A 55,905-nucleotide genomic window follows, 5' to 3' on the forward strand; every position below is an offset into this window, starting at 1 on the left:
CCGGGCACCAGCGCGGTGGTGACGACCACGTCGAATCCCTTGATGGCGTTCTCGAGGGCCTGCTGCTGCGCAGCCTTCTCCTCGTCGGTCAGCTCACGGGCGTAACCGCCCTCACCGGCGGCGTCGATGCCCAGGTCCAGCCACTGCGCGCCGACCGAGCGCACCTGGTCGGCGACCTCGGGACGGACGTCGTAACCGGTGGTCCGACCGCCGAGACGCTTAGCAGTGGCCAAAGCCTGCAGACCGGCGACACCCACACCGAGCACCAGCACGGTGGCCGGCTTCACGGTGCCCGCCGCGGTGGTCAACATCGGGAAGAAACGGGTGGACTCCGACGCGGCGAGCAGCACGGCCTTGTAGCCGGCGACATTGGCCTGCGACGAGAGCGCATCCATCACCTGGGCGCGGGAGATACGCGGAATCGCTTCCACCGCAAAGGCTTGCACGCCCACGCTCTTCAACGCATCGATCTTGTTGTCGGCGTTGCGAGGTGCGAGGAACCCGATCAACGTCTGCCCCGACGACAGCTTGGCGATCTCGGCATCGTTCGGCGCGGCGACCTTCACGACCACATCGGCGCTGTACGGATCACCCAGCGTCGCACCAGCTTCGATATACGCCTCATCGGGAATCAACGCGCCCAGACCGGCACCGGCCTCGACGATCACCTCGACACCCTGCTTCAACAGGGCCGGGATGATCTTCGGCACCAATGCGACGCGTCGTTCGTCCGGGTTCGTCTCACGAACCACTCCGACGCGCGCACCGTCCGGCACACCGCCCTGACCGCTCGGCATTGTCGCTTCCACAGTGCGCGAACTCCTTTCGTGGTCCCTCGACCCGAGATGATGTCCGCTCAGACTTGCCATCTGCAACCGCATTGACAACAGAATCGCCATATTGCTTGACAAATGGACTCCAGGAGTGCAAACCTCCGTCAATTAGTCTTCCAGCACCCTGGAACAGTGACAGGGAGTAATCAGATGACCACCAACGAAGCGGCCCGCACGGGCATCGATGAGATCGACCGGCGCATCATCCGGGAGTTGTCCCGCGACGCGCGACTGTCGATGCGCGAATTGGCCGAGCGAACCCATATCTCCCGAGCCCACGCCTATGTCCGGCTCGATCACCTCCGGAAATCCGGTGTCATAGAAGGCTTCTCGGCGCGTATCGGGTACGAAAAGACCGGACTGCGCGCATCGGCCTTGGTGGCCATGTCGATTCGGCAGGAGTACTGGCATGCTATTGCGGACTCGCTCAGCACCCTTCCGTTCGTCGACCATTACTTCCTGCTGGGCGGCGATTTGGACGTGATCGTCCTGGTGCGCGCCAAAGACAATCAGGCACTGCGCGCCATTGTGTTGGAAAAGCTGCAGGGTCTGACGGGCGTGCGGTCAACAAGAACCTGGCTGATCTTCGAGGAAGCCGTAGGACCGGGGCCCGAGTGGGTCTGATCGACTGCACCGCAGGAGAGTTCTGGCCGGCACCGGATACCGAGCAGGTTCGCCCCCCGAATCCGGCCTAGACCCCGGAGAAGCCGCGCACCAGCGTCTGCGCAACCTCATTGAGGTGCTCGATGGTCAGCTCACGAGCCCGCTCCGGATCACGGTCCCGCAACGCCGTCAAGATCAGATCGTGCGCGCGCAGCTCCTCCTCCGAGGTGATGTGCCCTTCGATCTGCGGCAGTAGATAGTGCAATCGGCGCACCTCATCGGTGAGGTCCTGCAGGATGGCCCGAACTCTCGGATTGCCGCCAATATCGGCCAGCGCCAAGTGAAACGCGCCCGCCGCGCCCAGAGCGGCGTCCGTGCCCGAGGCACTGTGTTGTTCCCCGAGCATGCCCGCGAGCAGCCCCAGATCATCCGCCGTCGCGCGGGCCGCCGCCGCCGCGGCCACTTCCGGCTCGATCATGCGCCGAACCGCGAAGATATCGCGAATATCCCGCAACTCGACCGGCCGGACCAGGTAGCCCTTTCGTGGCAGCACCACGACCCACCCGGTCTGCGACAGCAGCCGCAACGCCTCCCGCACCGGCGTCTTGGACACCCCGTACTCGGTGGCCAGCTCCGCCTCGTAGATGGCGGTGCCGGGTGCGCGCTGTACCCGCAGAATCTGATCCTTGATCCGTTCGTACACCTCGTCGGTGAGCGACATCGCCCCTCTTTCACCAGCTGAAAACCTGAGGACATAAGTGTAGCCCACTGGGATCCCAGTGATATATCTACAAAGTTCTTCCAAAATCTCTGACGCATATGTCATTGTGGTAGCCATCACTCGGCTTCATGCCGAGATCCCAGCGGCCACGCGGCTCGACCGTCGAACTCGCAGCGCCATTCAACAGAACCCTGATTGCAGCAAAGCTGCCGCAATCGCGGCAGGGTGAGGAAGAGATGTCTCAGGAGAGCACCCACCGAATCGGTGGGGAGCTGATGTCCGAGGAAGGCCCGGACGGCTTGATCACCCGAGCCTTCCTGCGCGGAACCGGGTTGTCGGCCGTGACGGTTCGCCAGCGGCCGGTCATCGGCATCGCCAATACGTGGAGTGAGCTCAACCCCTGCAACGCAGGCCTGCGGGAGCTCGCTCAGCATGTGAAACGCGGGATCACCGCGGCGGGCGGGCTGGCACTCGAGTTCCCGACCATCTCCCTGGCCGAGGCGTTCACACGTCCGTCGAGCATGTATCTGCGGAACCTGCTGGCGATGGACACCGAGGAAATGATCACCACGAGCCCGATCGACGGGGTCGTCCTGCTGGGCGGCTGTGACAAGACCCTGCCCGCCCAGCTGATGGGTGCGGCCAGCGCGGGCAAACCCGCGCTGACACTCGCGGCCGGCCCGCGGCCGCTATCAACCTGGGAGGGTCGGCCGATGGCGGTCGAAAACCTCTGGCCGCTCATCGATCAACGCCGGACCGGCAACCTGTCCGACAGCGACTGGTCGCGTCTGGAAGGCTGCCTCAGCCGCGGAGTCGGCACCTGCAATGTGATGGGAACCGCCGTCACCATGGCCGTTGTCGCGGAGGTGCTCGGGATGGCGCTGCCCGGCACTGCGCTCTTGCCGGCGAGTTCGGCGCAGCGAGCGGCGGCCGCCGAGCACACGGGACGGGCCATCGTCGCGCGTACCGCAGCCCGCATCACCCCGGACGCGGTCATGACACCGGGCGCTTTCGACAACGCCTTCCGCGCAGTGTGCGCGGTGGGCGGTTCGACCAATGCGGTGATCCACCTCCAGGCCCTCGCGGGTCGGCTCGGATTGCGTTTGGACCTGGAGCATCTGCAGAAGCTCAGCGACACCACCCCCATGCTCGCCGATGTGAAACCGTCCGGGCGGCGTTTCCTGCACGACTTCGAGGCCGATGGTGGGGTGCCCGCGCTCATGGGCCGGCTGCGCGACATCGCCGACATGACTGCAATGTCCGGCGACGACCGCAGCTGGGACGAGACCGCGACGGACCCGGCCTCGATCGCGGGCTGCCTGTCGACTCTGACTCATCCCGTCGGCGAGGCGAGGTCGCTGGTCATGCTGCGCGGCAGCCTCGCCCCCGACGGCGCGCTCCTCAAGCAGTCCGCCGCCGATCCAGGACTGTGCAGACATGTTGGCAGAGCAGTGGTTTTCGACGGTGTCGACGACCTGCGGGCGCGGATTGATCACCCCGATCTGGAGGTCGATGCGACATCGGTACTCGTGCTGCGCGGCACCGGCCCGCTCGGTGGACCGGGCATGCCAGAGGTCGGCCACCTACCCATTCCGCGAAAACTGCTGGAGCAGGGCGTCACCGACATGGTGCGCATCTCCGATGCCCGGATGAGCGGCACTGCGACCGGAACCGTCGTGTTGCACGTGGCCCCCGAGGCGGCGGCGGGCGGACCGCTCGCGTTCGTCCGCGACGGTGACCTCATCGAGCTCGATACCGCCGGCAACACCCTCGATCTGCTGGTGGACGCCACCGAGTTGGAGCGACGCCGCCTGGAGGGAGGCCCGCGTCATCAAGGGCCGCAGCGGAAGGACGACACCGAACGCTCGGCGGTCCCCCCGGCGCGCGGGTATGCGCGATTGTTCGCCGAGCACGTGACGCAGGCCGATCGGGGCTGCGACTTCGATTTCCTGCAGGCGGTGCGGTGAGCATGTTCGATGTCGGCCTGATCGGAACAGGGGCGATGGGGACACAGATCGCTACCCGGGTCATTGCCGCGGGCCATCGGCTCGCCGTGCACAATCGAACCCGCGCCAATGCGCTCGCCGTGGAGGATGCCGGCGGGCAGTGGTACGGCAGCGCCGGGGAGCTCGCCGCAGTCAGCCGAGTCGTAATCTCCTGCCTGCGAAACACATTCGCGGTCAAGGCGATCTACGGTGGCAGCGACGGCCTGCTCGCCGGAGCCCGGCCCGGCCAGATCTTTGTGGAGCACGGCACTTTTGCACCGGCCGCCGCCCGCGACCTCGCCGCCCTCGCCCATGAGCGGGGTGCGACTTTCCTCGACGCGCCCGTCACCGGCGGGCCGGCGGGGGCCGCGCAGGGCACACTCACGATCATGGTTGGCGGTGACGCCGACGCCATCGGCCAGGTGACTGCGCTGTTGGAATCCTTCGGATCTCGCATCGTTCGCGTCGGCGGCTCCGGCGCGGGCGTCGAACTCAAACTCGTGAACCAGCTGCTGGTCGGCGCGCACATGACCGCCGCCGCCGAGGCGATCCGGGTGCTCGACCGGGTGGGCATCGATCTCGGCCTCGCCGCAGAGGTCCTACTGAGTGGATGGGCGGAGAGCACCATGCTCCGGCGCGCCTTCACCCAGCTCGAGCTCCACGCGATAGAACGCACCGGCGCCACGATCTCCGGCATGAATGAGGTCTTGGACCTGGTGAATCGCCTACGTGATGATGCCCGACTCAGCGGACCGGTGCTCGACGCCACCACCGCGTCGTTCCGGGCAGCCGTGGCGTGCGGCGCGGGCGAGCTCGATCCGGCTGCTCTCGCCCGGCTCGATCACAGAAGTACGGCGGCGCAGGCGGGTCCACGATGAGATGGGCAGCCAATCTGTCGATGCTGTACTCCCGGCTGCCGGTCGAGCAGCGGGCCGCCGCGGCTGCCCGCGACGGCTACTCCTATGTCGAAACCTGGTGGCCCTTCGCACAATCGGCGCCGGCAACGGAGGAGATCGATCACTTCTGCTCGACGCTGCGGCATGCGGGAGTCCGGCTGGCGGCCCTCAATCTCGACGCGGGCGATCCCAGTTCCGGGGAGCGCGGACTGCTGACCGATCCCAACCACGAGATACGCGTGCGGACCAATCTGGAATCGGCCGTCGAGATTCTCGCGGATACGAAGTGCTCAATCCTCAATGCCCTCTACGGGAATCGGATCGATGGTCAGGATCCGGGATACCAGGACCGGCTCGCCTTGCGCAGACTGGTCGGAATCGCCGACCGAGTCGCGGAGCTGGGGGTGACGGTTGTCGTCGAGACACTCAACGCCATCGACAGTCCACGGTTTCCCTTGACGGACATCGGCGATACCGCGGCGCTGGTCACCGAGGCGATCGCACAGAGCGGCCACGGCAATATCGGATTGCTACTCGACACCTACCACCTGCAAACGATGGGTGTCGATCCGGTCATCGCCATCGGCGAATACGGCCCGCTGATCCGCCATGTGCAGTTCGCGGACTCACCCGGGCGCGGGCGGCCCGGTACCGGCCACATCGATTTCTATTGTGTCACACAGGCTTTGGAAGCCATCGGCTATTCGGGATTCATCGGGCTCGAGTACGACCCTTCCCCACAAGGTTAGGAATCAAGGATGAAAATAGTCAGCTATGGACCTGAGCGGGCCGAACGTCCGGGAATCTTCGTCCCGAAACGAGGCATCGCGCCGCTGGATCCGCTCTTGCGATCGCTCGGTTTGACCGCGGTCGACTCCAACACCTTGGTAGCCATGCTCGACTGGCTGCAGCCCGAGATCGAGAAGGTGATCGCGACTGACACCTCCGTGCAGTCGATCTCGTGGCTCGACCCCGGTACCACCCGCCTCGGATCACCGATTCCCTTCCCCGAGAAGGTGCTGGTGGCCGGTGGCAACTATCAGTCGCATGTCGACGAGGCCGCCGGGATGAAGAACGCTCCCTCCCCCTCGGAACCGATCATCATCCTCAAGCCGTCGAACACCGTAATCGGCGCGCGCGACGCACTCATTCGCCCGGCGCAGACCGAACAACTCGACTACGAAACCGAAATCGCCGTCGTCATCGGTCGTGGCGGGCGGCACATCGCCGCGAAGAATGCCTACGACCACGTCGCCGGATATTGCATCGCCAACGATGTCACCGCTCGGGATCTGGCATTCAAGGACGTCCACATCAGCCCGCTCTTCTCGCAGATGACGCGGGCCAAGGGGATCCCGACCGGTGCACCGCTGGGGCCGTGGCTGGTCACCAAGGACGAAATCCCCGATCCCCATCAGCTCCAGTTGCGTTGCTGGGTCAATGGTGAATTGCGCCAGGACGGTAACAGTTCCGAGATGATCGTCGACATCCCGCACCTGATCGAGGATTTCAGCAAAGTCGTCGAGCTGTCCCCCGGCGACGTCATCATGACCGGCACGACCACCGGCTGCGGCGCATTCCAGAATCCCCCGAAGTTCCTGCGCAGCGGCGACATCGTGCGGATGGAGATCACCGGGCTCGGCGTCATGGAGACGCCGATCGAAGACGAGAAGTAATGGCGTTCAGGGCGATTCCCGAACGATCACCGAATCCCTATTCAGGAGAATCACAGTGGACATCGAGGTCCGAACTCCCGAGAACACCTGCATTGTTCTCATCGATTACGTCAGCGGTTTCGCCCCGCTGATCGCGTCGCAGACCGTGGCCGAAAACGTCTCCGGCGGGCGCGCTCTCGCCCAGACCGCGCTCGCCTACGGTATCCCGCTGATCGTGTCCGTCGGCCCCGAGCACGACCCTCGGGGCGTGCTGTATCCGGAGATCGCGGAGGTGCTCGCAGACCATCGGGTACAGCATCGCGGCCTGTCCTTCGACGCTTTCGAGGACCAGGAGTTCGCCGCGGCCGTCGCGGCGACCGGACGTCGGCACTTGGTCATCGCCGGCCTGATGTCCGACGGCTGTGTCATGCACACGACCATGAGCGCCCTGCGCCGCGACTACGGGGTTTCGATCGTCGCCGACGCGACCGCCAGCACGAGTGTCACCGCGCATCACACCGCGATGGCCCGCTTCACCCAGCTGGGTGTCGTGCCGCGCACGTGGATGTCGCTCGCGTCCGAATTCCAGAAGTCGTACGCGAATACCGAGACCCTCACCGAATACCGCGCCGTCCAGGCCAATATGCCCGGCTACGCGATGTTGAACGCCACTCTCGGCAACCTTCGAAATCTGGCCGCCAACAAGCCGGTCGAAAACCAGTAGGAGCACTACCCATGTCTAGAACCCGAACCGATCACGAGGTCGTCATCATCGGTGGCGGACCGGTCGGACTGATGATGGCGATCGAACTCGGCCGCCGCGGCGTGGATGTCGCGGTGATCGAGCGCCGGACCACGCGGCTGCGCCATCCGCGGGCAATCGGGCTGCACGCGCGAACCATGGAGATCATGCGCCAACTCGGCTGGGCCGAGGACGTCCGCAGGGTCGGCAACCTGCCGCTGGAACGCTGGTCCAGCTTCGGCTACATGACCCGGCTGAATGCGCCGGACATCGGATCCATCGATCTCATGGCCGATCCCGCCCGCGTCGAGCGCGCCTACTCGGAATCCCCGGAGATGATTGCCTGGTGTGCGCAGGACGTCTTCGAGCCGTTCCTGGTCGAGAAGGTCGGCGAGTTCCCGTCGGTCCGTGTAACCACGGGTCTGCGCGTGACCCACCTCGAACAGCATGAGGACCATGTCGCGCTTACCGTCGAGGACGAAGCGGGATCGGTCCAGCAGATCTCGGCCGAATACGTGGTCGGAGCCGACGGCGCGCACAGCACCGTGCGCGGGCTGCTGAATATCGACGCCCCGCTCTCACCGACCAAGGGCCACCAGCTCAACGCGTGTTTCGTCGGCGACCTGCGCCCCTACCTGGGCGATCGGAACCACATTCTCTGGTGGGTCATCAACCAGGACACCACGGGCGCGTTCCTCACCTACGACGGGGATCGCCGCTGGGTGTACAGCTGGGGATACGATCCCAACCGCGAATCGGTCGCAGACTATCCGCCGGAACGCTGCGCCGAGGTGATCCGATCCGCCATCGGCGACGCGGATGCGGACGTGGAGTTCGAACGCGTCTTCCCCTGGACGATCGACGCCGCCATCGCCGACCGGTTCCAGTCGGGCCGCACCTTCCTGATCGGCGATGCGGCACACCGGCTTCCGCCCAGTGGCGGATTCGGTATGAACAGCGGCATCCAGGATGCGCAGAACCTCGCCTGGAAACTCGCACTGGTGCTGCGCGGCCACGCCGAAGAGTGCGTGCTCGACACCTATGACGAGGAGCGGCGCGCCGTCGCGTGGTTCAACTCCGAGCAGATTCACCGCAATGTCGAGGCGTCGGCGAAGGTCGGCTGGGTCATGACCGATCCCGACATGCTTGCCCGCATCGAAGGACCCGACGCCGGCCCGGTGCTTCAGCAGATCGCCGACGCGATTCCCTTGCAGGAGGACCAATATTGGTCCTACGGCCAGCAATTCGGATTCGTCTACGAGTCCGCGGCCGTCATCGGCGATGGCACTGCGGCGCCGGTCTCGGTGGTCAGCGATTACCTTCCGTCCGCGGCGCCTGGCGCGCACGCGCCGCACCTCTGGCTGCGGGACCCGGCGGGCGAGCGCCTGTCCACCGTCGACCTGTTGCACACCGACTTCGTTCTCCTGACCACCCCGCAGGGTATGGAATGGCATGCGGCGCTGGCGGATTTGTCGGCCGACCGCGGACTGCCCATGGTCGCCTACACGATCGGTGCCAGCGGCGACTACGTGACCGAGGACGGCCAGGATTGGCCGGCTCGGTACGGAATCGAGGAGTCCGGCGCGGTACTCGTCCGCCCCGACGGGCATGTCTGCCTGCGTGCGGTCGACGCGGGCACGCCTCCTCGCGAGGTCCTCGAGGAGGCGATCGCTCGACTGCTGCCGAGCCCGGCCGTGAACGCGGGCGTCAGCCGGGGGTAGCCGCGGTCGCGGGGAGCACACCCATGACGTCGAAACCGCCCAGCTGCCGGCCGGTCAACGGCCGATAGCTGGTCGGTAGTCCCTCGTCCGCGGTGACCTGCCGTAGATAGTCGACCACCTGCGTGCCCTCCGGGCTGTCGAGCCGCCGCGGCATGACCCGGCCGTCTGGAGTCATCGTGCAGGGCACGAAACCGACGTCGGTCAGGCGGTCGCCGTCGAATCGGAGATAGGCGAGCATGGTCAGGCGGGCGTCGGGGTGCATGGGCAGCATCGGCCAGCCTTCACGCGGCCACATTCCGTACTCCCCGTACTTCTTCCGCCATGCCTCGATCATGCCCGGGGTCGCCCGGTCCAGCAGGCCGTGCAGGTCGAAGGCGAACAAGCCCAGGCCATGGAAGATCGGCTTGTCCCGATAGAACTCGACACCGCGGATCTCGTGATGGTGGTGCCCGAGCACAACATCCATGCCCGCGTCGATCGCCGCGCGGGCAATCGCGTGCTCGTACTCCAGCAGGACCGCTGGGCGATTCGCCTCGCCCCAATGGAATTGGCCGATCACCACATCCGCCTCCGCGCGCGCCGCGGCGATGTCCGCGCGCAGGGCGGCCAGATCCTCTTCGTAGGGAACAGTGGTGATGTCCGGCGGCCAGCCAGGCGCGTGAAAGTCGTTGTCCACGTGGTAGATCGTGTGCGCGCGGATCGGTACGAGACCCGGCACGGTTGCGCGAGCCTGGTAGCCGATGGGGAAGACCGACGAGTAGCCGAGGAACGCAAAGCGAATTCCGTTGCGCTCCAGGATCGCTGGCTTGCGCGCCTCGTCCAGGGTGCGCCCGAAGCCACAGGTGGCGATGGACAGGCGGTGCAGTTCGTCGAGCGTATCGAGCATGCCCTCGTGGCCGCCGTCCAGGATGTGGTTGTTCGCGCCGGTCACCAGATCGAACATTCCGGGTAGCGCGCTCAGGTTGCGCAAGGCGGGTGTCACCTTGCCGTGGGTGCTGACCGCCTGGGTGGTCCGGTCGGTGAAGCACCCTTCGAGGTTTCCCACTCGCAGGTCCGCGGCGCGCAACAGGTCGTCGACATGCGTCCAGATGCCGGGCGGATCGTCGCGATCGACCATCACGTCGCCGACGGCGCACAGCACGGTCTCCATGTTCTCACCGACAGTCATCATCATTCCTCACGATTGTCATCACGTGATGACAATAGCTATAGTCATCACGTGATGACAACCCTTCAATGCGCAGCAGAGGAGTTCGAATGTGGGTCACTTCCGCCGACGGCACACGCCTGTCCGTGACCGAAATCGGCCGGGGCCCCGCGGTATTGATCGTCCACGGGAGCCGGGCGTCGAGCATCGACTGGCAGCCCGTCGCCGATCGGCTGAGCTCGCGATATCGGGTTCTGCTGCTCGATCGGCGCAACCATGGCCGCAGTGAACCCGGCCGGTCGCCACACAGCCTCGATCGGGAGGTGGACGACATCCACGCGGTCCTCACCGAAATCGGCACGCCCGCAGCCGTATTCGGGCACAGCTTCGGCGCGGTGCTTGCACTCGAACTGGCGCGCCGGCGGACCACGCCGATCGCCGCGCTCGCCGTGTACGAACCGCCGACACCGATCGGCGTCTACCTCGCTCTGCCCGCGGCGCTGCTCGACTATGTCACCGCGGTCGAGCAGCGGCGGCTACCCGATGCAGTCCGAACGCTGCTGGCCGTCTTCAATCCCGACCTGCCGCGACGCGCCGTCGATCTGCTCGCGGCGGACCCGGAGATGCAGGCGCTCACCGGGTCCTGGCTGCCCGAGATCGAAGCGATGCGCGATGTCGACGGCGATCCCGAGGCATACGCGGGCATCACCGCCCGCACACTCATCGTCAGCGGCGGTCAGGACGGCCGCCACCTGGGCGAATCGGTTCAGGACATGGGGCGATCGCTGAGCCGCACGCTGCCCGCCGCGCACCTGATCGAATTGCCCGGACACGGCCACTTCGCCCATGTCTCCTCCCCGGCCGCGCTCGCCGAGGCGCTCGGCGATTTCCTGGACCGCGGCGTCGACCTGCCCGCCACACGTTAGTATGACATCAACCGATGACAATAATTCACGGACACACGCCCTGCCGACCGCCGAGGAGCCCGAGGTGACGATCGACGCACAGGAGTTCCTCCGGGCGGCGCGAGAACGCCCGCAGCCCATTGGTGATGTCGCGAAATTCCGTGCCGCACTGGCGAATTACCTCCGGTTCGCGGGTGACCGGCGCGAGGATGTGGTCGTCGACGAACTCCATCCCGCGGGCGTCCCGCGGATGCGGGTGTACCGCCCCGCCGCGCTGCCCCCGCGACTGGCCGCACCGGGACTGGTTTATCTGCACGGCGGCGCATGGGTGCGCGGGACGCTGGACGCGGCCGAGGTGGTCTGCCGCGAATTGGCCGCGCGCACACCGGCGGTGGTGTTCTCCGTCGACTACCGCCTCTCCCCCGAACATCCGTATCCGGCCGCACTGGACGACGCCCGCGCCGCGCTCGACTGGGTTATCGCCCAGGCCGCAGCACACGGTGTCGATCCGGCCCGCCTCGCGGTGGGCGGCGACAGCGCCGGAGCCAATCTCGCCACCGTGGTGGCCCGCCAGCATCCCGACACGATAGGCCTACAGGTGCTGCTGTCGGGCCTCTACGACCTGACCGAGAAACTCCCCGTCGCGGGCGCGGCGGCGCGGGTCGTCGACATCGCCGCCGAACAACGCAGGCTGGACTGGATCGTCGGCTGCTACGCACCCGCACCTGAGGATGTCGCGGATCCCCACCTCAGTCCACTCCGCAACACCGATTTCGCGGCCCTGCCCCCGACGGTGCTGATCAGCAGCGGCTGGGACCCATTCGTCGAGCAGAACCGGCGCTACGCCCGGCTGCTGACCGAGGCGGGCGTCGACGTGCGCTACCACGAATACGCCCGAGCGCCACACGCATTCACCAATCTCGGGGCCGTCTTCCCCGAGGCGTACGAAGTGTACGACGCGGTGGCTCATGCCCTTCGGACGTTCCGCCCGCCGCAACCCGGCGTCTCGGCGGCCGACGCACCGGCGGGCCGGTCGCGACGGCCCTACGACTCCGAGGCTCGCAAACAGGCATTGCTCTCCGCGGGCCGGGAGCTGTTCGGCGAACGCGGCTACGCCAAGACCACCATCCGCGCGATCGGCGAGCGCGCGGGCGTGGACCCGGCGCTCATCTCGCGGTACTTCGGCAACAAGGACGGGCTCTACCTCGCCGCCATTGCGTCCGACGACACCATCCGCCAGCCCGACGTCGAGGATCTGTCGGATGTGGAGACCATCGCGGAGACGTTGTTGCATCGGGTCGTGACGCGACAGGGCGTGGGACCGGTCGCGCTCGCGCTACTCGACCCGATGGCCAGCGCCGACGCCCGCGATCGGGCCCGCGAGGTGGTGGACAAACTGACCGCGCCGCTCGTCGAACGGCTGACCGACGCCGGAACCGACGACGCCGCAGTGCGTTCGGCGCTGGCGGTCGCCTGTATGGCAGGCATCAGCGCCGTGTACGCGAACGGATCGCTGCCGGCGCTGACCGGCACCGACGTCCCAGCGATCCTCGAATTGCTCGGCCCCGCGCTGCGCGCGCTGACCGACACCGATCCGGGGCCCGGCTCGGCTGACCGCACCGCGGACTGACCTGTCACCCGGGCCCGCCGGGCGGGCCATTCATCCAGCCGCAGGGGCCGATTCGGCCCGCGTGACGATCAATTGTCGTCGAAAGGCACATTCGAAAACAGATCGTCTACAGAATCCCTTTCTTCATTGATCAATAGCATCGATCCGTGAACTCTGAGTAGACGATCTGCACACATGGATTCCCGTATTCGACCATGTATCAACATATTCGGAGACAGATATGACCCTCGTTGAACCGCCGTCCGCGCGGCAATTCGAGCAATTCCTGCCCGCCGCGAGCGCCGTGCAGTATCTCGACGCCGACGGCAACCCCGCCCCCAGCGACGCCCGCTACCCCCGCCCCGCCGATGACCGCCTGGTCGAGGTGTATCGGCAGATGGTGCGCGGCAGACGATTCGACCAACAGGCCACGGCACTGACCAAGCAGGGCAGGCTAGCGGTGTATCCGTCCGCGCGCGGGCAGGAAGCCTGCCAGGTCAGCGCGGCGATGTGCCTGCGCCCCACCGACTGGCTTTTCCCCACCTATCGGGACTCGATGGCCATGACCGTGCGAGGCATCCCCGCCGCCGAGATCCTCAGCATGCTCGCCGGCGACTGGCACTGCGGGTACGACCCGGCCGTGCACCGCACCGCGCCACAGTGCACGCCGCTGGCAACCCAGCTGCTACACGCCACGGGGCTGGCGCACGCCGAGCAGCGCCGCGGGCGGGACACGGTCGTGCTGGCGCTGTGCGGTGACGGCGCGACCAGCGAGGGCGACTTCCACGAGGCGCTCAACTTCGCAGCGGTGTTCCACGCGCCGGTCGTATTCCTGGTCCAGAACAATGGTTTCGCGATCAGCGTGCCACTGGCACGGCAGAGCGTCGCGCCCTCGCTGGCCCACAAGGGCGTCGGCTACGGCATCGGCTCCGAGCAGGTCGACGGCAATGATCCGGTCGCCATGATGGGCGTCATGGACGAGGCCGTGCGATTCGCCCGCAAGGGCAATGGTCCAGTCATCGTCGAGGCCCACACCTATCGGCTCGACGCGCACACCAATGCCGACGACGCCACCCGCTATCGCGAATCCGCCGAAGTCGAGCAGTGGCTCACCCGCGACCCGATCAGCCGCCTGCGCACCTACCTGGGCGCCCAGGGAGCGGTCGACGATGCCTTCGACGAGCAGCTGACCACCGAGGTCGAGGCGGAGGCCGCCGCACTGCGGGCCGCTATGAACGCCGACCGACCCGCCGACCCGGCGGAGCTGTTCCGGCACGTGTTCGCCGAACCCACTCCGCAATTGCGCGAGCAACTGGCCCAGGTCGAAACCGAACTCGCTGCCGAAGCCGAAGAGGACTGATCATGCCGAAACTCACGATGGCGCAGGCACTGAACCTGGCCCTGCGCGACGCGATGACCGCGGATGAGAACGTCCTCGTCTTCGGCGAGGATGTCGGCGCTTTGGGCGGCGTCTTCCGGGTCACTGACGGCTTGACCAAGGACTTCGGCGAAACCCGGTGCTTCGATACGCCTTTGGCCGAGTCCGGCATCATCGGCTTCGCGGTCGGCATGGCGATGTCGGGCTTCCGGCCGGTGGTGGAGATGCAGTTCGACGCCTTCGCCTACCCGGCCTTCGAGCAGATCACCTCGCACGTGGCCAAGATCCGCAACCGAACCCGCGGGAAGCTGTCGGTGCCGATGGTCATCCGCATCCCCTTCGCGGGCGGTATCGGCGGCGTGGAACATCACTGCGATTCCAGTGAGGCGTACTACGCCCACACCCCGGGCTTGAAGGTGGTGACGCCCGCGACCGTGGCCGACTCCTACTCCCTGTTGCGCGCGGCCATCGACGACCCGGACCCCGTCATTTTCCTGGAACCCAAGCGGCTCTACTACTCTCGTGCCGAGGTGGAGCCCCGCGCTGACGACCGGCTGGGACGGGCGCTGGTGCGCAGGCCCGGTCGCGATGCGACCCTGGTGGCCTACGGTCCCTCAGTCGAAGTGGCGCTGGAGGCGGCCGAAGCCGCAGCCTCGGACGGTCACGACCTCGAAGTGGTGGATCTGCGCTCGATCGTCCCCTTCGATGACGACACCGTCACGGCGTCGGTGCGAAAGACCGGTCGCTGCCTGGTGATTCACGAGGCACAGGGCTTCGCCGGCGTCGGCGCCGAAATTGCCGCCCGCGTGCAGGAACGGTGCTTCCACCATCTGCAGGCGCCCGTACTGCGGGTGAGCGGATTCGACATTCCCTATCCCGCACCGAAACTCGAGCGGATCCACCGGCCGAGCGTGGATCGCGTCCTCGACGCTGTGGACCGCCTGCAGTGGAACGACATTCCCGATACCCGATGGGCGGTGAGCGCATGAACGACCAGGTCTTCCTCTTGCCCGACCTCGGTGAGGGCCTGACCGAGGCCGACATTCTCGAATGGCGGGTCGCGGTCGGCGACACCGTCCGCATCGACCAGATCATTGCCGAGGTGGAGACGGCCAAGGCCGCGGTCGAGGTGCCGGTTCCGTTCGAGGGCACCGTGATCGAACTGCACGGGGCCGCGGGCGACACACTGCGGGTCGGCACCCCGCTGGTCACCATCCGCGGCGTGGACGCCGACACAGCCGGACCGTCCTCGGGCGCGCCGCGCGAACCGGCGGGTCACGAGCAGTATCGGGAGGAGGAGCGCGCCGGATCGGGCAATGTGCTCATCGGCTACGGCACCGGTTTCGATGCCCCGCGCCGGCGGCGACGGGTTCCCATCACCCACCGATCACCCGCCACCCCCGAAGTGAGCGAACAACCGGAAGCGGTGAAATCGACCAGCATCCCGGTTCCGCCGTCCGCGCCTCGAGTCATCTCGCCGCTGGTACGAAACCTCGCCCTGCGCGAGGGAATCGACCTCTCCACGCTGACCGGAACAGGGCCCGGCGGCATCATCGTCCGCGCCGATGTCGAAATACGCGCCGATGTCGAGAGCCCACCTGCGCCCGTACCCGCGGCTCCCGCGCCCGGCCCCGGCCGCTTCCACCTCGAGCGTATTCCGCTGAAGGGCCTGCGCAAGACGGTCGCCGACAAGCTGTCCACCAGTCGCCGCGAGATCCCCGACGCGACCACCTGGGTCGACGTCGATGCCACCGAGCTACTGCGGGCCCGCACGGCCATCAATCACGGTCTGCCGCCCGAGGACCAGGTGAGTCTGCTGGCGCTGCTGGCACGCCTGACCATCGCGGCATTGTCCCGGTATCCAGAGCTCAACGCGTCGGTCGACACTGCCCGCGGCGAGATCATCCGCCACGGGCAGGTGAATCTCGGCGTAGCCGCGCAGACCCCGCGCGGTCTGGTTGTCCCGGTCATCGACCACGCCGACACCATGACCACCGTGGAACTGGCCCGTGCGCTGCGCGATACCGTCGAGACCGCACGCGAGGGAAAGCTGCCGCCCGCCCGGCTGACCGGCGGCACCTTCACCCTCAACAACTACGGCGTCTTCGGTGTCGACGGCTCGACCCCGATCATCAATCACCCAGAAGCCGCGATCCTGGGAATCGGCCGCATCCTCGACCGGCCATGGGTCACCGACGGTACAGTCACCGTCCGCAAGCTCACCCAGGTCTCACTCAGCTTCGACCACCGCGTGTGCGACGGCGGAGCGGCGGGCGGATTCCTGCGACTGTTCGCCGACTACCTCGAAAACCCCGTCGCCGCGCTGGGGAGGCTGTGATGACCGAAACCCACAGTGATGTCCTGATTCTGGGCGGCGGCTCGGGCGGCTACGCCTGCGCCCTGCGCGCCGCCCAGCTGGGCCTGACCGTCACCCTCGTCGAGGCCGACAAGGTCGGCGGCACCTGCCTGCACCGCGGCTGCATCCCGACCAAAGCGCTACTGCGCGCCGCCGAAGTCGCCGAAACAGCCAGCACCGCAGCCTCTTTCGGTGTCCTGACCGAGGTCCACGGCATCGACGTCAACGAGCTCCACGCGTACAAGAACGGCATCGTGCAACGGCTGTACAAAGGACTGCGCGGGCTGCTCACCAACGACAAGATCAGGATTGTGGAGGGGGCCGGGGTGTACTCGCCCGACCGCTCGATCACCGTCGACGGCGTGTGCTACACCGGCGATTCGGTTGTCCTGGCGACCGGATCACAACCGCGCCTGCTCGACGGTATCGAGGCCGGTGCCCGCATCCTCACCAGTGATCAAGCTCTGCAGCTGGATTTCATCCCACGCTCAGCGATCGTGCTCGGCGGCGGCGTCATCGGCGTCGAATTCGCCAGTCTCTGGCATTCTTTCGGCGCGGAGGTGACGATCGTCGAAGCTCTCCCCCACCTGCTCATGGCCGAAGACCCCTGGAGCTCGACGCAATTGACGCGGGCACTTCGTAGACGCGGAATTACATTGCGCACGAAAACCCGTGTGGCAGCGGCGAAGGAGGACGACAACGGGGTATCGGTGGAACTGGCCGGGGGCGAAACGCTGGCGGCCGACGTCCTCCTCGTCGCCGTCGGCCGCATCCCGCGCAGCGCCGACCTCGCGGCGGCCGGTATCGCTGTCGACAATGGCTGCGTGGTCACCGATGACCGGCTGTGCACGAATGTTTCCGGAGTGTACGCCGTCGGTGACCTAGTCGCCGGGCCCCAACTGGCACACCGCGGATTCCAGCACGGCATGTTCGTCGCCGAAGAGATCGCCGGTCTCTCGCCCGTCCCGGTCGTCGACCACCTCATCCCGCGCGTCGTGTACTCCCACCCCGAGGTGGCGTCCGTCGGCCTCACCGAGAGCGCCGCTCGCGAGCAATACGGTGCCTGCGCGACAACGGTTTACGACCTCGCCGGCAACGGCAAGAGCCAGATCCTCCGAACCGCCGGGGGCGTGAAGATCGTGCGCGCGGGCGAAGCTGGGCCGGTCGTCGGCATCCACATGGTGGGCGACCGCATCGGCGAATCCATCGGCGAAGCGCAGCTGGCGGTGGCATGGGAGGCGCTGCCCGCCGAGATCGCCGCCTTTGTTCACGCCCACCCCACACAGAACGAAGCGCTCGGCGAGGCCATGCTCGCGCTCGCGGGCCGCCCACTGCACAGTCACGCGTGAGGGTTCGGCCGGGGATCTGCCTGCGGCGTGGCGGACGACCACGAATTCCTCGCCGCACGAGGCGGCGTCGAGATCCGTCCCTAGGAAGTCAGTTCTCGTGCAGCAGCAGGTGCACCGCCGCCTTGGTGATCGTCTTGATCGCTGAGGCGGCGGTCTCATGTCCGCCGACCAACAGCGTGTAGACGTTCACACCGGTCCGCACCCACTCGAGTGCGGGCCTTGGGAATACCGTCGGCCCGCCCCGATTGTCGTGGGGCGGGCCGAACGTTGAAGAAGGGATCGGGTCAGGCGCCATAGATCTGGCGGATCTCGCTGGCGCCGTTCCAGCCGGGCCAGTGTTGCTTGTGCAGTTCGAGGAACTCGGTGGCGCGGCCGATCGCGTCCTCGGTGGTCGTGACCTCGATGATGGCGTAGGCGGTGACATTCTCCCCGGCGGGAATCGGGCCGGTGTTGATGGTGTCGTCGGTCAGGTCGATTCGGGTGCCGGTGGCGGCGGGGGCCAGGCCGGCGGTGTCGCGCAGGACGCCGGCGGCGGTCCATTCGGCGGCGGCCTTGCCGATGGCCTCGAACAGTTCCTGCGGCGGGGCGCCCGGGGTAGTGGTTTCGTCGCTGCGCAGCATCAGCAGGTAGCGGGACATGACGGACTCTCTTTCGGGTTGTGTCGTTGAGTGGAATGGCTTGGCGGTCAGGCGATTCGGTGGCTGGCGTACCGATTGACGGTGGCGGCCAGGTAGGCCCAGGCCACAATCGCGCCGGCGAACAGTCCCAGCGGGCCGCCGTTGGCGCCGCTGTTGCACCAGACCAGGCCGGCGAGAAAGATCGCGCCGCTGGTGTGCCCGGCGATCGCCCAGCGGCGCAGCCCGTCGAACGAGCAGCGGCGGGCTAGCACGAAGCAGGCGGCGATCATGGCAACGAACGCTGGGCTGGCGGCGGCCATGTGCAGCATGTCGTGGGTGCTCATGGCGGTCGGGCGGCCCAGGGGGGTGCCGGCAGGGAACCCATCGGAGGGATCCAGGGAGAACATGCTCGCGGCCACGAAGCCGATTCCCTGGATTCCCAACAGGATCGGCACCCACGTCCGGCCGCGTGCGCCGGCCAGCGCGCGGCGGGCGCCGACCGCGCAGACCAGCATCAGCGCGCCCGAAACGGCGAAGTTCAACTGCTGAATCCAGCCCAGCGCGCCGGCCGACAGCAGGCTGACCGGGTGGCGCATGATGTCGAACCCGGGCCGGGATGCGGCCTGGGCTAGCGCGACGGCCGCGAATACGGTGACGGCAGCAATGCCGCAGCGGGCCATCCAGGCATGCGTGGCGGCGGCATGTGCGGTGATGGGGTGGTCGGCAGTGGGGGTGGCGGCGATGGCGGTCATGAGTGTTGCCCCTTTCGCAAGTACTGGACCGTTCCGTACTATGGAACTAGACAGTACAGTACTACGACAGAACTGAGCCGTCTAGTACTATTCAAGTGATCCTGAGGAGGAGCGATGGAAACCGAGACCCTGGGCCGGTCGGCACGCAAGCAACAGGCGATCCTGACTGCCGCCGGCGCAGTGTTCCTGGACAAGGGGTACGACGGCGCCAGCATGGACGAGGTGGCCACGCGGGCGGCGGTATCCAAACAGACTGTCTACAAGCACTTCACCGACAAGGACCGGTTGTTCCGCGAGACGGTGCTGGCCACCACCGACCGCATCGACGCCATGATCGACCTGGTCGCCGGGTCGCTCACCGATACCGAGGACGTCGAGCGGGATCTGAGCGAGCTGGCGCGGCGGTTCCTGGCCGCGCTCATGGCTCCGGATGTGCTGGCCACCCGCCGTATGGTCATCGCCAGTGCCAATCGCTTCCCGGACCTGGGCCGGGACTGGTACGACCGTGGCTTCGGGCGGGTGCTGGAAACCCTGACCGCATCCTTTGCCCGACTCGCTGCGCGAGGGCACCTGCGAGCGGACGATCCGGCCGCCGCCGCGGAGCACTTCGTCGGCCTGTTGCTGTGGATCCCGGTGAACAAGGCCATGTTCACCGGGACACACGCGCCGTTCACCGACACCGAACTCGACCGCCGCGCCACCGAGGCGACCCACGCGTTCCTACACGGCTACGGCACACCGGACCAGTAGCGCCGAAACACCGATCACGCCCATGTCGAGGCTCTTGCCGGTGCCGCCGGAACGTATTTTGCGGTACGACAAGGGAGGAAGCGCGGCAGCGCAGCTGCAGTGGCTGCGTTGGTGGGACATGAGGGTCGAGGGATTCTCCGGCGATCCGATAGCGCTGTGCGGCACGCCGACACCGGCAGTGCGCCAGGGTCGGCATCGATGTCGTCGACACCAGCTGGTGGCCCACCGACTTCCAACCGACGCACCGGGCGCCTGGTCACTCCGGTACCACGCGCCCGTCCGCCGCCGCGATTCACTCGCCAGGATCGACCAGGCACAGAATCGTCGGGTCGGGTTTCGGGTAGACGACCGCGTTGTGGGCGTCGGTCGCGTCGCCGCACGCGGTCGGGTCGGTGGAACCCTTGATGATTCGGCCGATCTTGAAATAGGTCAGTTGCGCCTGGTGCCCACTCTGCGCCGCGGCAGTACCGCAGTCGACCGGCTGCGCCGAGTTGTCGAGGCTGTTCTGGGCCACGCATTCACCCTCGCGCACTTGCAATTCCAGGCACAGGGTGGTGTTGCGCATGCCGCCGATGGAGCGCACGGTGTCGTAATCGGTGCCCGGACACGAGCCGCCACCAGGATCCTTCAGCACCACGCCGACGCGGTATATCGTCGTCGGGTCGTCACAGGACACCGTCGTCACGTCGACCATGGCGGGCCCGCCGCTGACCTTCACACAGTCACCGGCGGACACCTTCCGCAGCGGATCACGGCCACCGTCTCGAACATGGCCATGATCAGTGACGTGCTGCCAGCCATACACGACGGTGATCGACAGCGCCAGGCCGACCACACCGCCGACCCCGCCCAGCCACCTCCGGGGTCGCCTCGGTGGCTGCGGCGGCCACGGGGGCGGATAGCCGGTGACGGGCTGCTGCGTCGCAGGCCCATAGCCCTGCGGCGCGCGATGATCGGACGAACTGGTCATGAAAAGCCTTCTTGCTCACTGATTGTGGGTTCGGATGAGCGCGAGCGGAATCCGTCGCGAAACCCCCGCGCTCGCTCCATGAGTTTTACTTACCACTAGGTAAAATTCAAGGCCCTTCGGGGCCGGCGAACCATATGCGGGAGCTGCCTGAGCACTTGCTCGACGGTGCCGGCCTCGAAGCCGCTCCCCCGGGCCGCGAGGTACCCGTCCGGTCGAACGAGTATCCAGTCGCCCGGCCCGGCTGCGAGCGTTCGACCGACCTGTCGGTCGGGATCGTGGATGGCGGCCGGATCGGCCTGCCGGTCCGGCATGATCGCGTGCACGCGCATCCAGCCAGGAGCGGCGTCGGGTGCGGCAGGGCCGAAAACGAGCAGATGCCAGGCCGGATCACGCAGTGCCGCACGCAGTCTCGTCCAGCCGGGGCTGTCGGCCTGCGCCGCGTCGATCTGTGTCAGCCGCTGTCCGGGCCGTGGACTCGCCGTGCCGGGATTCGGCAGGGTGAGCGGGCTGTCGCGGTATTCCAGGGCGAGACCGGACATGCCGCGCACCAGCCCGCGCAGGAAGTCGAAGTCGGAATCGCGAGAATCCTCGGCGGTTTCGGGGAACATCGCGATCTCCATGACCTCACCGGTCGATGCGAGCAGGGCCTGCCCGACCGGAACCCGTTCGATGTCATAGGTTTCCAGCAGCTCCGCAGCCGCGTCACCGTTCAGCACCATGGCCAGCTTCCAGGCGAGGTTGACCGCGTCCTGCATGCTGATGTTCATGCCCTGGCCGGAGGCGGGCGAATGGACATGGGCCGCATCTCCGGAGACGAAGACCCGGCCGACGTGCATGGCGGGCACGGCCCGCTGCTGAATGGTGAACGCCGACGCCCATGTCGGTGTGTGCACGGCCGTGGCGCGGCCGGTGGCCGCGGTGATCCTTTCCGCGAACCGGGCCCCGATCCCCGCCAGATCGCGCGGATCACCCTCCCCTGTGGTGTCGAGGAGCCGCCATTTGTGCGGATCGGGGAAGGGGAACAGCATCACCAGCCCGCCGGGCGGGAACATCCAGTGCAGGGCGTCGCGCGCGAGCGGGGTGTCCACGATGGCGTCCGCGATCAGCCAGGTGTAGGCGGATTCGCCCTGCAGTGGCAACCCGATCGTCTTGCGCACCAGGGAATGACCGCCGTCGCAGCCCCAGAGATACCGCGCCCGAACCGATTCGGCCCGTCCGTCGGCGTGCTCGAGGACCGCGTCGACACCTGCGCCGTCCTGGGTGAACGAGCGCAGCCCGGTATTCCACTCCACCCGTGCCCCGGCCACGGCCGCGTGCGCACGCAGCACCCGCTCGGTGATGACCTGGTCGACCATGAACATGTACGGGAATCGCGTTGCCAGGCCGTCGTATTCGTACTCGAGGCGCACCGGGCCGTGCTCGAGGTGCCGGACGAAGGCGTTGACGCGTGTCCCGAACGGCGCGATATCGCCGAGAATCCCCAGCTGGTCGTACATCTCCAGCGTGCGCGAATGGGTGTTCAACGCCCGGCTCGTGGTCGCCGGACCGGCCGCGATATCCACGATCCGCACCGTGATCCCCCACCGCGCCAGCTGTAGCGCCGCTGTCAGGCCGACCGGCCCGGCGCCGGAAATCAGGACGTCCACATCGTGCTCGGGCATTACCGCTCCTTCAGTGTCAGCTAGGCTGACACTGAGTCTTTCCCAGGCGGTCGCCTACAGTCAAGCAATGGCTCGAACCGATTCCTCCGCTGCGGAACTCTCGCTGCTGGCCCTGCTGCAACGGGCCGTCCGGTGGTTTCAGGACGGACTGATCGAGGGCATGACCAACGCGGGCGTGGAACCGATAACGCCCGCCCACATGCTGGTGCTCGGCCACCTGCGCGGTCGGGATCCGATCAGCATCGCGGAATTGGCGCGGCTGGCCGGAGTGACCCGCCAGACCATGCACCGGGCGGTTGGCCAACTCGACCGCGAGGGGCTGGTCACCGTCGACCAGGCCGCGGGATACCCGCGCACGGCACAGGTCCGCATCACCGCGGCCGGCGCGGACCGCCGCACCTGCGCCACGCGCATCCTCGCGACTCTCGAGGCCGAACTCGGCAGCGCTCTCGGCGGCGAGGCAACCCGGCAGCTGCGAGCCACGCTGGCCAGCCCCTGGCCGGACAGCCGACAATGATGATCCCGTCAGGCCCGGAGGGAGATTCGGTTACCGAGCGTCGGATTCCATACGCGCGTCGATGGATTCGATGCTCTCGCCCCGGCCGCGCGGGCGAAAGGTCACACCCACGAGGCCGGACATCGCGGTGACGACGACCATCATGCCCACCAGGACAGCGAAGCCGCGGTGCAGCAGTGTCGGCACGAAGACCAGCATCATGGCGGAGGCGATGCGGGCGAGACCGAAGCTGAGGCCGATCGCCGTGCTGCGCAGTCGCGTCGGGAAACTCTCCTGGCACCACAGCTTGTAGTGCGCCTCACCGGCCAGGGTATTGCCGATGCCGTAGGCGATGAAGGCGGCGACGAGCGTGGGCGCGCCGGTGTCCACCACGAGCAGCGCAGCCCACGACAAGGTCTGCGTGACCGCGCCCGCGACGAAAACCGGTGTCCGGGCCCGGGTGTCCATCAGCGGCATCATCGCCAGCACCGTGACCACGATGAGCGGGACCACCAGCAGCGAGGCCGTCAGCGCTCGGGACGAGTCGAGATGGCCCACGGTCTCGAGCGCGTAGAGGCCGAAGGATCCGTAGAAATTGGTACCGAGGGTGACGGTGACATAGAAGACGAGCAAAAAGATACTGCCGCGCCGCAGATTCGGCGCGAGCAGCTCCCGGGGGCTGCTGTCCGACGGTTGCCAACGCAGGGATTCGACCATGCGCCGCCGCAGCAGCCAAGTGATCAGCGCGATCGCCAGCAGGTGCGCGAAGATCGCGCGCGGCAGCTGATCACCGAGCCGGGAACCGGACAATTCCAGGCCGATCACGGCCAAAGGTCCCAGTGCCCACAGCAATTGGGTGAAGGTCACCAGCCGCCCCCGCTCCGACGCCGGAGCATTCTCGCCGACCAGCGCCAGCGCCGCGGGCACATCCGCGCCGATTGCCAGGCCCACGGTCACCACGCCGACGAACAACATGACCGGGTGGACTGCCAGCACCAGCCACAACAGCCCGACGATATACACCAACAGGTCCACGGCGTAGACCCGTTTGCGGCCGTAGCGGTCGCCGATCCGCCCACCGGCGATGGATCCGAGACCGATACAGACGGTCAGCGCGGCGGAAAGAAAACCCAACTGCCACTCCGACATTCGAAAACTCGACTGCCAATGCGAAAGCGCCGCGGACACGGCGATGATGGTGCCGGCGTCCAGATAGGACGCCATGCCCGCCAAGGCCGCCAGCGACCAGGGCCGCGCCACGGCGACGTGAGCGGTCGTCGCGGTCATCGGCGAGCGAGCCAGGTAGCGGACTGCCGATCCAGGACGGCTGCCAGATCACCCAGCGCGACACTGTAATCGGCCACGTGCAGGCCGAGTTGCATGTCGCCGGCAGTGCCGAGGACGGCCTCGAGATCGCCGCCGATCTCCAGCCACGCGGCTGAGCCGTCACTACCCGGACCGTAGCGGCAGGTGGCCGTCAGCACGCCGGGATAGCGGGTGAAACCCGTCGGGGTGCTCGGCACCCGGTAGTCGTGCAGCACCACCGTCAGGTGCCCGGCGGGCGCGATATCGGTGCCCTGCAGCAGATTCCGCGTCGGCATGACCGTGTCGAGTGGGGTGCGCGCGGCCGGATCGGCGGCGCGGCGCAGCGCGGCCGGATCGACGCAGGCGATGCGGTGGCCGGAGACCGCGCTCCAGGCCAGGCTCTTCGACCCCGGCTCATGCCCCGCAGCATAGGCGGAATAGGCGATGACGCATCCGGCTGGAACGGGTGCGCTCGCGCCGCACAGCGGCAGGTGCTGGAAGGTGGAGTCCGGGTCCGCGCCGTCGCCCGTTGGACGATCGTCGGGCACCTGCACCTTCCCGCCCAGTAGCACGGCGCTGACCAGTTGTGCAGTGGTGTCGGGCCGCCCGTCGATCCGGTCGCGGATCAGCTGTTCCAACGCCACGCTGCCTTGCGAATGGCCGAGCAGGATCACCCCGCGCCGGTCGCCGCCCGGCCCGACATTGTCGTGGGCCCAGTAGTCGTCCCACGCCGCGAGCACGTCGGCGAATCCGGGTCCGGCATAGCCGTCGGAGCCGGTGTCCACATGCTGAGCCAGCTGCGGCAGGGTGTCCTGCCGGTAGAGCGGGGCGAACATGCGGCAGCGACCGAGCAGCGGCCCCACCTGCGCGAGCAACACTGCGAGTTCCTCGGCCCGAGGCTGCGGCCGATCTCCGCGCACAGGGTTGGGCACCAGGTCCACCGTGGGATAGACGTAGAAGCAGTCCACGCCCGGAAGTGCTGAGGCGGTACCGGTTTCGTCATCGAGATCGCTGTGACCGACAGTGGTGACGGACAGTGCGGCTCGGCTGCCATCCGGATAGCGTGCCAGCCCGGGCTGGGCCCCGGGCCTGCCGTCGGCATCCTGGCCGCAGGGATCGAGTGCCATGCCGGGTTTGCACAACCAAACCGTCCCGGTCGTGGTGTCGGGTGGGGCGGCCGCGGCCATCCCCGATACCGAGCCGGCCGCGAGCGCGGCCGCCGTGATCAGGCGGATCACGTGTTTCATCGGATACTCCAGAAGATTTCAGAAGCGCGCGCTGAACTTTCCGGCAGCGTGCGGGGTCGCCGTACCCGACCTGTCGACGATCTCCACCGGAACCGGCGAGTCGACCACGACACGGTTGCCGTCGATCTCCACCGACACAACGCCGTACGGCGTCGGCGCGGCGCCCGCTGCCGCGGTCAGCACACCGGGGCGCGGCGCGATGCGGGCCCGCGTGAATCCGGGTTCGGCCGGGGTGATGCCGAGGGTGTAGCAGACCAGATCACGGGTGGGCGTGGCCGACCAGCCGTGACAGTAGGATCCGCCTTCCCAGCACTCCCGGAACGCGGTCGGGGCATCGGCGCGCAGGCGATCCCAGTCCAGGCACAGTTCCGCGATCCGGTCGGCCGCACCCAATCGGGCGATGGCGTCGTGCACGACATAGCGGAAGAACGGCTGCGCCCCGACCACCGAACGCTCTGTGTCCCAATCGGGTTCGGGTCGCACGGACACCGGCTGACCGGCGCTGGGTCCCAGTGCGTCGCCACCGTGATCGGCCAGTGGGCTGGTGGTGAACATGGCCGATCGGTCCAGCAGCAGCCGCAAGATCTCCGGCTTGCGTTCGGGTGGGACGAGATCCGCGCAGACCGCCGCGGCCGCGACGTGCTCGCTCACCGATGTGCCACGGCGGCCGTCGGCCAGATTGTCGCGATAGGCGCGCCGCCCCGGGTCCCAGAAGGACTCGAACCCGCAGAGCAGGCGACCGTGGAAGGCGGCCGCCCAGGTGGCCCGGCCATGATCACCGACCCAGCGCGCCATCTCGGCGAAATCCCGTAATCCGCGTGCCAGCAGCGCATTCAGTGCCGCGCTCGCGCCCGACACCTGCACCGGCGACCAGTCGATGAGGACCCACCCGGGCACCTCCTCCACGAGACCGGCGGGACCGCGATAGGGTTCGAAATAGCGCAGGATTCCTTCGGCGGTGGACAACAGACCGCCGACCAGTTCTCGATCACCGGTGTAGCGAAACAGGTTGTGCACGGAGCGAATCCAGTGCAGCGACCAGTCCGGAATCGTCGGCACCTGCGTGGTCGCGAAATCACCGGCTACCACCATGGGCAGCAGGCCGTCTGCGCGCGGCTGCGCCGCCAGCTGCGGGTTCCATCGAGCCAGCCGCCAGTCCTGGTTGGCGATCAGATCGACGGACTGATGCACCACGGCGTCCCCGGTCCAGGACCGCTGTTCCCTTGTCGGGCAGTCGATGTAGGCATCGTGGGAGGTCAGGTCCACGGTGCGCAGACCCGTGCGATAGACGGCGTCGAGGCGTGGGTCACTGGAGTCGAACGGGGCGACCGGGTCTCGCGGGCGCAGCAGTTCACGGATCCGGAGGGCGACCGGCGCCGTCGCGTCCTCCAACGCGAGAACAAGGTAGCGTCCGCCGACCGAGTCAGCCGAAAGATAGGTGTCGGCCGAGCCGCGGGCCACGTACCGGAATACCGGCGCGCTGTCGAGCGCGGCCGCTGTGGGTACCTCGACCAGCGCGCCGTCGATGACCTGACCGCGGGCTGCCTCGAAATGCAGTTCCAGCCTGCCGCTGACGATCATCTCGAAATCGGCGACCAGCAGCGCGCGGTCGCCGCCCGCCCCGCCGAGGGCCGAGACCAGGGCGGCGCGTGGATCATCGCCGGAAGGCGGGGCCGCCCGGCTGTTCAGGACTGTCGCGGTGCGGATTTCACCGGTCAGAGCCGGAATAGGTCTGGGCCGCAGGATGCCCCACGGCTCGGTGGGCGGCCGCGTCCCACCGCGCGGGCCCACCACCGAGTACTCGGCCAGCACCCGCGCGTACGACCAGGACGAATCGTCGAAATCCGGTGCCATCCAACGTGGTTCGAGTAGCCGGGCATCGAGGTTCTCGGGCAGCTGGGTCAACAGCATGCCAGGCGGATGACCGGGGCGCCAGGCGTCGCCGGGTGCGAACCGCCACGAGGGGTCGGTCGCGATGATCTCCTCGTCGAGCCGGATCTCCGCCACCATGGCGCCGCCACCCATCGTGAAGCTCGGTGGCGACGGCTCCCACCACGGCACCGGATATCCGTAGAAGCGGGCGAGTACCGCGACCGTGTTGCCGCCCTCGCGCAGTGTGTGGCGAATGTCGTATTCGTCGAAGCACAGCTGGCGCGGCCCGTGCCGCACCGGCCCCACACCGATGTCGATTCCGTTGACGTACAACCGATACCGGGAATCGGCGGTGATTCGCACCGTGGCCCGGGCGGGCACGCTCGCCAGCTCGAAGCCACGCCGGAACAGCACCCGTTGGTCGAAGCGACTCGGGTCCAGGGATCCGTACGGCTGCGCCTGACTGGGTCCGCCCAGTGCCGGGCGATCGGACCAGATCCACTGTCCGATCCAAGTATCTCGCGTGGTCGCCACACCCAGAGTTTTACTTACCACTCGGTAAAACTCAAGATGGTGTTGTAAGAAGAATCCATGAAACCGCAGCCGACAGCGCCACGCCGGCGAGGCCGCAAGGAGCGCGCCGACGGGCGTTCCCGCCGCGAAGAGCTGCTCCGAGCCGCGGCCACCCTTTTCGCCGAGCGGGGCTACCGCGACACCAGCATCGCCGACGTGGCGATGCGCGTCGGCGTCACCCAGCAGGCCCTGCTCTATTACTTCGGCAGCAAGGTCGGCCTGCTGCACGCGGTGATCGACGCCCGCGACGACGAAAGCCTCCGATTCGTCGAGGAACTCGCCGCCCTGGGCGGCGTCCGCGCCCTGGACAAACTGCCCGACTTCGCCCGCCGCAATATCGCCGACCCCAACCTCGCCCGCCTGTTCGCGGTCCTACTTGCCGAGAACCTCAACCCCGGCGACCTGGCCCACGACCACTTCGTCCAGCGCTACCGCAACCTGCGCGCCGTCGTCGCCGCACTCGTCGAACAGGGCCAACACACCGGCGACTTCGCTCCCACCATCGACCCCACACTCAAAGCGATCGAAATTGTCGCCTTCATCGAGGGCGTCAATACCCAATGGCTCCTCGACCCCGACTCGATCGACCTGCAAGCCGTCACCGACTCCTTCACCCACGACCTGATCCGCTCCCTTACGGCCAATTAGCCAGTAGGGCAACCCCATTCGAGAATTCTAAAACCGACGAGACGATCAGCCCGGGCTCCGCGGCCCGCTCGATGCCGGCTGCAGACCCCGGGCCCGGGTGATCGCGGAGGGATTGCTACAACACGATCATGGAGTTGCGTCAGCTGCAGTACTTTCTGGCGGTGGCCGAGGCGGGGACGTTTACCCTGGATATCCAGGGATATTGTCGAACAGAAGCGCGGGCCCTTCTTTCTCTGCCGAAAGCTCGGTGATCCCACCGATTTCCAGGTCCCAGTTCGCCCCGTCGACAACGCGAACTTCTTCCGGGCCGAGTTTTTCTGTCAGGGTGCCGATGTAGTCTCGCAGATCTCGAAACACAGCCATGACTGTATCCGGGTGACAGGCCGCCGCGGCCGCACCCGATCCCCTTTCATTCAGTAGGACTACGGATTTGAAGGCTGCCGGATATCACGGAGCTGACCTTCGACTCAACCCTGCCGCCCGGGCACGGTCGCGTCCAATATCGATTTCTGCTGCGTCCTATCCGATTTCCAGATGGGGTATCGGGGCAGATCCGCGGCCCACGCTGGGTCGTCCAGGCTCCAGCAATGACCGACATCGCAGAGGCGTCGAATCGTCTGGCGATGCCGTCCTCCTGATCGGTCATCGTTCCAGCAGGGCACATCATGGCATTAACTTGTAAGTTATAAAATGAGACGTCAAGGGGTCTGTGGAGGCACTACGATCAAGGCAGACGGCGACACGAGAAACAGGAGGCCCGACTCGATGGCACGGCGCAGCGCATCGGCCGCAACCGGAACGGGACAGCCCGAAACCGGCACCACCGGATCCGCCCCGACCTACGCCAAGGCCAAACCGCCCGGCAGCCGCGCGAGTTACGTTCAGGACGTGCTCCGGTCGGAAATCCTCAGCGGCGCAATGCCTCCCGGCACGCCGATCCTGCAGGACAAGGTCGCCGAACGCCTCGGCGTGTCCATTACGCCGGTGCGGGAGGCCCTGCGGAATCTGGAATCGGTCGGATTGGTTGTCTACGAGCCGAATTTCGGCGCCAAGGTCGCCGAACTCGCCGCCGGCGAAATGGAAGAGCTGTATCTGCTACGTGCCGCCGTCGAGGGCCTGGCCGCGCGGCTCGCCGCCACCTCGATCTCCCCCGCCGAAGTGCAGCGGCTACACGAAATCCATGGGGAACTGCGCACCGCGGTCGATGCGGGCGACCCCTCGCGAATGGCCGCCGCCAGCCGGCAGTTCCACGCCCAGATCGCCCGCGCCGGCGGACGCTCCATCATCGCCCGGCACCTGCAGTGGATCTGGGAGAGTCACCCCATCCCCATCGAGCAATCGGTGTGGTCGAACCCGAAAGTGGCCGCACAGGCCGTGGACTCCAATGCCAGATTGCTGGCCCTGCTCGAGGTCGGTGACGCCGAAGGTGCCGAAAACCATATGGTGCAGCAAGTCCGGCTGGCCGCCTCTGCCCGCCTGGCCACCATGCACAGTCGGGAGGAGAAGTCCGGGGCGTGATCACGGCACACGATCACGTCGGGCGTTTCCGCTGGGAGCCGGTGAGCGGGTCCGGGATCGCCTCGGCCAACCGATCTGGGCCCACCTGTTCGCCCTCCACATCGCGGCCGCGCTCGGTGTCCGCCGAAACCAGGCGGTCGGCGAGATCGGCGACGAATCGCAGCTCGGCGTCGGCCATGTGACGTTCGTACTCGATTTCGACCGTCAGCGAGGCGGGAAGGTCTCCGTCCGAGAGGTTTTGGATCATTGTGCCGAGATCGGCGATGCGCTGCCGCAGACGTCGCTGACGAGTTCGAAGCAACTCCGTTGCCCGGTCCGGCGGCAGCCATCGTATCGATGCCAACGACAGTCGCCACTGATCACCGATCTTCTCGGGCGTACAAAGCATATGCTCCAGGTGCGCATGGAATTCGGTGGTCCCGGCGGCGGTGATCCGGTAGACCGTTCGAGGAGGGCGCCGACCGGAGCGTTCCGAGCCGGTCGCTTCGACGAATTTCCTCCGCTCCAACGCGGCTACGACGTTGTACAGCGAGCCGGCGCTGACGCCGACCGTGCATCCACGCCGCAGCATCTGCAGTATCTCGTAGGGATGCATCGGACGGGTCAGCAAGAGGCCGAGTACAACCGAGCCGAGAGGATTGCCGATCGCCATCTGCGCTGGCGCCCTCCCACAGGAGTCACCGCCCGCCACGGTCACCGTGCGAAACGGGGTGGCAGGACCAGCCGGGGATTGGGGTCGAGCAGAATGTCGGCAGGGCCGAATTTCTCTGCCAGGACTCGGATTTCGGGATCGTCGAGCAACAGGAGCCGACCGTCGGCGACGAACGGCGCACCGTCGACGGTGATCGTCGGCCTGTCGAACTGGCAGTCGCAGTGGGCGTGCCCGGGGCCTCCACGGTCCACCGCGCCATCGTGGGTGAGGGCATCGAGACCGAAATAGAAGGCGCCTGCGTGCTTCTCGCGTTCGAACTGGGTGCCGCCCGTGGACCGCACCTTCGGGTTCAACCCGATCAGGGCGTGGCGCATGTAGTAGCCGGTCGGTGCGTAGCGCCGCAGTTCGGCGGCCGCCGCGCCGCCCTGGATCGCGGTGACCCGGTTCTCGGTCAACTCCACCGTCGTCCGCTCGCCGGGGACGCCGGTGACCGTGGACTCCTCGATCACGACGACACCGTCGGTCCGATCGGGATAGAAGTTCACACCCCCATAGGGGAACGGCCGCCACATTCCGGCGGTGAGCGGGGCGTGGTGTCCGGCTGTCGCGAAGTCTCGGAAGGTGATATCGGTGCCGAGGTGAGTGGTCACTCTGATCTCGTCGGCCGCGGCGAGTTGTGCGGTTGCCCTGGCCTCGATGGCGAAGTACAAATCGAGCGGAAACCGGGCGCCGGTGGCCAGCGCCGCAGCCGTGGCCGCCTGGTGCAGTGAGACGAATCGTGCACGGCGCCGGGCAATTTCGTCGAAGAACAAGCCAGCGGTGTGCACCTCACCCCACCATGTCAATGAGATCACGACATCGACGGCCGAGTGGGCGGCGGGCAACAACGCTGCGGGCGTCGACCGATCCCACCCACCCGCGCTGAAGGGTAGCGTGGAGAGGATGTGCACGTCGGCGTTGCGGTACGCGGCTGCCGCGGCGATGGCCTGGATCACCACCGGGTCGGTGCCGTGCTCGGCCAGAATCAAAACCTGTTCGCCCGCCGCGATGGCGGCGTACTCCATCAGGTTGTAAGTCCCGGGCATCAGTTCGGTAATCGACAGCGGCGCTGCTGTCGAAGTATCGAGGTAGCTGCAGGGCGCGGTCATGGTCATGGGATGAATCTCCGATCGAATGTCAGGAATCGAGAGGCGTTTTCAGGTGAAGGCCGCGACCGGCACGTGTTCCGACCGCAGCCTGAACGAGCGCAAGTGTGACCAGTAGCAGCAGCGGGGGTGTCCATCCGCCGGTGAGGTCGTGTAGCGCACCGAGCAGTAACGGCCCGACTGCGGCTACCAGATAACCGACCGACTGTGCCATCGCGGCAAGCGCTGCCGCCTGTGCGGGATTCGCCGCACGCTGGCCTTGGAAGCTCAGGGCCAAGACCAGGCAGGCCCCGCCGCCCAGTCCGATCAGCACGCTGGACGCCACAGCAAGTTCAGGCGCCACTACCAGCAGCGCGAATCCCAAGGCGGAGATCACCGAAGCCGCCGCGGCCATGATCCGCTGGTCCCGCCACCGGCGGGTGAGCAACGGGAGCGCACTGCTGGAGACGAGCCCGGCGATCTGGAAGAGGAACAGCTGCCATCCCGCGGCGGACGCTCCCACTCCCTGATCGTGGACGATGCTGGGCAGCCACGCGATGGTGGTGTAGAAGCCCAGCGACTGCAGGCCCATGAACAGGCTGACCTGCCAGGCGAGTCCGGAGCGCCAGGGAATCCGTTCCCGCAGTTCGGGAGTGGACCCGATCCGAGGTTCGTGGCGGTACTGCGGTAGGAACGCCAGAAAGGCCACCGCGGCAAGGAGGCTCCAACAACCCAGCGCGGTACGCCACCCGCCGGGCAGATTCTCGGCCAGCGGTACCGACACGCCCGACGACACCGCGGCGAACAGGCCCATCACAGTGACATAGACGGCCGTCATCTGGCCGATCCGGTCCTCCGGCACGCAGCTCTTGATCACCGCCGGCAGCAGCACGTTGCCGTATGCGATCGCGGCCGCAACCGCCACCGTGCCGGCGAACAAGAAGAACGCGCCCGGCAGCGACCGCACGAACAGCCCCGCCACCAGCACCAGCAGCGAATTTCCCAGCACGCGTGGCGATCCGAACCGGTGCGCGGTCCGGCCGACCAACGGTGAGGTCGCCGCGAAGGTCAACAGAGGCAGGGCTCCCAACAGCCCGCTCCAGATTCCGGATAGACCGGTGGACCTCTCGATGTCCGGGAGCAGTGGGCCGACGCCGGTCAGCGCGACTCTCAGGTTCGCCGCGATGAGCACGATGCCGATCAGCAGCCACAGCGCCGGACGGCGACCGGCAGTGACATCCCGTATGCCCGTGGTCACGGCGGCGTGAGGATCTCGCACCCTCACACCGATCGCTCCGGTGTCGGGTTGTCATGCCGTTCCACGAGGTCGTCGGCCGCGAGTCGGCCCGTCAACCGCACCAGTGTCGTCGCCGCATAGCGCGCCGCGACCGCATCGCGTGCGGCGATCGCGTCGACCAGAGCGCCGTGCCATCGATCGTGTTCGCCGGCAACATCAGCGTCCCAAGGCAATTCGGCCACCAGAGCCGACAGCGCGGTACCCATGTACTCGTACAGCTCGGTGAGCAGCGCGTTCCCGCCGGCCCGGACGACCGCGAGGTGGAAGGCCCCGTCGACCGCCGCGACCTCGGTCATCGCGCCAGTACGGTTGCTTTCGCGGACCGCGTCCAGCAGCTCACGCAGCCGAGCGACGTCCGATTCCGTCCGCCGCTCAGCGGCCACGCCGGCGGCGTGCTCTTCGAGCACCGCCCGCAGTTCCACCACCTCGGCCGCCCGTGCCGTGGCCACCCGTCGCAGCAGTATGGCCTCGAACTCACTACTGACCCGCACGTACGTGCCATCCCCGACACGCGCCTCCAGAAGACCTAGATGAATCAATGACCGCAGGGCCTCGCGCACGGTGTTCCGGCTCACGTCGAGCAGCTCCGCGAGCTCCTGCTCGCCAGGAATCCGGCTGCCCACCGGCCATCGCCCGGACATGAGCTGATCCCGCAACTGATCCGCGACCTGAGCCGCCAACGTCGCCGACCTACGCGGCTGCCGCAACCCTTCCATGAAACCTCCAAATGTTGGACATTAGGATTAAACCAAGTTTCTCCGTCTCGAACCAGACCCAACATCGCTTGCGAAGCACGAGGCGGGGCTGGTTGTTCACGCTCGGTGGACAACCAGCCCCGCGATGCGATGGGAACCGGGAATCGTTCTCGTCCCGAAATCCACACTGGCACACGATGATCGAATAGCCGGAGTGCGGGTTCCGGAGTTGCCGCCGGGGCGGATCGGCATCGCCTGGTGTGACGACGGCGCGGCCGATCCCACGGCCGAGGCGTTCATCGAGCACGCCACGGCGCTGACCGGCGGGCACCTCATGTGACCGGGTTCCGCGCCGCGGCACGTGGTCGCGCCCGATTCGACGGAGATAGGGTCACGATGGTACTTGCTGAGAGGCAGCGCGGATTCCTACTGCGGTTCGCTCTTCCGATCCGAGATTTCGACGGCGACCCTCGGAAGGAAGTAGCCCACGAGTGGGCCCATCGTGATCGCGATGAGCACAGTGCCGATGCCGACGGTGCCGCCGAGGACACAGCCGATCGTAGCGACGGTGACCTCGATTCCAGTGCGTACCAACGCGACTGGTTGCCGAGTAAGTCGGACCAGGCCGACCATGAGTCCGTCACGGGGTCCGGCGCCGAATTGCGCACCGAGATAGACCGCATCGAAGAATGCGAGCCCGACAATCCCAGCAACCAGATAGATCACCTGAGCGCCGACACCGAGCGGCCGCGGAATTATCCACGCTGTCGCATCGGCGGCCATCCCGACAAGGACAACGTTGAGCAGCGTCCCTACGCCGGGCAACTCACGCATCGGTATCCATGCGACGAGCACGATCACCGCGGTGAGATTCGTTGCGGCACCGAAGGAAATACCCACCGACCTGGATATTCCCTCAGTGAGAATGCTCCAGCTGGCCGCGCCCAACCCTGAGGTGACAAGCACCATTACCGATGCGCCGTAACCGATCAGGCCGACCAGCAGCTGTGGGAGCCTGCGTAATTTCCGACCCGCGCGCAGTTGTTCGACCGCGTTCAGGCGGCGGATGGCGAAGCGGTCGGCTGCTGATGTCATCAGCCCACCATCGACGAGTTCTGGCATGCGATTCCATAGCCAGATTCATTACGCTGGTTGTGTGAAGATCAGCTCGCCGGTGGTCGCGCAGATGCTGGGGCCATGGGACGCGGGCCCGGGGCCGGCGCACCAACGTCTCTCGGACAGACTGCGGCTGCTGATATTGGACGGGCGGCTCGTGCTGGGTGCAGCCTTGCCGAGCGAGCGAGATCTCGCTGTCGCCTTGGGGGTCAGTCGCACCACCGTGGGCACGGCCTACAGAACGCTGATCGACGCACGCTACATCGACACGCAGCCGCGAACCCGGGCCATCGTTCGCCTTCCCGACGATGGGAAGCCGTACCGGCCGCCCCCGCCGCTGTCGCCGACAATCGATCTGTCAATCGCCGCACCGGCCGCACCCGGAGTGGAGTTGCACCGCGCCTATTCCGCTGCGTTGGAACGGCTTCCGCGTCATTTCGGTCGGCGTGGGCATGCGAGTGAGGGCGTCGCGGTTGGGTTGATCGGCGGGCTACTTCGGCATCGGCCATGGATCGGTCAGGACTCGAGGGCGCGGAGCCAGTGCTGCACCGATTGCCTGACAGTCTCGGCGGTTTCGATTTGAGGGTTGTGGCCGGCACCGTCGATCACGGCCTGCGCACTCTTCTCGGCGGCGGTCGCCGTTCTGGCGGTCTTTCGCACAGTGCCGGTGCTGGTGTTCACCGGAGTCGCGTTGTGGGGGTTGGCTTTCGACGGCGCGGCGACCCTGCTGCAGACCGCCCTCGCCCGTGCCGCCGGTCCGCACGCCGACACCGCGCAGTCGCTGCTCGTCATCGGCTGGAACACGGGAATCGCGGGCGGCGGCTCGATCGGCGGGCTGGTGCTGGCCCGGCTCGGCAGCGAATACCTGGCCTGGATCGTGCTGGCGCTGACCGTCACCAGCCTCACCGTCACCATTTCCGCTCGCCGACACGGGTTTCCGACCCATCGGACCACGGCGGCGGATGCCATGCGCAGAGCCGATCCTTCGCCATCGACAAAGAGCTGGCCTCGTTGATCCGGGTGCAGCGGTCGGTGGTCACCGGGCCCGTGGAACCCAGCACCCAGCCAGCTGAAACAGGCCGCTCGACCACACTCACCAACCCGGATAAATCGGAAAACCCCAATCCAAACGATTTCACGCCGGACCGAAGACCCGGCGTGAAATCGAGGTTACTACCAACTCCCTATTTCAGAGCGTTCTCGGCGGTACCCCCGGAGATAAAGTCCACAGGTCCCAAGCCCTGAGCATTGGCCAGTTCCTCGGTCAGATACCGGATCGCCGCAGCATCAAGGATCGAGTGGTAGCTTCCATCCTCGGAGAAATTTACATTGGCACCCTCGACGCGCACGAGAATAACTGTGTCCTCGGTGTTCGACCCAGGGCAGACAAATGTATGCGTGGATGCTGCCGGCTCAAAAAGGTAGGAGCCAGCTGTTTGTGGCTGTTCCGGATATTCGAGGTAATACCACTTGCCCGACAAGGTATAGACCTCAGCTATACCGGTGTGATAATGGAGTGGAATCACCGACCCGGGCGAGAAGGTAGCCAATACCAGCCATACACCGGCTTCAACGTCCAGTCGCAGCGGCTGAAAATGCACCCCCGGGCCTAGAGCATCCCTGATCAGAGGTGTTCCGTTGACGTTTACCGTCAGAATCTCGCTCTGCGGCAGAGCGACAAAGGGAAGAAGCGCTCCGCTCGACGTCCGGACGGGACCAGGAAAATTCATGTTCAACCTCTCTCATATTTCTCGACAATGAATACGATTGCGAATCTCGAATCAGCGCAGCAGCCTGCCGCGTTTCGGAATGTCAAGCCGCGACTATCATCCCGGCGACCCATTCCACTTTCAGCGGCGCATGATCCCTTGCTCACGCGCGAAAGAGAGTATCTGGCGACGGCTACTGCCCTTCAGGAGTGCACGAATAATCGCTTTCGGACCAATCTGACGAAGCAAACCCACTCGGTCGATCTCGTCCCAATGTTCTACACAGATCCCGTTCTCCACCCGCCAAATATCAATCGACGTCATTTCGACGTGCTTACCGGTCGGGGCGATACCGATGAGTGGTCCGGTGTGTGTACCCGTCATCGAAATTCTGGCAACAACCTTGTCGCCCTCGGCAACAATATCTTTGATCACCATCCGCCCATCGGGAAATGCAGTCTGGAGGATGTCCGCCATACGCTTGACCGGCTCTCGGCCGTTGGGAGTCGGATTATGCTGCAGATAGTCATCGGACATGAGGGAGTCGAGCAATCCGTGGTTTGCCACAGAAAATGCCTCCATGAGGCGCACCACTACATCTTTGTTCAGATCTTGGATATCCACCTTCACAACTTCCTTCCCTGCAAATGAATCTTTCCGGCTATCGGAGGGCAGCCGCGAAATCAGCAAAGCTGTCGGCGTCACGCAATGCCGGTCCATGCCCGAAGCAGACCAAATCCGGACCGAGCCCGGCGAGTCTGGCGATGGACTCGCGATTGCCTCGAGGATCCGCTGTCAAGAACGCGAACGGTTCCCGCAATCCGCGGGCTCCCGTGAACGGATGGTGGCCACTCGCAACATCGCCGAGCAGAAGAGTCCGGTCCGACTCGCGCCAGAACGCCAAGTGGCCAACTGTGTGTCCAGGAACTTCGAGGACCTCGAAACTCCCGACCCGATCGCCCTCACGAAGCCGCCTGTCCACCGCCGCCGGCGGACCGCCCTGAAAGCGGCTCAATATCCGGGGAGCAGGATGATCTGGAAATCTGTCGAACATCAGCCCGAGCGTCTCGACCGCTGCAGCATCAGCATGACCAACCCATAAAGGGATGCCCAATTTCTCACAAATTTGCCTACTCGCACCGAAGTGATCGGGATGTGCATGCGTTACCGCGTGCGCCCGAATATCAAATCGCGCTATATCACGTAGTATGCGTCGACCGCTGTACCTGGTTCCGGCATCAACCAGAATTCCGTCTATCACGTAGGAATTGATCGAGTACCTTGGATATCCGCAAATCTGATATACATCCTCGGCAAGTTCTATGATCATCGCCGTTCCTAGTGGTGTTCAGGCTACTGGATTTATCAAGCTGGCAACCGTGGTGCGCGCGAGGTGATCCGATTCGAACCTCTCGACAACACATCGACGCACAGCAAGAGCAGGTGCAGTGCGCCTGTGCACCATCCATCCATACTGGCGAGATTTACGCTGTATGTCTCGGACTCGTTTGTACCTGCTGGTCTGGAAGCGATGCAGCGCGTCCGTAATTTCAGTCGAGTCGACCAGAATTCGAGCCAGTGTGGTCGCATCCTCGATTGCCATGGAACCGCCCTGCCCGAGGTCCGGGGACATGGCGTGCGCCGCGTCCCCGATCAGAACTACTCGCTTCGAGATCCACCGGGGTAGGATTACCTGTTCGATATCGCCGTAATGTATCGAATCCTCATCCGGATTCGAATCCACGATATACCGGGCCGGTCCTTTGAAATCGCCGAACAGCTCACGCAGGAGCTTCATATTCTCGGACGGATCCCGCACAGCGCCTCGAGCGGAAAGAAAAGTAGAGTACGAGTACAGCAGATCTTCACCAATCGGAAGTATCCCCATTCTCCGACCACTACCCCAGAGTTCGCACATACCTTCGAACCCCTGCGGTCGCGGGATAACCACTCGAATCGCGCAGTATCCCACATATTGGCGATCAACCTCTCCGAAGACCAGTTTCCTGACCTTTGAATTTCGCCCGTCCGCCCCGACGACGAGGTCGTACTCCGCGCTGGTCCCGTCGCTAAATTCTGCGACCACACCCTTGGCCAGCTCCCTCAATGCGGTCACAGTAATCCCGAGCCGCGGACTATTCTCGAGCGAGCCGGCGAGGACGTCATGCAGAGCCCCGCGGTGTATCCCGGTTGTCGACGTTCCGTAGACATCCGCCACGGAGCTGAAACGGAATCCGTTCATGCGGTTGCCGTCCGAGTCCAGGAGAGTCACGCTGTTGAGCGGAACCCCACGCTGCTGGACCGCACTCCCCAATCCAATGGAGTTCAATGCCAGAATTCCGTTGAATCCGATCGCAATTCCAGAACCGACTGGGCGCCATTCAGGCGCGAGGTCGACGACATCAGCGGAAGCGCCGTGCCGCTTCAAAGCGGCAGCAAATGTCAATCCAGCAATCCCGCCACCGACTATCAAGATCCTCTGTGGTACCGCCACCGATGCTCCTTCAGCGCTCAGCCTGCTTTGCTACACTCTTAGCAGTTATTGCTACAGTTGTAGACCTACTTACTAGGGCTGTCAAGAGTGGATGGGATACTGACCTCATGCGACAGAGTTCAGACGTCATCGACCGCCGTGCCCGCCTGCTTGATGCCGCAATACAGGTAATCGGCACGAAGGGCCTCGCAGCGGTCACGCACCGGTCGGTGCAGGAGACCGCCGGCGTACCGCACGGCGCTGTGACTTACTACTTCGGCACCCGTAACGATCTGGTGGTGGCCGCAGTCGAGCGCCTCGCCGAACTCGACGAGAAGCGCCTGATCGACCTCATGCACCAGCTGATGCTGGTACTGGCCCGCCGCTCACCTCAGCCGGACTACGACTCGCTTCAGCAAGCTCTCGTCGAATGGATCGAAAGTGACCCGATCCACCAAATCGCAAGGTACGAGGTACTACTGGAAGGCACCCGAAATCCTGCGGTTCGAACCGCCGTCAGCAGCGGCGCAGCCGCAATGTGGCGTGCAGTCAGGCCAATCGCCGTCGCAGCCGGTTCCGACGACCCCGATCATGACGCCCGCATTATCGTCGCACTGCTCGACGGCCTGATCTTCGATCGATTCACGCGTGCACCCGACGATCTGACTCCCCTGCGCCATGGGCTGGAGCGAGTGCTGAATACCTGGCATCCATAGACAGACTGCTGTCGCCGCACCGTCAGCCGTCTACGCCGCGTTCACCCGCGGGCGAATCACGCCCGGTGGTCGGCATCGACATGGTCGGCGACCGCATCGGCGAATCCATCAGCGCAGCACAGCTGACGGTGGCCTCGTTCTCTGACTGAAGTCAGTTACTTGCTGCGAGACGGGGAATCACGATGCGCTACCTGCTGATCGTCCGAATACGTTGCCGCACAGCATCTCTCACAAATAGCTGAGAGGCGAAGGCCCCACATATCCTGTGACCTGCCGAAACACCCAAAGAAAGAACTCGCGTGAATAGGCTCGGGTGGGGGTCGGCTGGGTCTTGCTGTGGTCCGGTCGTCCCCCGGTTGACGCTGCACCCGTGATCCGGCTCCCCGAACAGATGCCGCCGTGCCCGGCAGCGCTCCTCGGACGCCCCTCGCGATTTGGCAGAATCGGATCGGACCGGATATCACAAATCACCGGCGGCAGCCGGAACTTGCGGACCAGCAGCCGACAGGATGCGCCCGTCGAACCAGGAGGGGCGGACAGCTAGGAGATGTCGATGGATCGAGTCCCAGCGAATCGCGTCGACTATGAAGACGACGGTCTCCACTACCTGGACGGCGTGCCTTTCACCGGGGTCGCGTTCACGGAGAAGGGCGGGGCCCTCGGGTCCGAGGCGACGTACCGGGAGGGTCTGCGGTGGGGGCCGACGAAGGAGTGGTACCCGTCGGGGCAGCCCATGGTGGACTCGACGTTCGTCCGGGGGGCGCTGCATGGACGGGCTCGGGAGTGGCACAGGAACGGGCAGCTCGCGGAGGACGGCGAGTACGAGTACGGCATTGCGCTGTGGGCGAAGCAGTGGGATGAGAACGGTGTCCTCGAGGACAGCCACACGCTGACGGAATCCGACTCGGACCATCTGACGCTGCTGCACTTCCGTGCGCTCTACGGCAGAGCGTCGTGACTGTGACGGGGCTGCCACTCACCCGTCCAACGAGACAACCACCAACGCTGCGATCACCACACCTGCGGCGCCGTGCGCGCCGAAGTGGCGCTGGACCCTCGCACCACCGAGCACCCCGTCAGACGCTGGAAAGACAAAATCCATTCCCTACGAATATGATTCGCAGTTCCACCGGATCCTGAGACCTTCAACCAGGTCGTGAGCGTCGCGCGTCAACGAGGTCATGAGCCCTCACACGACAAGGAACCTACGCACGGATCGCGGTCCCACCGCGATTGGCGGGATTTGGTCTGTCAGCCTTGTTTACTGCGTGGCTATGACGTCGAGCAGGATCCTCGTCAACTCGTCAATAGAGCCGTTCATGACATTGTGGCCGCTGGCCAACGCGTGAACGTTCCACGTGGGGTCATCACGGAGTCGGTCGTAGGTAGGGGTGAAAGGACTGTCCCGAAACTCGGCAGCGTAGATGTAATCACGTCGACGATATCGCCTGGTCGAATCATTGATGCGGACTTGCTGGATCAACGATGCAAGTGGGTGCGGTGTCGCGCGTGGATCGAAGAAGCTCATCGGCTGAACTCCTATCCCGTCCGCGCCCGCGCCTGCGATGTACCACCGCCGTTGATCCTCGGTGGTCAAATTCCACGCCGAATCACCGTTGGCCGGTACGAAGGCGTCGACGTAGACCAACGAGTCAATGCGTTCGGGGCAGCGGTCGGCTACTGCGCTGACGACCATGCCGGCATAACTGTGCCCGCACAAGACCACGTCCTCGAGCTGCTCGCTGACCAGCACCCCGACCACATCCTGAATGTGGGTATCCAGATTCACCGACGAGGCGAGCAGATGGGCGCGATCTCCCACCCCCGTGAGCGTGACCGCGTACGCGGTATGCCCGTGCTCGCGCAGCCGGTGAGCCAGCGGCTCGAACCACCAACCACCGTGACATGCACCGGGGACAAGAACGAAGTTGGCCATGCGGAGGACCTCCACTCAGAGGGATCGTGATGTCGGATAGTTATCTGGGGTGTACGAAGAAACTCTCCATCGCGGCGTTGTCACGTCCCGACGCGGCCCATCGATCGGGCCATACCGTGACGAGCCAAGGCGCGCACGAACTTTCGGCTTCGGAATTGCGACCCGCGGTCGGTGTGCAGAATGCGGCCGGCCACATCACCGCGGCGGGCCACGGTGGTGTCGAGGGCGCGGACGGCCAGTGCGAATTTCATCCGAGAGTCGATCGAGGTCGCACCGGCGTCGGGGCTCAGCGCTCCTTCCGCGCCGGGCCCCGCCTCTTCGCGCGCTGCCCATGAATCACGGCCAGCGCGTGCTTCTGGGCGAGTATGGCGAGGGCCTCGTTCAGTTCGTCGAACAAGGTGCCGGCGGCCTCCCCGTTCCACGCCGGGGGCAGTAGTGACAATGGGAGACCGGGATCACGGTACGGTAGCCGGCGCCATTCGGTCAGTATCGGGACGTAGAGCTGGAACGCTTCCTGCGGGGCGATATTCGTCGCAGTCACCTGATAGAGGACGGGCCGAAACCGCTGCAGGAAGTCCGTGTACAGCTGACTGAGCTCTGGCAGATTCCACCATTGACGCACCTTCGCGCGCATGTCACCGAATCCGAGGTGGCGGCCGGTGAACATGTCGACATAGCCGGACAACTCGCGACGGTCCAACATCTGGCGGGTCTCTCGGGCCAGCGTTCCGGGGCCGACCCAGACTCCCGGCGCCGCGGTTCCGAAGCCGAGCCGGGTCAGGCTCGATCGGAGCGCGTGGCGTTTCTCGCGCTCCGACTCGGGCACAGAGAAAACGACCAGAATCCAACCGTCTTCCTCGGATGCCCTGGCGCGATGGAAGATTCTCACATCGCCTTCGGCCAACACTTCCAGCGTCGATTCCGAAAGGGAGTATCCGACCGCACCGGCATTCTGCTCGCTCAGTAGTACGCCGCGCCGCTTGAGCCGTGATATGGAGGATCGGACCGCCTGGGCATCTACCCCCAGATCTGCCATCAGCGCGATAACCGACGCCGTGGACAGCCAGTTGCCTTCGGCACGCGCGCACAGGCCGAAGATGGTGATGATCAACTGAGCGAGGCGAGCTTCTCGTCCGCGCACATTCGGCACCACTTCCAGCTCTGTCGTCATATTTGCACCATACGTCCCCTGGGTCACGAGGCGCGAATCATTCCCTCCTGCAAGACAGTTGCCAGGTGACGCTGGTCGCGGTCATAGAAGCGACCGATTCCTACGCCGCGCCCGGCGTCAGCGGCGACCGCTTCCTGAACGTAGAGCAGCCAGTCGCCGACCCGGCCGGGGCGGTGAAACCACATCGCGTGGTCGAGGCTGGCGGTGACCAGGCCAGGCCGGCCCCATGGCAGGTCGAGCACTCGCAGGATGGGTTCGAGGATGGTGTAGTCACAGACGTAGGCGAGGGCGGCCAGGTCGCGTTGGGCATCGGTGAGACCGTCAACCGGGCGAAGCGGGTCGAACGGTTTCACCCACACCGCTTGGTGCGGTGTCCGCTTTCCTTCGACCGTTAGGTATACAGGGCCCGGTATGTGCCGAATGTCGAAGCTTCGGCCCTCGGACCAGTAGGTTTTCGACTCGTCGGTCATGGTCCCGCCGTGACGGTCGGCGAGATATCGCGCGGAGCTGGGCAACTCGTCCGGATCGGGGACGGGAGTCGCAATGTGCCCGGCGAAGGTGCCGCCGGATTCACCAGCAGCGAAGTTTGCCAGGCATACGTAGACCGGCCTGCCGTTCTGATAACCCCGAACCTGTCGGGTGCTGTAGCCGCGCCCATCTCGCAGCAACTCCACCTCGTAGCGCACTACCGCCCCGATATCGGCAGGGCGGAGGAAGTAACTGTGCATCGAATGCAGCGTCTTGCCATCGGTCACGGACCGCATCGCCGACGCCGCGGCCTGAGCCACCAGGTCGCCTCCGTAAGCCTTGGGCCATGGACACGGCTGAGTGGTGGCGTCGAAGGCCACATCGAAGTGCTGCGGCTCGGTCGGCGTCAGCGTTACCGCCGCGGTGAAGATCGCGGATGTGGTCGGGGTTCCGGTCTGCATCGATCCGTCCGTTCAGAGCGTAGCCCGCAGATACGAACTGCGGCGATTATATAGAGTCATGATTTCGATCGTCACAGAGAATCTACATCATGCGGAGAGGTGGTGGCCACACGACGGCCACCACCCGCCCATGTCGAAAATTCCCTCATGCGGACGACCGGCGGACGAGCACTCTTGTCGTTCAAGAGAAGTCGGGATGATCGGCAGCGATTCGGTAACCCCCGGAGTGGAAGACCAGCGGCTGACCATTACAGGTATCGAACTGCTCGACCTCGCCGATGAAAATGACATGATCACCGGCTTCTACCCGCTGTACGGTCCGGCACTGGAAGCGGGCAATGCTGTTGTCCAGCAATGGAACTCCCGCGATGCCGTCGTGGTGGGCCACACCGGCGAACTTGTCCGGCGCGGGCGTGGCGAACTGCCGCGAGAGCTCGTGCTGGTCGGCGGCGAGCACGTTCACGGCGAAATGCGACGCCGCGACAAGGTCGGGCAGACTCGGTGCCTTCTTGGCCGGGCACCAGGCGACCAGCGGCGGATCCAGCGAGACCGAGGTGAACGAGTTGGCGGTCACCCCAACCTTGCGGCCATCGGGTGCGCGTGAGGTCACGACCGTGACACCGGTCGCGTACAGTCCGAGGGCATTTCGCAAGGCCCGCGGGTCGACCGCATTCGATTCGGACCGGACCGCATCGAGCATGCGCTCGGCATCGGACCGGTCGAACCACCAGTCGTGCAGGGCGCTGGGGTCGTCGAATCCGGCTGCGAACAACCCGGCCACCGCTGGCTCGTCCGCGGCGATCCGCACGAAATCCAGTACATGCTCGGGGATCTCGGTGAGCATGCGGTTGGTCCACGCCACGGACCACCGCCCCCAGTTGCGCCAGAAGGATTCGAATACCTCGTGCATCCACTCGGTGTCGAACACCTTCATGCCGTGCCGTAATACCGCATCGAGGTAGATACCTGCCGCATGGACAGCGTTGTTCGCGCCCTGCGCGGTCAGCGGATCATTGAGCACCACCGCGTCGGCCAGACCCAGCACCGGATGTCCGGACGCGGTGAAGGCCACCGGCCGTCGCACCGTGGGCGTCAACCGACCACGCAGCACACCGCCGTCATCGGTCAGCTCGATGTCGCGGGCTCGGGCCGCGATCTTCGGAAACGCGTCGTCGAGGACCTCCACGCACCGTCGCAGCTGCTCCTCCGGTGTCTTCACGTTGTCGAAGCGATCCATCGGTCCGCCCGGGATCGCTTCGACGACCAGGATCGAGCACGGGCCGGAGGTGGTGAGCGCAGGCAGCGTGATCACTTCCCCCGCCCCCGGCATCACCGAGATGGTGAGGTCGGCACCGGAGTCGTCGGGCAGCAGTCCGCGCACATACGCGACGGCCAGCGCCCGCTTCGGACGGTCGTACGGCGACCGCACCCGATCGCGGACGAACATCCGGCCCAGGTCTCCGGTACCGGTGGCTACGATGGTCAGACTATGTTGTGCCGCAAGGGAATCCAGACGTTCTACGGTGACGTCCTCGACGTGGAAGCTACCGCCCTCGGCGATGAACGCCTCGATCAAGGCGGCGCAGGCCACACGCTGGTCGATCGAGTAGGCAGGAGTCTCGAACGCCGAAACCACTTCCCCCACACCGTCGATGCTCAGTACAAGACGGTCGATGGCGGGGGCATCTTCCTCGACGTCGACGATGCGGCTCAGGACCCGTAGGGCTGGCCCGAACAGGCATTGACTCGACAGCACCGAACCGGTCCGGACCTCGTCGGGGTGGCGGTCGCCGATCAAGGTCACCGTGCAGCCGTGGCGCCGCAGCCCCAATGCCAGCAAGGCTCCGGCCTGTCCTGCCCCGATGATGGCGATTCGGTGCGGTTCTTGGGCGTTCATGCCGCCGGAGCGAGGTCGTCGAGGTACGACCGCGCGCTGTCGGGGTCCATGAACCAGTGGAAGAAGTCCCGCGGATCGTCGAAACCGTTGGCGAAGCGACGAGCGATACGCGGGCTCGTTCCGGCGGCACCCAACATCGCCAGTGCGTGTTCGGGGGGAGGAACCAGTAGCCCGTTGGTCCATGTCGCCACGTACTTCGCGTAGTCCCAATACCTTTCGAACGTGTCGTGCATGAACTGCCGGTCGAACGGGCGCTCGTCGTGCTCGAGGATGCTCGCCAGATAGGAGGCGGCGCATTTGGAGGCGTTGTTGGATCCCTGCCCGGTGATGGGGTCGTTGAGCACGACGACGTCGGCCATGCCGAGCACGGGAGCACCCGAAGGAAGCACCCCGATCGGGCGGCGAACGGTGGGCGGGAAACGACCGGCGAGCACGCCCAGGTCGTCGGTGAGTTCGAGAGCGCGGCAGCGTTCGGCCTCCCACGGCAGGTAGGTTTCGACGATCTTCTTCGCGGTCTCGAGGTGCTGGTGCGGGTCGGTGACACCACCGAAGCAGTCCATCGGACCGCCGGGCACACCCTCGATGACCATGATCTCGCACGGGCCGGTCGTGGTCAGCGCCGGGAATACGAAGTACTCGCCGATCCCGGGAACCATGTTGAACGATACTGCCGAATACGGTTCGCGGGGCGCCATGCCGGTCACGTATGTGAGCGACAACGCCCGTTGCGGTCGGTCGAATGTCGAACGGGCCGAGTCACGTTCGAACATCTTGGCAATGTCACCCTTGCCCGCCGCCACCAGCACCAGGTCGGACTCGTGCGCATATCTCTCGAGGTCGTCGAGGGTGGCATCATGGATGTCGAGCTGACCACCGCGGTCTTCGAATTCGCCCATCCAGCGTGGCATCTTCACCCGCTGGTCGACAGATTGAGCCGGAAGGTCCAGCCGGGAAGCCCAGGACATCGCCTTACCCCCTTTGTCGTCGGGAACAGTGAACGCGATGCCTTCCACATCCGGACATCCCTCGGCCCAGAAATCCAGGCGGAGTGCATGTTCTCGGGCCAGCGAGCTGCCGAACATGCACTGGCTGGAGGTCACCGGGCCGGTGAAGATCTCTTCGGGGGTGCGGTTCGACACGATCCGGACGTCGTATCCGGCATCCAGCAGACCCATGCCGAGCTGCAGGCCGGACTGACCGGCACCGATGATGGTGATGGTACGCATTGTGTTCCTTTGATTTTCGGGTTCGGGTCAGTGCGCCGGAGCGCTCTCGGCGGCGAGTTGCGGGATAGCACTCACGGTCTGCTCCGGGCCGAGAGCGGAGTAGCCGCCGTCGACGGCCCAGTCGGCGCCGGTGACGAACGACGCCGCTCCGGAGGCAAGGAAGGCGATCACACGCCCCACCTCGGACGGGTCGCCGGTGCGGGCGAGCAAGTGGAAGGGCGCCGCGACGGAATCGGTGTGCGCGCGGTCGCCGGCGGACAGCTCATCCATGATTTTCGACCAGGTCCAGCCCGGGCTCACCGAATTCACTCGGATGCCGTCAGCGGCGTAATCCAACGCCATGCTGCGGGTGACCTGGGCGATAGCGGCCTTGCTTGCCGGGTATACCCACCGACCGGCCTGCGCGACCTTGGCCGAAATCGAGCTCAGGTTGACGATGGCTCCGCGGCTCCGCGCCAGATGGGGACGGGCGGTGGCAGCGAACAGCACCGCGCTGACCAAGTTGACGTCCAGGGTCCGCAACCAGGTTGCCCGGTCGGTGTCGGCGCCATCGTCTCCGTACGAGCAGGCCAGATTGACCAGGACATCGAGCGATCCAAACCTTTCGACCGTCGCGCTGACGCAACGTCGGATGGACTCATCGCTGGTGATGTCGGTCCGGACGAACGCGGCCCGGTCGAACTTCTCGGCAACCGCCGCGCCGCCCACCTCGTCGATATCGGCTACCACCACCTGCGCGCCCGCGGCGACGAGCTCGGCGACGACACCGGTCCCGAACAGGGTGGCGCCACCGGTGACGATCGCCGTTTTCGTGGACAGTGAGATTGGGGTTGACATGCTGCCCTCCGAACTACACACGCTAATGTGACCCGAGTCACGGTAAGGAGCGGCTGGATCGTCGGCTATCCCGCAAACGCGGAGCTTGTCCGCACAGCGTCGATCCGGCGGTTCTTGACACGCATGACGCCGGAATGGAACAAACTGGTAACGCGCAATCATGACGATAGTCAAAAAGGCGATATGCGCGCGTGTGTCGCCTGGAGGAAGCATGAACGATGATGAGCGCCCGCTCAGCCAATACCGCCTAGCGGCCTCCAGCGACCCTGACGTCGTACGCGACAGCGTCGGCCAGGCCTTTTGCGACCACCGGCTGTCACCACTGAGCCGCGGGATCGGACTCGACGCACACTTCAACGGCGTGCGCTGGAACAGCGTGGGCGTGTACTACCTGGAGTACGGCACCGATGTCCGCATCGACCCGCGCGACCTCGACGACTTCTACCTCGTCCAGGTCCCGCTCGTCGGTCGCGCCACGATCACCGTTGGAGCCGAAAGTTTCACCTCCACACCGGAAGTGGCCTCGGTACTCGAACCCGGACCGCGAGTATCGATGTCGTGGGAAGGGGCGAATCGACAACTGCTGCTGCGCTTGGATCGCGCATCGGTTCACGACGTGCTGCGCAAGAAGCTCGGACGGGAACCGACCACGCCCCTCGAATTCACCCCGCGGATGGATCTCACGACCCCGGCCGGCCGCACCTGGAGCGGGCTGTTCAAGCTGTTGACCGACGCCGTCGGCGCGGCCGAGATCCCGGAATCCATACCTGTCCGGGAATTCGAAGGGCTCCTCGTCAGCCAGCTGCTGCTCGGCCAGCCGAACAACTACCGCGACGAGCTCGACCGGCGACCACAGCCGACCGTGGCCCGGCCCATCGCGCAGGCCGCGGATCTGATCGAAGCCCACGCCCATGAACCCCTCACCATCGACGACATTGCCGAGGCAATCGGCGTGAGCACACGCACGCTCCAGGACGGTTTCCGCCGCTACTACGACACGACACCGATGGCATACCTGCGCGATGTACGACTGCGGCGCGTGCGGACCGACCTGTTGCAGGCCGATCCGATAACCACCACGGTGACCGATATCGCGATCCGGTGGGGATTCCTGCATCCGGGCCGTTTCTCGATCCTTTACCGCGATCGCTATGGCGAATCGCCGTCGCAGACGCTTCGACTGGAACGTGACCGCACCGTCCGGAAATAGCCCGCACCACAATGCAAATCCCCCGCCCGTAGCCGGGCGGGGGACGTGAACAGATCCTGCGTGAAAGTACTCAGCGACTCACACCGACATCCAGCGGCTGCCAGCGTCGCCGGAGGGTCGATGCCCCTTCGGCAGCGCGGATCAACTGAAGACGCGGGGGCGGACCGTCGGTGCGGCCGTTGGGCGGTTTGCGGTTACCAGCGCGGAAGGGCGCGGGCCATTCCGCCGCCTCGCCGGCATACTGCTGGTCCACCGCGGCGTGCAGTGTCCACTGCGGATCCCACAGATGAGCGCGGCCGATAGCCACCAGGTCGGCACGCCCGGCGAGCAGGACCGAATTGACATCGTCGTAGGAGGAGATGGCACCGACCGCCACCACCGAGATGCCGTGGGGCACACCGACCTCCTGCCGGATCCGGTCCGCGAACGGCGTCTGATAACTGCGCCCGAACGCAGGCTTCTCATGCTTGACCACCTGGCCGGAGGACACATGCAGCACATCGGCTCCGTGTTCGGCGAATGCTCGAGCGATCTCGACAGCGTCGTCGACGGTGTTGCCCCCCTCGGCCCAGTCGGTGGCCGAAATGCGCACCGACAGTGGCCGATCCGCGGGCCACACCGCTCGGATCGCATCGAAGACGCGCAGTGGGAAGCGTAAACGGTTCTCGAGTGAGCCGCCGAAATCATCGGTGCGCTGATTGGCCAACGCGGAGAGGAAGGAAGACAGCAGATATCCATGCGCACAGTGCAGTTCGAGCAGATCGAACCCGGCGCGGGCGGCGGCCTGGCCCGACCGAGCGAACTGTTCGGTAATCTCGTCCATCTCCTCGCACGTGATCTCGCGCGGGGTGCGGCTGTCGGGCCCGTACGGGATGGCCGACGGGGCGACGGTGTCCCAGCCGCCGGTGTCCAGCGGGTCATCGATGCCCTCCCACATGACCTTGGTGGCGCCCTTGCGGCCGGAATGCCCCAGTTGCACACCAATCTTCGAGTGGGAATTGGCGTGCACGAAGTCCACGACCCGGGCCCACGCCCGCTCCTGCTCGGTGGTGTACAGCCCCGCGCAACCGGGCGTGATACGCCCCTCCGGCGACACACACACCATCTCGGTCATTACCAGCCCGGCACCGCCGAGCGCTTTGCTGCCCAGATGCACCAGATGGAAATCGGTGGGCACACCATCGACGGCGGAGTACATGTCCATCGGCGAGACAACGATCCGGTTGGGTAGCTCGATTCCCTTGAGCCGCAAGGGATAGAACATGGGCGGACGAGTTTCGTCGCCGATCACTACCGCATTCCGCGGCGTGTCTTCCTGGATCGAGAGGTACCACCCGTCGATCCGATTCACGAATCCGTTATCACGCAGCCGCAGGTTGTCGTAAGTGATGCGGCGACTCCGCGTGAGGAGATTGAAAGCGAACTGATCCGGCGCTTGATCGGTATAGTTGCCGATAGCTTCGAACCACTCCAGGCTGGCCTGAGCTGCCCGTTGAATGGACTCCACGACGGGTCGTCGCTCCTGCTCGTACTTTTCCAGACCAGTTGCAACGGAGTCGTTTTCGTGCAGACAGGCGGCGAGCGCGAGGGCATCTTCCATGGCCAGTTTCGTGCCCGAGCCGATGGAGAAGTGCGCGGTATGCGCGGCATCGCCCATCAGTACGACATTGCCGTGCCGCCACGTCCGGTTGCGGACCGTGGTGAAGTCGATCCACCGCGAGTTGTTGGCCTGCAGACCGTGGCCGTCCAACTCGTCGGCCAAGATCTCCGCCAGTAGCGCGATGGACTTCTCGTCGTTTTCGCCGGGCAGAAACGCGCGGTCGGCGAACGCGTCGAAACCGGCTTTCCGCCACACGGATTCGTGCATCTCCACGATGAATGTGCTCTGCTCGGCACTGAACGGATAGCCGTGTACCTGCATGACCCCGTACGGGGTGTGCTTGATGAAGAACTCGAATGCCTCGAACACCCGGTCGGTGGCCAGCCACATGTACTTGTTGTGCCGCCGATCCAGATCCGGGCCGAACACATCCGCGAAACGGGTCCGCACCACGGAGTTGAGACCATCGGCCGCGAGCACCAGATCATGGGTGGCGGACAACTCCGCCACATCCGGCGCGAGCGTGCGGAAATGGATGGTGACACCCAGATCGGCGCATCGCCGCTGCAAGATGCGCAGCAACTCCTTGCGGCTCATCGCCGCGAACCCCTGGCCGCCGGAGGTGCGGACCTCACCACGGTAGTGGATATCGATGTCGCTCCAGCGGGCGAATTGCTCGCTCATCGCACGATAGATCTCCTCGTCGGCATGCTCGATGCCACCGAGGGTCTCGTCGGAGAACACCACTCCGAAACCGAAGGTGTCGTCGGGAGCATTGCGCTCCCAGATGGTGATGTCGTGGGTGGGGTCGAGTTGTTTCATCAAGGCGGAGAAGTACAGCCCCGCGGGCCCTCCGCCGATCACGGCGATACGCATGAAAGCCTCACACTCTTCGGGTCGAAGTCGGTTCGAATTCAGTTGGCTGCCAGTTCGACTCGGCCGAGACGAATTCGGGCAGCGGGGCGCCGCGCAAGGCCGCGGCAATGTCGTCGGGCCATGGCAGCGAGCCCCTGTCGGCGTCGGGCACATGGGCGGCGGTCAGGACGCCGCGGGCCGCGATCGTCGACGGTTCCGGTAGTGACGGCTGCGTCACCGCGGGGATCCTGGTGATGATGAAGTCGTACCGGAGCGAGGATCGGCCGACATTGCCCACCGACAGGCTGATGGCCGCGGTATCGCCGAACCAGAGGCGCTCCAGATAGTCGACTTCGTATCGCACTCGTGGAATCCGGCCGAACAGCCAGCGCAGCCCGATTCGGTCGAGCAGTGCGGCTTCGGCCGCCTCCACCCAGCGCACGACCGTACTGTGGTGGTAATGTCCAGCCGCATCGGTGTCCTGCCAGTCCACGACACGCTCGATCACAATGTCGGTCATCGCGTCCCCCAGTTCTCGCGCACCTTGAACCGCTGTAGCTTGCCGCTGGGATTCCGGGGCAGACCATCGACGAATTCGATGCTGCGCGGGTACTTGTACGGTGCCGCAGTGCTTTTAGCGAAGTCCTGGAGCTCCCGAGCCTTCGCCGCGTCGCCCGCGACGCCCTGCCGGAGCACCACCGCCGCGTGTACGATCATGCCGCGGTCATCATCGGGAACCCCGATCACAGCACTCTCGACCACATCCGGGTGCTGGTCGAGGACCGCCTCGACCTCCGGTGCACCGATGTTGTACCCGGCCGAGACGATCATGTCGTCGCTGCGGGCGTGGTACCAGAAGTAGCCGTCGGCGTCGCGAGTGTAGGTGTCGCCGGTCAGATTCCAGCCATTGCGCACATACTGACGCTGACGGGGATCGGCCAGATACCGGCACCCGGTTGGTCCCTGCACCGCCAGCCGGCCGGGAGTGCCGTCCGGTACCGGATTGCCGTCGTCGTCCTGGATCTCGGCACGAAATCCGGGCACGACCCTACCGGTGGAGCCGGAGCGGATGTCGTCGTCAGCCGCCGAGATGAAGACATGGAGGAGCTCGGTGCCACCGAGACCATTGATGATCTTCAGCCCGGTCCGTTCGTGAAACCGATCGAAAACGGCTTCGGGCAGATGTTCACCGGCCGAAACGCACCGGCGCAGGGATTTCAGGCGCTCCGGATCGTCGCGCTTGATCAAAGACTTGTACGCGGTCGGCGCAGTGAAAAGCACTGTCACCGAAAACTTCTCGATCGCGGCGACGAGCGCATCCGGATCGGGCTTCTCCAACAGCACGACCGACGCTCCGACAGATAGCGGGAACATCACCAGCCCACCGAGGCCGAAAGTGAAGGCCAAAGGCGGTGTCCCGATGAAGACATCAGCGCCGTGCGGTCGCAGCACATGCGCGGAGAAGGTGTCGGCAATAGCCAGCACGTCGCGGTGGAAGTGCATGGCGACCTTCGGCATTCCGGTCGTACCCGAGGTCGGCGCAAGCAGCACCACGTCGTCGGCACTGGTCCGCACATCGGTGTACGCGACCGGTTTCGCTGCTGACCGGTGGATCAGGTCATCGTCACCCGGCCCGCCGACCGAGGCGATACGCAAGGCTGTGTCGGCCGCGGACAGTTCGTCGAGCAACCGGTGATCACATAGAGCCAGCGCCGGGCGGGTCAGCTCGATCAGTTTGGTCAGCTCGGGAGCACGCAGCAGGGGCATGGTGGTCACCACCACCCCACCCGCCTTGACGACACCGAACCAGCAGGCAACCAGCCACGGGGTATTGGGAGCACGCAACAGCACACGGTTCCCGGGAACCAGGCCGTAGTCGTCGGCCAGCACATACGCGATCTGGTTCGCACGGTCGAGAAGATCGCCGTAGGTCCAGGTTTCGGACTCGGAGTGCAGGCAGGGTCTGGCCCGGCCATGGACCGCTACCGTCGCATCGAGCAAGGCGCTCGCGCAGTTGAGTCGATCGGGGTAGCGCAGCCCTGCCAGATCGAAGACCAGATCGGGCCAGTCGGCTTCGGCCGGGAGATTGTCCCGGCAGAAGGTGTCTTTGTGCGCGGAGGGTGTGAGCATCACACTCGGCCCTTTCGAACTGGTGAGGCCAATACAATCTCATTGCTTATAGTCAACCGCCGTCGATGTCGCGCCATGTTCCGAGGCCGCACCGAGCCGGTGACATCAGGCCTGTTCGGAGCCCAGCGCGGCTACGGCCTGAATCTCCACCAGCGCTTCGGGTTGCCAGAGCGCGGTGACACCGATTCCGGCCATCGCCGGGTACACCTCGCCGACCAACTCGCGCCAGAGCCGGCCGATTTCCTTGGCGTTGGCCTGGTAGCCGGGAATGTCCAGCAGGTAGATGGTCACCGACAGCAGATTCTGCGGCTTTCCACCCGCAGCCTCGAGCGCCGCGATCACATTGGCCAGCGCCTGCCGGAACTGGGCGACGATCCCGCCGTCGACGATCGTCCCCTCGGGCGTCAGGGCCGTCTGGCCCGCCAGGTGAACGATGTCGCGATACCGCGTGGCGTGGGCGAACCCGGAGGGTTTCGCCAGCTCGGGCGGATTGATGTGGTCGACGAGCATGATCGCCTCTTTCTCGCGGGGACCCACCGGGCGGCGAGCCGATTCGAACGGGGGTGGTCCGAACCACAGTATGGTGTTAGATTGATTCTCGTCAATAGAACGCTATATCTGAGCTGCCGCTCCTTGCGTTCGAAGCCGCCGGGGGCAACCCGGCCGAATTCCTGGAGTCTCCAGCGATGCGTTTGCGAACAGTTCTCTGCGACGGCCACGGCAGTCGCGCCGAAGTCCGCGCCGACGGACAGTGGTATGCGACGACGGCCGCCGACGTCGGCGCACTGCTCTCAGACCAGAACTGGCGCTCGGTCCGACCGCTGCCCGGCGAGCAGCCGCCACCCGGGCGGGCGGCGCCGGTAGTGACAGCGCCGACCAAGATCGTGTGCTGCGGCCATAATTACCGCGCCCACATCGCCGAGATGGGTCGATCCGCGCCCGAATTCCCCACGCTCTTCGCGAAATTCGCCGACACCCTCACTGCCTGGGACGCCGACATCGCCCTGCCCGGCCCGGCCGAGGCGGTGTTGTTCGACTGGGAGGCCGAACTCGCGATCATTGTGGGCGCCACCCTGCGCCGGGCCGATCGCGACATGGCGCGGGCAGCCATAGCCGGATACACCGTCGCGAACGACTTCTCGGTGCGCGGCTGGCAGCGGCGGACTCCGCAGTGGTTGCAAGGCAAGGCATTCGACGCCACCACTCCACTGGGTCCTGATCTGGTCACGCCCGACGAGGCCGACCCCGCCGATGGCCTCCGCATCGTCTGCCGAGTCAACGGCATCGAGCAGCAGACCGGGGCCACCGACGACCTTGTCTTCGACCCGGCCACCCTGCTGTCGTACATCTCCGCATTCACCGTGCTGCGTCCCGGTGACGTCGTATTGACCGGCACGCCGGGGGGTGTGGGCATCGCGGCAGACCCGCCGCGCTACCTGCGCGCCGGCGATGTCGTCGAGACCGAAATCGAGGGCATCGGCCTGCTACGCAATCGAATCACCTTGTCCCCCAATGATATCGAGCCCGCCCAGCGGGACGGAAAGGAATCATGATGACCAGTGACGCCACCACCCAGGTCGCTCCGATTGTCACCAGAGCCGGAGCGGAGTACACCGAGACGGCACAATCCGGTGGCGCGCTGCGCGTCTCGGGCGTGAGCCCGCAGCACACCCCGGCGACCAAGATCTGGTACGGCAAGGTGACCAACGAACCCGGCTACCGTTCCTTGCCCCATCACCACGGCGAAGCCGAGACCGGTGGCTATGTCCTCACCGGGAAGGCACGCATCTACTACGGGGAGAACTATGCGGAGTACGTCGACATGAGCGAAGGCGATTTCGTATTCGTGCCACCGTTCATGCCGCACGTCGAGGTGAACATGAGCACCACCGAGAAGCTGGTCTGGCTGACCTGTCGCACTCCGGACAATATCGTCGTCAACCTGCCCGATGTCGACGATTCCATCCTGGTTGGATACCGGCAGGCGTGAGATTCGAGCTCGGGCCGCACCATCGGCCCGGGC

The 55,905-nt window shown here is 65.7% G+C and carries 54 protein-coding genes and 2 pseudogenes; 25 read left to right on the forward strand and 31 right to left on the reverse strand.

Annotation, left to right across the window (positions count from 1 at the left end; genetic code table 11):
* Positions 1 to 797, reverse strand: a 797-nt coding sequence (locus ABZ909_RS38155; protein ID WP_357010189.1) for an NAD(P)(+) transhydrogenase (Re/Si-specific) subunit alpha, incomplete at its 3' end; no start/stop codon positions are given.
* 186 nt (positions 798 to 983) lie between these two features.
* Here ABZ909_RS38155 and ABZ909_RS38160 point away from each other — a divergent pair.
* Positions 984 to 1,457, forward strand: coding sequence for an Lrp/AsnC family transcriptional regulator (locus ABZ909_RS38160; RefSeq protein ID WP_357010191.1), 474 nt, complete (start codon positions 984 to 986; stop codon positions 1,455 to 1,457).
* 67 nt (positions 1,458 to 1,524) lie between these two features.
* Here ABZ909_RS38160 and ABZ909_RS38165 read toward each other — a convergent pair whose 3' ends face one another.
* Positions 1,525 to 2,157, reverse strand: a complete 633-nt coding sequence (locus ABZ909_RS38165; protein ID WP_357010193.1) for a GntR family transcriptional regulator — start codon at positions 2,155 to 2,157, stop codon at positions 1,525 to 1,527.
* Between the two features lie 236 nt (positions 2,158 to 2,393).
* Here ABZ909_RS38165 and ABZ909_RS38170 point away from each other — a divergent pair, with 236 nt between their 5' ends.
* From ABZ909_RS38170 to ABZ909_RS38195, 6 genes are read left to right on the forward strand one after another with little or no spacing between them, the layout of a single operon-like run.
* Entirely contained in the window at positions 2,394 to 4,124 is a 1,731-nt protein-coding gene (locus ABZ909_RS38170) for a dihydroxy-acid dehydratase (RefSeq protein ID WP_357010195.1), read from the forward strand.
* Between the two features lie 2 nt (positions 4,125 to 4,126).
* Positions 4,127 to 5,020 (forward strand): NAD(P)-dependent oxidoreductase, encoded by an 894-nt coding sequence (locus ABZ909_RS38175; RefSeq protein ID WP_357010373.1) that lies wholly within the window; start codon positions 4,127 to 4,129, stop codon positions 5,018 to 5,020.
* Positions 5,017 to 5,787 carry a TIM barrel protein gene (locus tag ABZ909_RS38180; RefSeq protein ID WP_357010198.1) on the forward strand — a complete coding sequence of 257 codons (771 nt, stop codon included), beginning with the start codon at positions 5,017 to 5,019 and terminating at the stop codon, positions 5,785 to 5,787. Before ABZ909_RS38175 ends, ABZ909_RS38180 begins: the two co-directional genes overlap by 4 nt.
* A gap of 9 nt (positions 5,788 to 5,796) precedes the next feature.
* Positions 5,797 to 6,714, forward strand: a complete 918-nt coding sequence (locus ABZ909_RS38185) for a fumarylacetoacetate hydrolase family protein (protein WP_357010201.1) — start codon at positions 5,797 to 5,799, stop codon at positions 6,712 to 6,714.
* Between the two features lie 55 nt (positions 6,715 to 6,769).
* Positions 6,770 to 7,417: an isochorismatase family protein gene (locus ABZ909_RS38190; RefSeq protein ID WP_357010204.1), complete on the forward strand. Its 648-nt coding sequence runs from the start codon at positions 6,770 to 6,772 to the stop codon at positions 7,415 to 7,417.
* Positions 7,418 to 7,428: 11 nt separating this feature from the next.
* The gene (locus ABZ909_RS38195) at positions 7,429 to 9,156 is read left to right on the forward strand and encodes an FAD-dependent monooxygenase (protein ID WP_357010207.1); all 1,728 of its coding nucleotides are present in this window, start codon (positions 7,429 to 7,431) and stop codon (positions 9,154 to 9,156) included.
* On the opposite strand, the gene ABZ909_RS38200 is transcribed toward ABZ909_RS38195, so the two are convergent.
* The gene (locus tag ABZ909_RS38200) at positions 9,143 to 10,330 is read right to left on the reverse strand and encodes a CapA family protein (protein WP_357010209.1); all 1,188 of its coding nucleotides are present in this window, start codon (positions 10,328 to 10,330) and stop codon (positions 9,143 to 9,145) included. The two genes, ABZ909_RS38195 and ABZ909_RS38200, sit on opposite strands and share 14 nt — an antisense overlap.
* Before the next feature lie 83 nt (positions 10,331 to 10,413).
* Between ABZ909_RS38200 and ABZ909_RS38205 the strand changes: the two genes are divergently transcribed.
* From ABZ909_RS38205 to lpdA, 6 genes are all read left to right on the forward strand, one after another.
* Complete coding sequence (locus ABZ909_RS38205) at positions 10,414 to 11,229, forward strand: alpha/beta hydrolase (protein ID WP_357010211.1); 816 nt, start codon at positions 10,414 to 10,416, stop codon at positions 11,227 to 11,229.
* A 64-nt stretch (positions 11,230 to 11,293) separates the two neighbouring features.
* Positions 11,294 to 12,838, forward strand: coding sequence for an alpha/beta hydrolase fold domain-containing protein (locus ABZ909_RS38210; protein WP_357010214.1), 1,545 nt, complete (start codon positions 11,294 to 11,296; stop codon positions 12,836 to 12,838).
* A gap of 220 nt (positions 12,839 to 13,058) precedes the next feature.
* Positions 13,059 to 14,177: a pyruvate dehydrogenase (acetyl-transferring) E1 component subunit alpha gene (gene pdhA, locus ABZ909_RS38215; protein WP_357010216.1), complete on the forward strand. Its 1,119-nt coding sequence runs from the start codon at positions 13,059 to 13,061 to the stop codon at positions 14,175 to 14,177.
* 2 nt (positions 14,178 to 14,179) lie between these two features.
* Positions 14,180 to 15,184, forward strand: a complete 1,005-nt coding sequence (locus ABZ909_RS38220) for an alpha-ketoacid dehydrogenase subunit beta (protein ID WP_357010218.1) — start codon at positions 14,180 to 14,182, stop codon at positions 15,182 to 15,184.
* The gene (locus ABZ909_RS38225; protein WP_357010221.1) at positions 15,181 to 16,533 is read left to right on the forward strand and encodes a dihydrolipoamide acetyltransferase family protein; all 1,353 of its coding nucleotides are present in this window, start codon (positions 15,181 to 15,183) and stop codon (positions 16,531 to 16,533) included. Before ABZ909_RS38220 ends, ABZ909_RS38225 begins: the two co-directional genes overlap by 4 nt.
* A complete protein-coding gene (gene lpdA / locus ABZ909_RS38230; protein WP_357010224.1) occupies positions 16,533 to 17,900 on the forward strand; it encodes a dihydrolipoyl dehydrogenase in 1,368 nt (455 codons plus the stop codon). Before ABZ909_RS38225 ends, lpdA begins: the two co-directional genes overlap by 1 nt.
* Before the next feature lie 284 nt (positions 17,901 to 18,184).
* On the opposite strand, the gene ABZ909_RS38235 is transcribed toward lpdA, so the two are convergent.
* Both ABZ909_RS38235 and ABZ909_RS38240 read right to left on the reverse strand, forming a co-directional pair.
* Complete coding sequence (locus ABZ909_RS38235; protein WP_357010227.1) at positions 18,185 to 18,538, reverse strand: hypothetical protein; 354 nt, start codon at positions 18,536 to 18,538, stop codon at positions 18,185 to 18,187.
* Between the two features lie 47 nt (positions 18,539 to 18,585).
* Entirely contained in the window at positions 18,586 to 19,269 is a 684-nt protein-coding gene (locus ABZ909_RS38240) for a DUF998 domain-containing protein (RefSeq protein ID WP_357010229.1), read from the reverse strand.
* A gap of 114 nt (positions 19,270 to 19,383) precedes the next feature.
* Between ABZ909_RS38240 and ABZ909_RS38245 the strand changes: the two genes are divergently transcribed.
* Positions 19,384 to 20,019 (forward strand): TetR/AcrR family transcriptional regulator, encoded by a 636-nt coding sequence (locus tag ABZ909_RS38245; protein WP_357010232.1) that lies wholly within the window; start codon positions 19,384 to 19,386, stop codon positions 20,017 to 20,019.
* 292 nt (positions 20,020 to 20,311) lie between these two features.
* Here ABZ909_RS38245 and ABZ909_RS38250 read toward each other — a convergent pair whose 3' ends face one another.
* A complete protein-coding gene (locus ABZ909_RS38250; RefSeq protein ID WP_357010235.1) occupies positions 20,312 to 20,989 on the reverse strand; it encodes a hypothetical protein in 678 nt (225 codons plus the stop codon).
* Positions 20,990 to 21,084: 95 nt separating this feature from the next.
* Positions 21,085 to 22,650, reverse strand: coding sequence for an FAD-dependent monooxygenase (locus ABZ909_RS38255; RefSeq protein ID WP_357010238.1), 1,566 nt, complete (start codon positions 22,648 to 22,650; stop codon positions 21,085 to 21,087).
* A gap of 67 nt (positions 22,651 to 22,717) precedes the next feature.
* On the opposite strand from ABZ909_RS38255, the gene ABZ909_RS38260 reads away from it, so the two are divergent.
* Positions 22,718 to 23,167, forward strand: coding sequence for a MarR family winged helix-turn-helix transcriptional regulator (locus ABZ909_RS38260; protein ID WP_357010241.1), 450 nt, complete (start codon positions 22,718 to 22,720; stop codon positions 23,165 to 23,167).
* A gap of 30 nt (positions 23,168 to 23,197) precedes the next feature.
* On the opposite strand, the gene ABZ909_RS38265 is transcribed toward ABZ909_RS38260, so the two are convergent.
* The 3 genes from ABZ909_RS38265 to ABZ909_RS38275 are packed head-to-tail and all read right to left on the reverse strand — an operon-like array spanning position 23,198 to position 28,104.
* On the reverse strand, positions 23,198 to 24,433 hold the full coding sequence (locus ABZ909_RS38265; RefSeq protein ID WP_357010244.1) for an MFS transporter: 1,236 nt from the start codon (positions 24,431 to 24,433) through the stop codon (positions 23,198 to 23,200).
* Positions 24,430 to 25,698, reverse strand: coding sequence for a DUF3089 domain-containing protein (locus ABZ909_RS38270; protein ID WP_357010246.1), 1,269 nt, complete (start codon positions 25,696 to 25,698; stop codon positions 24,430 to 24,432). Before ABZ909_RS38270 ends, ABZ909_RS38265 begins: the two co-directional genes overlap by 4 nt.
* 18 nt (positions 25,699 to 25,716) lie before the next feature.
* Positions 25,717 to 28,104 (reverse strand): alpha-L-rhamnosidase N-terminal domain-containing protein, encoded by a 2,388-nt coding sequence (locus tag ABZ909_RS38275; RefSeq protein ID WP_357010249.1) that lies wholly within the window; start codon positions 28,102 to 28,104, stop codon positions 25,717 to 25,719.
* A gap of 57 nt (positions 28,105 to 28,161) precedes the next feature.
* Here ABZ909_RS38275 and ABZ909_RS38280 point away from each other — a divergent pair, with 57 nt between their 5' ends.
* Complete coding sequence (locus ABZ909_RS38280) at positions 28,162 to 28,791, forward strand: TetR/AcrR family transcriptional regulator (protein WP_357010251.1); 630 nt, start codon at positions 28,162 to 28,164, stop codon at positions 28,789 to 28,791.
* Positions 28,792 to 28,977: 186 nt separating this feature from the next.
* On the opposite strand, the pseudogene ABZ909_RS38285 reads toward ABZ909_RS38280, so the two are convergent.
* Positions 28,978 to 29,136: pseudogene (locus ABZ909_RS38285) on the reverse strand (UbiD family decarboxylase); the annotation flags it as partial.
* A gap of 420 nt (positions 29,137 to 29,556) precedes the next feature.
* Between ABZ909_RS38285 and ABZ909_RS38290 the strand changes: the two are divergent.
* A complete protein-coding gene (locus tag ABZ909_RS38290) occupies positions 29,557 to 30,309 on the forward strand; it encodes a GntR family transcriptional regulator (RefSeq protein WP_357010254.1) in 753 nt (250 codons plus the stop codon).
* 13 nt (positions 30,310 to 30,322) lie between these two features.
* Here ABZ909_RS38290 and ABZ909_RS38295 read toward each other — a convergent pair whose 3' ends face one another.
* Genes ABZ909_RS38295 through ABZ909_RS38310 form a run of 4 tightly spaced genes read right to left on the reverse strand, consistent with a single transcriptional unit; the run spans position 30,323 to position 34,098 of the window.
* Positions 30,323 to 30,961, reverse strand: a complete 639-nt coding sequence (locus ABZ909_RS38295; protein ID WP_357010256.1) for a helix-turn-helix transcriptional regulator — start codon at positions 30,959 to 30,961, stop codon at positions 30,323 to 30,325.
* Positions 30,962 to 31,002: 41 nt separating this feature from the next.
* Entirely contained in the window at positions 31,003 to 32,115 is a 1,113-nt protein-coding gene (locus ABZ909_RS38300; RefSeq protein WP_357010259.1) for a hypothetical protein, read from the reverse strand.
* Between the two features lie 22 nt (positions 32,116 to 32,137).
* Complete coding sequence (locus ABZ909_RS38305; protein WP_357010261.1) at positions 32,138 to 33,343, reverse strand: MFS transporter; 1,206 nt, start codon at positions 33,341 to 33,343, stop codon at positions 32,138 to 32,140.
* A 23-nt stretch (positions 33,344 to 33,366) separates the two neighbouring features.
* Positions 33,367 to 34,098, reverse strand: coding sequence for an FCD domain-containing protein (locus ABZ909_RS38310; protein ID WP_357010264.1), 732 nt, complete (start codon positions 34,096 to 34,098; stop codon positions 33,367 to 33,369).
* Positions 34,099 to 34,291: 193 nt separating this feature from the next.
* Between ABZ909_RS38310 and ABZ909_RS38315 the strand changes: the two genes are divergently transcribed.
* Entirely contained in the window at positions 34,292 to 34,417 is a 126-nt protein-coding gene (locus tag ABZ909_RS38315; protein WP_357010267.1) for a hypothetical protein, read from the forward strand.
* Positions 34,418 to 34,503: 86 nt separating this feature from the next.
* Here the strand turns inward: ABZ909_RS38315 and ABZ909_RS38320 are convergent, their stop codons facing one another.
* Positions 34,504 to 35,199 (reverse strand): hypothetical protein, encoded by a 696-nt coding sequence (locus ABZ909_RS38320; protein ID WP_357010270.1) that lies wholly within the window; start codon positions 35,197 to 35,199, stop codon positions 34,504 to 34,506.
* A 34-nt stretch (positions 35,200 to 35,233) separates the two neighbouring features.
* On the opposite strand from ABZ909_RS38320, the gene ABZ909_RS38325 reads away from it, so the two are divergent.
* Positions 35,234 to 35,776, forward strand: a complete 543-nt coding sequence (locus ABZ909_RS38325) for a GntR family transcriptional regulator (protein WP_357010273.1) — start codon at positions 35,234 to 35,236, stop codon at positions 35,774 to 35,776.
* A gap of 84 nt (positions 35,777 to 35,860) precedes the next feature.
* On the forward strand, positions 35,861 to 36,208 hold the full coding sequence (locus tag ABZ909_RS38330; protein ID WP_357010276.1) for a hypothetical protein: 348 nt from the start codon (positions 35,861 to 35,863) through the stop codon (positions 36,206 to 36,208).
* A 169-nt stretch (positions 36,209 to 36,377) separates the two neighbouring features.
* Here ABZ909_RS38330 and ABZ909_RS38335 read toward each other — a convergent pair whose 3' ends face one another.
* The 4 genes from ABZ909_RS38335 to ABZ909_RS38350 form a co-directional block, all read right to left on the reverse strand.
* Complete coding sequence (locus ABZ909_RS38335; RefSeq protein ID WP_357010278.1) at positions 36,378 to 36,923, reverse strand: 2,4'-dihydroxyacetophenone dioxygenase family protein; 546 nt, start codon at positions 36,921 to 36,923, stop codon at positions 36,378 to 36,380.
* A gap of 120 nt (positions 36,924 to 37,043) precedes the next feature.
* Positions 37,044 to 37,607: an ester cyclase gene (locus ABZ909_RS38340; RefSeq protein ID WP_357010281.1), complete on the reverse strand. Its 564-nt coding sequence runs from the start codon at positions 37,605 to 37,607 to the stop codon at positions 37,044 to 37,046.
* Positions 37,564 to 38,232, reverse strand: a complete 669-nt coding sequence (locus ABZ909_RS38345) for an MBL fold metallo-hydrolase (protein ID WP_357010284.1) — start codon at positions 38,230 to 38,232, stop codon at positions 37,564 to 37,566. Before ABZ909_RS38345 ends, ABZ909_RS38340 begins: the two co-directional genes overlap by 44 nt.
* Positions 38,233 to 38,250: 18 nt before the next feature.
* Positions 38,251 to 39,396: an FAD-dependent monooxygenase gene (locus ABZ909_RS38350; RefSeq protein WP_357010287.1), complete on the reverse strand. Its 1,146-nt coding sequence runs from the start codon at positions 39,394 to 39,396 to the stop codon at positions 38,251 to 38,253.
* A gap of 107 nt (positions 39,397 to 39,503) precedes the next feature.
* On the opposite strand from ABZ909_RS38350, the gene ABZ909_RS38355 reads away from it, so the two are divergent.
* Together ABZ909_RS38355 and ABZ909_RS38360 are read left to right on the forward strand one after the other, a co-directional pair.
* Entirely contained in the window at positions 39,504 to 40,091 is a 588-nt protein-coding gene (locus ABZ909_RS38355) for a TetR family transcriptional regulator (protein ID WP_357010290.1), read from the forward strand.
* A gap of 553 nt (positions 40,092 to 40,644) precedes the next feature.
* Positions 40,645 to 41,049, forward strand: a complete 405-nt coding sequence (locus ABZ909_RS38360) for a hypothetical protein (RefSeq protein WP_357010292.1) — start codon at positions 40,645 to 40,647, stop codon at positions 41,047 to 41,049.
* Positions 41,050 to 41,352: 303 nt separating this feature from the next.
* On the opposite strand, the gene ABZ909_RS38365 is transcribed toward ABZ909_RS38360, so the two are convergent.
* The 7 genes and pseudogenes from ABZ909_RS38365 to ABZ909_RS38395 all read right to left on the reverse strand — a co-directional run bounded on the left by ABZ909_RS38365 (position 41,353) and on the right by ABZ909_RS38395 (position 48,087).
* A complete protein-coding gene (locus tag ABZ909_RS38365) occupies positions 41,353 to 42,027 on the reverse strand; it encodes an alpha/beta hydrolase (protein WP_357010295.1) in 675 nt (224 codons plus the stop codon).
* 55 nt (positions 42,028 to 42,082) lie between these two features.
* Positions 42,083 to 42,293 (reverse strand): annotated as a pseudogene (locus ABZ909_RS38370) (DDE-type integrase/transposase/recombinase); the annotation flags it as partial.
* Positions 42,294 to 42,313: 20 nt separating this feature from the next.
* Positions 42,314 to 43,198 (reverse strand): PaaX family transcriptional regulator C-terminal domain-containing protein, encoded by an 885-nt coding sequence (locus ABZ909_RS38375; RefSeq protein ID WP_357010298.1) that lies wholly within the window; start codon positions 43,196 to 43,198, stop codon positions 42,314 to 42,316.
* Positions 43,199 to 43,221: 23 nt separating this feature from the next.
* Entirely contained in the window at positions 43,222 to 44,127 is a 906-nt protein-coding gene (locus ABZ909_RS38380) for an acyl-CoA thioesterase domain-containing protein (RefSeq protein ID WP_357010301.1), read from the reverse strand.
* A 181-nt stretch (positions 44,128 to 44,308) separates the two neighbouring features.
* Entirely contained in the window at positions 44,309 to 46,024 is a 1,716-nt protein-coding gene (locus ABZ909_RS38385; RefSeq protein WP_357010304.1) for a flavin reductase, read from the reverse strand.
* A complete protein-coding gene (locus ABZ909_RS38390) occupies positions 46,021 to 47,250 on the reverse strand; it encodes a styrene monooxygenase/indole monooxygenase family protein (RefSeq protein WP_357010306.1) in 1,230 nt (409 codons plus the stop codon). Before ABZ909_RS38390 ends, ABZ909_RS38385 begins: the two co-directional genes overlap by 4 nt.
* 27 nt (positions 47,251 to 47,277) lie before the next feature.
* Positions 47,278 to 48,087 (reverse strand): SDR family oxidoreductase, encoded by an 810-nt coding sequence (locus ABZ909_RS38395; RefSeq protein ID WP_357010308.1) that lies wholly within the window; start codon positions 48,085 to 48,087, stop codon positions 47,278 to 47,280.
* A 211-nt stretch (positions 48,088 to 48,298) separates the two neighbouring features.
* Here ABZ909_RS38395 and ABZ909_RS38400 point away from each other — a divergent pair, with 211 nt between their 5' ends.
* The gene (locus ABZ909_RS38400; protein ID WP_357010311.1) at positions 48,299 to 49,297 is read left to right on the forward strand and encodes an AraC family transcriptional regulator; all 999 of its coding nucleotides are present in this window, start codon (positions 48,299 to 48,301) and stop codon (positions 49,295 to 49,297) included.
* A gap of 70 nt (positions 49,298 to 49,367) precedes the next feature.
* Here the strand turns inward: ABZ909_RS38400 and ABZ909_RS38405 are convergent, their stop codons facing one another.
* From ABZ909_RS38405 to ABZ909_RS38420, 4 genes are all read right to left on the reverse strand, one after another.
* Positions 49,368 to 51,773, reverse strand: a complete 2,406-nt coding sequence (locus ABZ909_RS38405; RefSeq protein WP_357010314.1) for a bifunctional salicylyl-CoA 5-hydroxylase/oxidoreductase — start codon at positions 51,771 to 51,773, stop codon at positions 49,368 to 49,370.
* 7 nt (positions 51,774 to 51,780) lie between these two features.
* A complete protein-coding gene (locus tag ABZ909_RS38410; RefSeq protein WP_357010317.1) occupies positions 51,781 to 52,272 on the reverse strand; it encodes an acyl-CoA thioesterase in 492 nt (163 codons plus the stop codon).
* Positions 52,269 to 53,882, reverse strand: a complete 1,614-nt coding sequence (locus tag ABZ909_RS38415; protein ID WP_357010320.1) for an AMP-binding protein — start codon at positions 53,880 to 53,882, stop codon at positions 52,269 to 52,271. Before ABZ909_RS38415 ends, ABZ909_RS38410 begins: the two co-directional genes overlap by 4 nt.
* A gap of 105 nt (positions 53,883 to 53,987) precedes the next feature.
* Positions 53,988 to 54,392 carry a RidA family protein gene (locus tag ABZ909_RS38420; RefSeq protein WP_357010323.1) on the reverse strand — a complete coding sequence of 135 codons (405 nt, stop codon included), beginning with the start codon at positions 54,390 to 54,392 and terminating at the stop codon, positions 53,988 to 53,990.
* Positions 54,393 to 54,568: 176 nt separating this feature from the next.
* Here ABZ909_RS38420 and ABZ909_RS38425 point away from each other — a divergent pair, with 176 nt between their 5' ends.
* On the forward strand, positions 54,569 to 55,435 hold the full coding sequence (locus tag ABZ909_RS38425) for a fumarylacetoacetate hydrolase family protein (RefSeq protein ID WP_357010326.1): 867 nt from the start codon (positions 54,569 to 54,571) through the stop codon (positions 55,433 to 55,435).
* Positions 55,435 to 55,872, forward strand: coding sequence for a cupin domain-containing protein (locus ABZ909_RS38430; protein ID WP_357010328.1), 438 nt, complete (start codon positions 55,435 to 55,437; stop codon positions 55,870 to 55,872). The genes ABZ909_RS38425 and ABZ909_RS38430 overlap by 1 nt, the downstream gene beginning before the upstream one ends.
* The last annotated feature ends 33 nt before the right edge of the window (positions 55,873 to 55,905 follow it).

Origin of the sequence: Nocardia sp. NPDC046763, assembly GCF_040645495.1 — a bacterium.
Taxonomy (GTDB): domain Bacteria; phylum Actinomycetota; class Actinomycetes; order Mycobacteriales; family Mycobacteriaceae; genus Nocardia.

Excerpts from the sequence above, each read along its gene's own strand:
- ABZ909_RS38240 (WP_357010229.1), bottom strand. The coding sequence starts at position 19,269 with ATGACCGCCATCGCCGCCACCCCCACTGCCGACCACCCCATCACCGCA.
- pdhA (WP_357010216.1), top strand. The coding sequence starts at position 13,059 with ATGACCCTCGTTGAACCGCCGTCCGCGCGGCAATTCGAGCAATTCCTG.
- ABZ909_RS38385 (WP_357010304.1), bottom strand. The coding sequence starts at position 46,024 with ATGAACGCCCAAGAACCGCACCGAATCGCCATCATCGGGGCAGGACAG.
- ABZ909_RS38245 (WP_357010232.1), top strand. The coding sequence starts at position 19,384 with ATGGAAACCGAGACCCTGGGCCGGTCGGCACGCAAGCAACAGGCGATC.
- ABZ909_RS38430 (WP_357010328.1), top strand. The coding sequence starts at position 55,435 with ATGACCAGTGACGCCACCACCCAGGTCGCTCCGATTGTCACCAGAGCC.
- ABZ909_RS38335 (WP_357010278.1), bottom strand. The coding sequence starts at position 36,923 with ATGAATTTTCCTGGTCCCGTCCGGACGTCGAGCGGAGCGCTTCTTCCC.
- ABZ909_RS38395 (WP_357010308.1), bottom strand. The coding sequence starts at position 48,087 with ATGTCAACCCCAATCTCACTGTCCACGAAAACGGCGATCGTCACCGGT.
- ABZ909_RS38200 (WP_357010209.1), bottom strand. The coding sequence starts at position 10,330 with ATGATGATGACTGTCGGTGAGAACATGGAGACCGTGCTGTGCGCCGTC.
- ABZ909_RS38265 (WP_357010244.1), bottom strand. The coding sequence starts at position 24,433 with ATGACCGCGACGACCGCTCACGTCGCCGTGGCGCGGCCCTGGTCGCTG.
- ABZ909_RS38415 (WP_357010320.1), bottom strand. The coding sequence starts at position 53,882 with ATGCTCACACCCTCCGCGCACAAAGACACCTTCTGCCGGGACAATCTC.
- lpdA (WP_357010224.1), top strand. The coding sequence starts at position 16,533 with ATGACCGAAACCCACAGTGATGTCCTGATTCTGGGCGGCGGCTCGGGC.
- ABZ909_RS38410 (WP_357010317.1), bottom strand. The coding sequence starts at position 52,272 with ATGACCGACATTGTGATCGAGCGTGTCGTGGACTGGCAGGACACCGAT.
- ABZ909_RS38390 (WP_357010306.1), bottom strand. The coding sequence starts at position 47,250 with ATGCGTACCATCACCATCATCGGTGCCGGTCAGTCCGGCCTGCAGCTC.
- ABZ909_RS38270 (WP_357010246.1), bottom strand. The coding sequence starts at position 25,698 with ATGAAACACGTGATCCGCCTGATCACGGCGGCCGCGCTCGCGGCCGGC.
- ABZ909_RS38375 (WP_357010298.1), bottom strand. The coding sequence starts at position 43,198 with ATGACGACAGAGCTGGAAGTGGTGCCGAATGTGCGCGGACGAGAAGCT.
- ABZ909_RS38420 (WP_357010323.1), bottom strand. The coding sequence starts at position 54,392 with ATGCTCGTCGACCACATCAATCCGCCCGAGCTGGCGAAACCCTCCGGG.
- ABZ909_RS38360 (WP_357010292.1), top strand. The coding sequence starts at position 40,645 with ATGGATCGAGTCCCAGCGAATCGCGTCGACTATGAAGACGACGGTCTC.
- ABZ909_RS38165 (WP_357010193.1), bottom strand. The coding sequence starts at position 2,157 with ATGTCGCTCACCGACGAGGTGTACGAACGGATCAAGGATCAGATTCTG.
- ABZ909_RS38280 (WP_357010251.1), top strand. The coding sequence starts at position 28,162 with ATGAAACCGCAGCCGACAGCGCCACGCCGGCGAGGCCGCAAGGAGCGC.
- ABZ909_RS38235 (WP_357010227.1), bottom strand. The coding sequence starts at position 18,538 with ATGTCCCGCTACCTGCTGATGCTGCGCAGCGACGAAACCACTACCCCG.
- ABZ909_RS38180 (WP_357010198.1), top strand. The coding sequence starts at position 5,017 with ATGAGATGGGCAGCCAATCTGTCGATGCTGTACTCCCGGCTGCCGGTC.
- ABZ909_RS38355 (WP_357010290.1), top strand. The coding sequence starts at position 39,504 with ATGCGACAGAGTTCAGACGTCATCGACCGCCGTGCCCGCCTGCTTGAT.
- ABZ909_RS38185 (WP_357010201.1), top strand. The coding sequence starts at position 5,797 with ATGAAAATAGTCAGCTATGGACCTGAGCGGGCCGAACGTCCGGGAATC.
- ABZ909_RS38160 (WP_357010191.1), top strand. The coding sequence starts at position 984 with ATGACCACCAACGAAGCGGCCCGCACGGGCATCGATGAGATCGACCGG.
- ABZ909_RS38400 (WP_357010311.1), top strand. The coding sequence starts at position 48,299 with ATGAACGATGATGAGCGCCCGCTCAGCCAATACCGCCTAGCGGCCTCC.
- ABZ909_RS38320 (WP_357010270.1), bottom strand. The coding sequence starts at position 35,199 with ATGCCAGAACTCGTCGATGGTGGGCTGATGACATCAGCAGCCGACCGC.
- ABZ909_RS38260 (WP_357010241.1), top strand. The coding sequence starts at position 22,718 with ATGGCTCGAACCGATTCCTCCGCTGCGGAACTCTCGCTGCTGGCCCTG.
- ABZ909_RS38295 (WP_357010256.1), bottom strand. The coding sequence starts at position 30,961 with ATGGCGATCGGCAATCCTCTCGGCTCGGTTGTACTCGGCCTCTTGCTG.
- ABZ909_RS38255 (WP_357010238.1), bottom strand. The coding sequence starts at position 22,650 with ATGCCCGAGCACGATGTGGACGTCCTGATTTCCGGCGCCGGGCCGGTC.
- ABZ909_RS38225 (WP_357010221.1), top strand. The coding sequence starts at position 15,181 with ATGAACGACCAGGTCTTCCTCTTGCCCGACCTCGGTGAGGGCCTGACC.
- ABZ909_RS38345 (WP_357010284.1), bottom strand. The coding sequence starts at position 38,232 with ATGATCATAGAACTTGCCGAGGATGTATATCAGATTTGCGGATATCCA.
- ABZ909_RS38405 (WP_357010314.1), bottom strand. The coding sequence starts at position 51,773 with ATGCGTATCGCCGTGATCGGCGGAGGGCCCGCGGGGCTGTACTTCTCC.
- ABZ909_RS38195 (WP_357010207.1), top strand. The coding sequence starts at position 7,429 with ATGTCTAGAACCCGAACCGATCACGAGGTCGTCATCATCGGTGGCGGA.
- ABZ909_RS38365 (WP_357010295.1), bottom strand. The coding sequence starts at position 42,027 with ATGGCCAACTTCGTTCTTGTCCCCGGTGCATGTCACGGTGGTTGGTGG.
- ABZ909_RS38250 (WP_357010235.1), bottom strand. The coding sequence starts at position 20,989 with ATGACCAGTTCGTCCGATCATCGCGCGCCGCAGGGCTATGGGCCTGCG.
- ABZ909_RS38425 (WP_357010326.1), top strand. The coding sequence starts at position 54,569 with ATGCGTTTGCGAACAGTTCTCTGCGACGGCCACGGCAGTCGCGCCGAA.
- ABZ909_RS38170 (WP_357010195.1), top strand. The coding sequence starts at position 2,394 with ATGTCTCAGGAGAGCACCCACCGAATCGGTGGGGAGCTGATGTCCGAG.
- ABZ909_RS38175 (WP_357010373.1), top strand. The coding sequence starts at position 4,127 with ATGTTCGATGTCGGCCTGATCGGAACAGGGGCGATGGGGACACAGATC.
- ABZ909_RS38310 (WP_357010264.1), bottom strand. The coding sequence starts at position 34,098 with ATGGAAGGGTTGCGGCAGCCGCGTAGGTCGGCGACGTTGGCGGCTCAG.
- ABZ909_RS38300 (WP_357010259.1), bottom strand. The coding sequence starts at position 32,115 with ATGACCATGACCGCGCCCTGCAGCTACCTCGATACTTCGACAGCAGCG.
- ABZ909_RS38220 (WP_357010218.1), top strand. The coding sequence starts at position 14,180 with ATGCCGAAACTCACGATGGCGCAGGCACTGAACCTGGCCCTGCGCGAC.
- ABZ909_RS38290 (WP_357010254.1), top strand. The coding sequence starts at position 29,557 with ATGGCACGGCGCAGCGCATCGGCCGCAACCGGAACGGGACAGCCCGAA.
- ABZ909_RS38205 (WP_357010211.1), top strand. The coding sequence starts at position 10,414 with ATGTGGGTCACTTCCGCCGACGGCACACGCCTGTCCGTGACCGAAATC.
- ABZ909_RS38380 (WP_357010301.1), bottom strand. The coding sequence starts at position 44,127 with ATGCAGACCGGAACCCCGACCACATCCGCGATCTTCACCGCGGCGGTA.